The sequence below is a fragment of the Staphylococcus caeli genome (assembly GCF_900097965.1).
GTDB lineage: Bacteria > Bacillota > Bacilli > Staphylococcales > Staphylococcaceae > Staphylococcus > Staphylococcus caeli.
Window position 1 is genome coordinate 288358 of sequence record NZ_FMPG01000002.1, and the last position, 57671, is coordinate 346028.

The window sequence follows — 57671 nt, forward strand, 5'->3', positions numbered from 1 at the left end:
GTGCTTTAAAATCTCCTAATAATTCAACTGTTTTATCATAGTTCAAAATATCAGGATACATCCGCTTCGTTGAGCATTCAAGTGCTAACTGTTTAATATCATAATTGGGATCTTTTTCACTAAAATTAACACCTTTTTTAATTGAAAACACCAATTTGGGGAAAATAGCCGTGATACGATCTTTTCCTAACCCTTTTATTCGCGTATGTAAAATGGCTTCCTGTACTTTACGGCTAAATTTATCTACACCTAACCCGAATCCAAGTGTCACGAATGGCGTTTGCCCATTGGATGTATACAATGTATTGATTTCATACTCTAAACTTTCAATCGCATCCTCAATATCACTAGTGACGCGATCGTCAACATAAGCATCTACATCCGCTGGAGAAACAAATTTCTCCGCAATTTGATGGTGCTTTACTTCATTAAATTTAGCATATTTACTCAATAATTCATCTACACGGTCAATCGTACAACCACCATATTGACTACTGGAAACATTAGCAATAATTTGTACGAGTTGTGCTGATGCAGTTTGAATGGATTTCGGTGAAGTTACTGTAGCATTCCCAATTTGGAACCCCTGTTCTAGCATACTTTCAGCGTCGATTAAACAACAGTTCGTCAATGGTTGGAATGGATGATAATCTAAATCATGAAAGTGAATTTCACCTCTCTTATGTGCCTGTGCAACATGTTCCGGCAATAAATAATTTAAGGCATATGATTTTGAAACCACGCCTGCAGTTAAATCCCTCATCGTTGAAAATGTCGCGCTATCCTTATTCGCATTTTCATTAACAACAGTGGGATCTTTCGTAATAAGGTTTTTCAAATCTTGTTCAAGTTTGTTCATTTTACCCCTTCCATTCTATATATAGTATTACAATAAAATATAAACCACTATATATTGTGTTTCAAACACTAGGATAGTCGTTAACAAAATTGTCATACCTTTGTTAAAAGTTCTTGAACATTAAATTGTACTAGACATTTTTAAAGAGCGACTACTTCATTAAAGAAGCCTAGCCGCTCTTGCGTAAATACTCTATTATTTATGTTTTATTTAAATCTTATTCTCATCAATCGAAAAATAAGACTCCCTTATCACTTAATTACAATATTTTTAAAACAAAATTCGAGAAAAATAAATCACAATAACCACTGTTATTGCACTGAGTAGCGTAGAAAGAAATACAAGTTCTGCAGCAAGTTCTGGATGATTATCATATTCTTGAGCAATCACTGAACTGTTGACCGATGTTGGCATTGCAGATGCAATGAATAATGTTTGTGCAATGATACCTTCAATCCCCATTATTTTAATGATAATGAGTGCGATAAATGGGCCTATAATTAATCTTATAAATACATAGATATATGACTTAGACCACTTAAAACTAAATTTAATTTTTGAAATTTGTGCGCCAAGCATTAACAGAGCAATGGCAATCATTGCATCAGCAACATAGTTAGCCGGTGTCCATACAAACTCAGGTATCGGTACATTAGCATAATTCAATATGATAGCAAGTAACAATGCATAAAGAACAGGCATTTTAAAATAACCTAACAAAGCCTTTAATTTTCCAATATGTAATGATTGAATTGCAAACACACCATATGAAAAAGTGAAAATATTTTGCAAGGATAAAACAATAACTTGTACAGACATTGCTAAAGGATCACCTTTGAACACAAGGTCATTTACAGGAACGCCATAATTACCAGAATTAAAGAACATTAGACTATTAGAAAGTGTTGTCGCTTCTCCCTTATCCGTCTTACGAATAGCAGTTAGCACCTTCCCTATTATGAATAAAACAGCCATATAGATAATAAAGAACACTACAATATACAATAAAAGACTTAACGCGAAGTTAGTCTTGTAAAATTTAACAAAAATAAATCCCGGAACAAACACATAAATATTCAGCTTCGCTAATGTATTTAAATCTAATAAGAATTTCTTTTGTATGATATATCCCAGCATAATCATAATGAAAATAGGCAGGAGTACAGTCTGCAAGATGTACAGCATTTCACTCATAATGTATCCTCCTTTAATTATTAATCACGACATTTTTATATCTTTGTTTTGCCTATCCTTAATTGTTGATTTCTTTTATCATATCAGAAGATGAATGATTTTACTGATACATATTATTCCTTCTGCATTGTTTCACGTAAAACAATATAGCAGCTACCTATTGTTTTCCAAATATAAGACTACCTTCAGTGTACAGTCACTAGCCAGTCAGTCTTACCTCTATTAGTATTCGATAAAAATATAAAAAAAGAGCAGAACAGTAACCTAATTTTCTAAAAGGTTCCGTTGCCCTGCCCTGTATGAGAAACAAACTTTGATTTTTTGATGTCCTAGTCTATTTATCTTTATTATTTTTTTGATTACGCTTTTTCTCTTCTAAAACAGCCATCACTATAAATCCAACTACTAATAGTGGCGACAACATGATTAAAACCATCATTTCACTACACCTCTTTCACTCTAGCAAGAAGTTTACTTTTTGAAGTTATTAAAACTCACAACATTTTTATCAGTGCGTTTAAGATTTTTATATTCTTCTGAATTATGGCCACGATAAATCCATTTTCTAATTTGTGGTATGATTTCATTTAAAAGTTTATCACGTTTTTTTCTAGGCATCTTAGTAATTATATGATTTTCTTCAAAATTTTGCAGATATAATTTTACATGTGTTTCATTTACTGCAGACGATATCATTGTTAGTAAAAATATTTCCATCTCATCTTGATTCATTTTATCTTTATCAACTAAATGTTGTTTGAATAATTTTGAAAATGCTTGCATTTCAAGCGTTTGATAAATGTCGCTGTAAGCAGTTATCATTTTAAATTCTTCATAATTTTGAGGCACGAAATAAGGTACATCTAAAATAAATGTTAAATATTCTTGAATATCATCCATAATGAATGGGTGTACAATGTAGTTCTTATATATTAATCCTTCACCTTCTAAATCAAATAATCCTTTTAATTCATTTTTAGAGACGTCTATATTTAAATACAGTTTTATTAGTTCTTGCATATGCTTTATTTCTACTATACCATATATTTGTAATGCACGTTGCACACATTCTATAATTTCAAAGTTTGTTTGTGGAACTTGAATACTCTCTATTTTTGATTGCACATCAAAATTTTCCTCTAAATATGTCTTTACATCAGATGGCAATACTCCAATAATAGATCCAAATCGATCAAATATACCGACAATAAATGGGAAAAAGTTTAAATTGTCCACATTTACATCTTTAATACTATTTCTATCTGATGCTAATAATTCATATAATACTGCAACCGAAAAATCATCCTCTAAAATACTTGCAGCTATATCTTTACTTTCAAAAAACTTGTTTGATATAAGTTCGCATAAACCATTTTTATTTTTGGTAGAAAACCCTTTAATTGAGTATAGTCTACAAATATCTTTCAATTCTTCATTACTGTATAATTCAAGCAATTCCATTAATGTGATATCTTTTAAATTTTCTCTAAATTCATCATTTAATACCAGCCCACTTAATGTTTGTCTTTGATCTTCAGACAGTACTTCTAGCGCTGGATATTTTAAGTCTAATACAATTTCATTATAAGCATTAATCAATTTGGGGTTAATTGTGTATAAATTATCATCAATTCTATATATCAAATTATACTTTTTTAATACTTTCATTTGATTGGCTTCATCTTGAGTTAATAAAATTGGATTGGGTCTTTCTTTTAACAAATTTTCTATTATAGTACTTTCTTTTTCACTAAATTCATTATTTATTTCATCCATTATTCCAATATTAATTTCAAACATTGTTTCATTACCAAGTTTCAAATCCATTTCTACAATATGCGAAGCATCATATACAGTTATTGATTCAGGTAATTTAAACATAAGTTCCACCTCTTTTTATTACTATTATTATATATATCATATAACAGCAATTAATGTACGCCAATAAAAATATGATATACAAAAAGGGATTGCCTATATGCTAGACAACCCCTTTTTCTTTTTAATATTTATATGGATCTTCTTGAACTTTTTTAGATCTTTCATCTAAATCATCAAAATCTTTTAAATCTTGGTTCTTATCTTGAGATGTTGAATATTCATCTTTAATTGTTTCTTGTTCTCTTTTCTTTTGGTCCTCTGATAACACAAACGAATTATTGTGCTCGTTTACCTGTGAACCATCTTTGATATATGGGTTATAGTTGCCCTCTTCATCTTTACCATATATAGGCTTTTTAGGTTTTCTCACTAATAGCATAATACCTGCAACGAGCCATAGTATTGCACTAATCCAATTACCTGGTAATGAGATTACACCAACGATAATAAGGAGTATACCCGCGACTTTGTTTTTCTTACCAATTAGGAACACAGCAATGATAGCAACAATTAATAAAATAATCCCAACTATGAGCCCTACTACCATCAAGATACTGAACACGTTAAACATATCTGTGCCATCTTGGTATGCAAAGCTACTATCTCCTTCCATCATTCCTTGAATGAATGAATCTTTGAATTCACTATTTCCCATCAATGGCATCATAATTGCTACAAATATAACACCTAATAATTGTAATGCGATACCAATCCACGTCAGTACGCGCTCTATCGTTCTTTTCATCATAATACGCCTCCTTCTATATCTTTAAAATAAACTAAGACAAAAAACCTAAAACTATAATTTTTCAAAATATTTAATTGTATACTTAATTATACTAATTGTGTATATTGAAGTCCATGCTTTCATCGCTATTGAACCAATAAATTTAATAATAGTTGTTACTACATATATCTCAAATTAAAATAAGAAGACATCCTATTAGTTATACGTTAGATGCCTTCTTATACTGTGTATCCGTTTAATTTTATCAGAATTTACTTATTTTCCTTAAATGCATTATCGATTTTTGTAAGTTGATCTACGAAATTATGAACTTCTTCAGTGGTAAATTTATCTCCCAAACGTTCCTTAACTGCTTCTGTCATAACAGCAGTTGCTTTTTTTAAAAACATTTCACCTTCATCACTTAATGTAATTAATTTGATACGTTTATTATCAGAATGCGCACGTTGCACATATCCCATTTCTTCTAATTTGGTAATACGTTTAGAGGCTGCAGTTTTAAATATATTCTGTAATTGTGCGAGCTCATTAATCGTCACTTTTCCTTCAGTTTTAATAATTCGCATAGCTTCAATCTGTTCACGTGACAATAAATTACTTAGTCCAGTTTCTTTCACAATTTCAACTATTTCTTTATTTAAGTACAACATGACAATTTGAAATTTGGTAATAGCTTCTTCAATTGTTCGATCTACATTTTCCAAAATGAGCACCTCCGTATTACGCTTATTTAAATTCTAGTGAGAACGGAACCTTTTCCCGCTTGTTAAACCAAAATAACACAAGGTATTGTAAAATAATCATCATTACGATAATACCTACTAATATTGCTACTACAAATCCAAAATCAAAGTGGCCGGCGTGCGTAAATATCGCTTCTCTATATCCTTGAATAGCATAAGACATTGGTGAAAATGGGTGTATCCATCTAAAGAATTGTGCGGATAGCTCTATTGGGAACATACCTTCACTCGAACTTAATTGTAAAATAAGTAAAACCATAGATATAAATAAACCAATTCTATCTAGTAGTAAACTTAAGAATGTTGTTATTGAAATTGCAGCTATTGCCCACAATAAACCTACAAGTATAAATTTGCCGATATTATCAATCGACATATTAAGCGCAAAGATAGCCCAACTACTCATTAATAGTGCAGACAATGTCCCTTGTACGATGTAAAGAAGTAACTTTCCAAAGATTTGTTTTACAGACGTAACATCTTTGCTCAACATTTTTCTGAGTGGATAAATCGCACTAAATGAAACAGCACCTACAAATAAACTTACACTCGCCATGTATGGGACAATCGTTTCTCCATATTTATCTGCTTTAGTAATATTATTTTCGTTTACTTTAGTAACATTGTTTAAGGCTTTCTCGTTGTCACCTTCAAATGCTACACCTTTTTGCTGCTTGACTGACTTATCAATTTTATCTTTTAGCTGATCATTATTTTGTTGCAATTGATTTAAACCATCCGTCACTTGTTGGTTACCTGAAATCAATTGTTGAGCCGGTTGTCCCACAGCTGGTGCTAATTGATTCAAACCATTTGTCACTTGTTGGTTGCCATCAATTAATTTTGACTCCGCATCTGACATTTGACCTAAAGCTTTTGACGTATCTTGAAAACCTGATTGTGATTTTTTTCCACTTGCAAATAATTGATCTAAATAATTACTTCTAATATTATCTTTTATTGAATTTGTAACCGTATCAATTGCTTTTTGTGCTGACTGACTCCCTGTATAACTAGAGCCAGGGTTAACTTGTGTCTCCAATTTTATCTTTTTAGGATTTTTATCTAATAAAGTCGTTGCATTTTTAGAAGCATCTTTAGGTATAATAATCGTACCTACACTTTCTCCTTTTTCTAATTGTTTATAAGCATCTTTTTCAGAAACGTTTTGAAAATCAAATTTGTCGTTATCTTTCAATTTATCAACAACATCGTCTCCAATTGTAACCTGCTTACCATTCAATTTCGCCTTTTCATCTTGGTTAACGATTGAAATTTTCAATTGATCCGTTTTATCATAGGGGTTCCACATTGAACCAACAAAAAATGCAACATATAGCAATGGTATTGCTGCAATCGCAATCAGTGCCACAATAAGCATTTTATTTCTAAAAATAAATTTAAATTCATTAAACATTTGACTCGACCTTTCTACTTTTTATATTGTACACCCTTTGTACTATTAGGGATTAAAAATCCTTTGTAACTATAATTAGCATCCAACACGTGTTGCTCATGCTTAAGGGATTGTGCAGAGGTATTGTTTCTTAATAGTACACCCCTTATACAGTTGTATATCATACGCTTGATAAAACCAGTTGTCAATTCTGCAATTCAAAATATTATACATTCTAAAGTTTGGCTTTCTATTTATACACAGAATTGATTGCATTACTCACACATAATTTATCTTTAAAATAACTAAATTAGTATATCTTAAAGTAATTTATATAAGTATAATTTTATTATATGCTCAATTTTCAAAAAGAGGACATTATGCTAAAAAAGAAACTCTATATAAAAATTTTAAAGATTCAAATTTTAACATTATAGATGGCTTTCTTTAAATATAAACAAAGGAGAAATTGGTAAAAATGGCCAGGTAGAAGAAAGCTTATGAGAATGATACCAAAGACTAAAAGACTCCATTCTGGAATAATTACTTTGTATAATATGGTGGGTTGCTGGCTCAATATCAATTTGCTGTTCCTTTATTGCCTGCAACCTCTATGTTTAAAATCGAAATTGCATAGAATACACTGAAAGACACACAGATTTGACTATATACTTTAATCAAAGCTTCTTTGAAAATTTTATCTTTTTCATTTAGAAATCTACCATTGATGCTGTATGTTCTACTGTTTTGGCAATTGTTTGATCATAAATGTCAATTAATGACATTTGTTGCTGTTCATTACCAGAAATTCGATACCCATTAATAACAAATTGATTATTACGCACTACATCAATAAATTTTTGATTTAAAATAAAATCACCATTATTTGCCGTATAACCTTGAATGTTAAACGTTTGCTTGGTTTCACCATGCGCAATTAAATTTGATTATTTTACAACATCATTGTTTATTCCAACTAATGCACTTAATGCAATACTTGTAGATAATACTATTTTCACAACTTTTTAAAATCAGATGACCTCCTAAAAAATGTATTGTGTTCTACGCACAATATTACATACTTTTTAAAAACATGCCATGTTATATTTGGAAATTTACAAAAAATTAAAATTACCTTTTATTACCAATAATTCATATAAAAAAACTATTATTACACTTAGGAATTAAAAATATCAAGTTAGGCATTTCCACTCAATTTATTAATTATTGAATGTATATTGTACTTAACAAATTAAAGCGCAAGTTTTAATTTTAAATATCTAAAATAAAAGGAGTGTTTCACATGGCAGGAATCGTAGAAGCAATTAGCAACGCAGTAAATGCAGGTCTCGCGCACGACTGGGCAACTATGGGTCTTAGTATCGCTGATGTTTTAGCTAAAGGTGTAGACTTTATTTTAGGTTTCTTTAAATAAGGACACACAAATACCCCTATCCTATTAACCTTCTTTTTGAAGCTTACATAGAACTGGGGGTATTTTTATTTATATTTGTTAAGTAACTTCCTAGGTATATGACAATAATCATTCGGAAAGTGCGTTAATCTATCTTGATGTGTTTCTGCACTTTTAACATAATTCGTTAACGGCAATACTTCTGTTGCGATTAAATGGTAATCTTCAAAACTATCGATGAATCGTTGAGCCTCTTTTAAATGCTGTGGATCTTCACTATATAATCCTGTTCTGTATTTCACCCCCACATCATCCCCTTGTTTATTCACGCTATATGGATCGATAATTTCAAATAAATAATGCATTAAATCTGTAACTGAAACTATACTAGAATCAAATTCGGTTTTAACCACTTCAACATAGCCATCATAATCGCCATCTAATGTATTGGTAGTACCATTGGCTCTGCCTGCCTCAGTTTGCATGACCCCTGGAAGTGTTTTTACAAATGCCTGCACACCCCATAAACATCCACCGGCTAAATACACTGTCTCCATTTCTATGAATCACCTCTTAATAAGATTTTATTTTATTGATTATAATGCTTTCCACTGTTTGTTTCCAAGCATTAGAAATAACTGTACCTTTCTATAAAGTATTATAAATACTGAGGTGCATATTTTTTAATTCAAGTTATTTATTACTACTTTGAAAACATTTCTTTGTATAATGCATGTTTTTTGCTAAATACGTCTAAATTTATAAATTGAATAATATCCCTTTTTTGTTATAATGTAATAATGATATTTTTGTGATTCATATTAATAAATTGAATGTACAAAGTAAATAACAATCACATCTATTATAAACCCACACACTAACGCATTTTCTAAATACATTTGTATAAAATTTTAAAAGGAGAGTAATTTATGGATTATAGAGTATTATTGTATTACAAATATACTACGATTGAAGACCCCGAATTATTTGCAACTGAGCATTTAGATTTTTGTAAAGATTTAGAACTTAAAGGACGTATTCTCGTTTCTACGGAAGGTATCAATGGTACAGTATCTGGTACTGTTGAAGCCACTGACAAATATATGCAAGCTTTAAAAAATGACGAAAGATTCCAAGGTATCACTTTCAAAATAGATGAAGCTGAGGGACATGCATTCAAAAAAATGCATGTACGTCCTAGACAAGAAATTGTTGCATTAGACCTTGAAGATGACGTTAATCCAAGAGAACTTACAGGTAATTACTTGTCACCAAAAGAATTCAGAGAAGCTTTATTATCAGATGACACAGTCGTTATCGATGCAAGAAACGACTATGAGTATGACTTAGGTCATTTCCGCGGTGCTGTACGTCCTGATATTACAAGATTCAGAGATTTACCTGATTGGATTAAAGAAAATAAAGATCAATTTATGGATAAGAAAATTGTCACTTACTGCACTGGTGGTATTCGCTGTGAAAAATTCTCTGGTTACCTTTTAAAAGAAGGATTCGAAGATGTAAGCCAACTTGAAGGCGGTATTGCAACATACGGTAAAGATCCTGAGACACAAGGTGAGTTCTGGGATGGGAAAATGTATGTGTTTGATGAACGTATCAGTGTTGAAGTCAACCACGTGGATAAAACAGTAGTTGGTAAAGAGTGGTTTGACGGCACACCATGTGAACGTTATATCAACTGTAGCAATCCTGAGTGTAACAAACAAATTCTAGTATCAGAAGAAAATGAAGCTCGTTATTTAGGTGCTTGTTCACATGAATGTGCTGCTCATGAAAATAACCGTTATGTGAAAAAGCATAATATTAGTAATGAAGAAAAAGCAAAACGCTTAGAAAACTTCAAAGAATTAGTAAAATAAATATAAGTAATGCCTCTGCTATTGAGATTTAGCAGAGGCATTTTATTTATTGAAAGATATTTAAATCTTTAAGTGTATTTTTTAAATTAATTTCGTCCCGTGGCATATACTCAGCTACAGTGACTGAAACTACATCATTTCCATATCTATTGTAATCCAAATTAGCTTCTTACAAACGAAAAAGGGTATACATAAAAAAACACTCTAAACAAATAGGAGCTGAACTTATGAAAAATCAAAAAATCGTTCCACATTTATGGTTTGATACTGAAGCACAACAAGCAGCAAATTTTTATACTACCGTATTTCCAGAAACAGAGATCCTTAAAAAAGTTACATTAAAAAATACGCCTTCTGGAGATGCACAACAACTCATTTTCAATATTTTCGATTTCCGTTTTATGTCCATCGATGCCGGTCCTTATTTCGTTAAAAACCCTTCTATTTCATTTACAGTACTCTTCAAGGAATCAGAAGTCGAATTAGTAGAAGACATTTATCATAAATTAATAGAAAATGGAAAAGCAATCATGCCATTAAATCAATATGACTTTAGTAAACGCTATGGATGGGTGCAAGATCAATACGACGTGTCTTGGCAATTACTTGTGACTGAAGAACCGATTGAACACCGTATTGAACCAACACTCATGTTTATGAATAACAATGTGGGGCGTGCTGAAGAAGCAATAAAATTCTATACTGATACTTTTAAGAATAGCGAAAAAGGCGGAAAGTTTTACTATCCTAAGGGTCTTGAGCCGAATGAAACATCTCACCTCGCCCATGCACGCTTTAAAATCGAAAATCAATGGTTCACATGTATGGATAGTGCTTACGATTATGACTATCAATTTAATGAAGGTATTTCATTACTTGTAACTACAGAGGATCAAGCAGAACTAGATGCTTATTGGGAGAAGCTATCTGCAGTACCCGAAGCTGAACAATGTGGTTGGTTAAAAGATAAGTTCGGTGTTTCTTGGCAAATTGCACCAAAGCAACTTAATGAAATGATGGCCAAAGGTTCTCCTGAACAAATCAAACGTGTTACAGAAACTTTTTTAAAAATGAAAAAATTCGATATTGCTACATTAGAGAAAGCGTATCACGGTGAGTAAATAATAGAACATTAAAGTGGTACATGTTTCCGTAAGCAAAAGGGAGTGGTTATATAGCCACTCCCCCTTTTTACTATTTTATTGTTTGATAAGTTAAGCCAAGCGCGCCAGATTCGAAAACTTGGTGTGCTTTTAATGTAAGATCTGTTTGTTCTTTGATGTTTTTAAATAACGGTAGACCGTCCCCAATAAGAGTTGGAGATACAGTTATTTTAAATTCATCTACTAAATTCAATGCCATTAAGTGATGTGCAAATCTAGGGCTACCTAGAACAACAATATCGCCACCTTCTTGTTGTTTCAAATGATTGATTTCAGCTTCAACATTGTCTTGTACTAATTTTGAATTATGCCAATCAACTTTACTTAATGTTTTTGAAAATACAACTTTCTCTACATTTTCAATCCATTTTGCATGATTCAACTCATGTTCATTTGCATTTTCATCAGATGGTACCGTCGGCCAATAACCATACATCATTTCATAGGTTTTACGCCCCCATACAATGGTATCAGCAGTACCCAATACTTTATCTGCAAAATCTTCTAATTCGTTGTTATAAGCTATCCAACCAATGTCCATAGCACCTTGTGGTCCCTCTACAAAGCCATCTAATGAACTATGTAAAAACACTACTAGTTTTCTCATAAACATTCTCTCCTTTTCACTACAATAATACCTTATACCCAAAATTAAACGATACATACATTTCAAAAATCACTTTATGTGTTAACATCAAAAAACATCATATATATTTACTTTTATAAATCAACCATTATTGACAAAGAGCCGTTATTTTTAACTTATTTTTCCAAACAAAAAACTCCAAAGTATTTAAAATACTTTGGAGCGAGCTAAATATATTGAAATATACAATTTTAAATTTTAATTATGCAGTTACCCATTGTGAAGCGCCTGCAGTGTTGTAAAGTTTTACAGCTGCTGCGTCTTGTACCGCTTCAGGAGCTTCTGTTGGAGAAACACCTTTATATTCTGCTGGTGCTACTGAATCCCAAGTGCTTTGTAAGAATTGATATTTACCTGCTGCACCTGATGATGGGTTTACCGCTTTAAGGTCGCCACCTGATTCACGTTGTGCAATTGCTTGTAAATGAGCGTTAACATTTACTGATGAACCTTCACTTGCACTTGATTCATTTGAGCTTGAAGAAGCTTGTGTAGTTGCTTCTTGTTGTGGTTGTTGTGTTGTTTCAGTTTGTGGAGCTGCTTCTTGTTGTACTGGCGCTTGCTCAGTTTGTTGCGCTTGTTGTGGTTGTTCAACTTGTTGAGCTGAAGCGTTTGATCCTTGACCATAGCTCCATGTCCAGTATTCACCATTAGATTCAAAGTTGTAGTTTAAACCTTCATAGTTAAAGTTTATATTATAAGCACCGTCTTGTACTGGCGCTGCATTTAATGATTCTGGATTTGTTTGTGCTTGTTGTGCTAATTGTGCTTTGTCAATACCTTGTTCTGAAGCGTCTGCTGAGTTTCCTGCTGCGAAACCTGTTACGCCTAATCCTACTGCTAATGTTGATGCTACTACTGTTTTTTTCATTATTAATAATCCTCCCAGAAGATAATTTTTAGATTTTATTATTTTTAAAATTTGAATGTCGAACTTCAATCATCCAAAAGATGATTTACTACTTCATTCAACTCACAAACAGTACTATAACATCCATAAAAAGCGTGTAGGTTACAGTGAAATTAAAATCCCCACTTCTTTTTTACAGCCCAATTACAATAAAAAACCCTCTTTTTCCGTACTAATTTTGTGTCTCAATACTGTCATGAAAGTCTATAATAATTAACAAACACATCGCTACTTTGTAACATTCTTGTAATTAGTGTGACAATAATACTTAAAAAGTCGGGTAAAATAATAACTAAATCATCAATTTTCTGTTATGGATTACATAAAACTATCATTTTTTACGGTGAATTTCTTAAAACTTCTATAATGTATAGTATATACTTCAGTTTTTCGGAAAAATCAAAGTCATCTTCGTTCCTTTTCCAAAAGTGCTATCAACTGTAATTGCACCATTGATTTGTTGTGCTAAAGAATTCGCAATATATAAACCTAATCCAGACCCACCGGTTTGTTGATTTCTAGAATTTTCAACGCGATACGTTCGTTTAAATATATAATTTAAATGTTCTTCTTTTATGCCTATACCTTCATCTTTCACAGAAATTGCTAATATCTGCTCGTTTTCTTCACATACATTAATAGTGATTACAGATGAAGGTCCAGAAAATTTAAGCGCATTATCTATAAAATTAGTAATAATACGTTCTAAAGCTATTTTATCTTGTTTAAATGGTTGTATTTCAGGGGCGATATTAACCTCAAAACGTCTGTTTTCTTTGATAATTAGTTGTTGATAAGATTCTAAAATAGGCATTAACAATTGATCCATGTTCATTTTTGATTTTTGGCGTTGAGCATTTAATGACATAACTCCTGTCAAATCATCAAACATTTGATTAAGTCTATCAGCTTGCCTAATCAACACTTGATAGGCCTCCTGTTGTGCAGATTCTGTATGAATTATATCGTCCTTCAAACCTTCTGAATATGACTTAATACTTGCAAGCGGCGTTTTAAGATCATGTGCTAGATTCTGTATCATACAAAGCTTTTCCTCTTGTTCAGCTTTAATTACATTCATTTGAGTTTCAACCTTGCTCGTCATTTGATTAAACGACTCGCTCAATGCCTTTAACTCTTTTGGAGATTTAATATTCAAATCATTTACTGCATAATTGCCTTTAGCAATTTCTGCAGTTTGTTCATTTAACTTTTCTATTTTATGAATCGTTGGCACAGAGAAAAATAAAGCGATGGTCATTGTCATTAAACTCGCAATAAATGAACTAACTGTTAACAAAATAGTTTGATGTGCATCAAACCACATCAATTTATATAAAACAAACACTAAAAATGTCGTTAAACCCAAAGAACCAATAAACGAATATATTAATTGTTTACGAATTGTCATTTAGACACTCCTTTGAAACTTGTAACCAAGTCCCCAAACCGTAGAAATTGTATAATCTTGGTAATGATGAGCTTCAAACTTTTCTCTAATACGGTGTATATGCACATTTAATGTATTAACATCTTCATAAAATTCATAACCCCAAACTTTTTCTATCAAATCTGTTTTAGAAATTGCTTCATCCTCATGTGTCGCAAAATACCATAAGAGTTCAAACTCTTTTATACGAAATGGTACTATCTGACCATTAATTTCTACTGTTTTCGTAACATTATTTAAATTTAACGCACCACACATCATATGCTCTTCATTTTTAGGTTCTACCGATACTCTATTCAATAAATTTTTAGCGCGTATCACAAGTTCTCTTGGACTGAATGGCTTTTTGACATAGTCATCTGCCCCTAACATAAGTCCATAAATCGTATCCGTTTCACTTGTCTTTGCAGTCAAATAAATATATGGAATGTCTAAATGTTGTGCTTTCATTTCCTGCACCACTTCATAACCATCCATTTCAGGCATCATAATATCAAGAATCATTAAATCTATATTTTTATCTAATAGTGCGATTGCTTCTTTTCCATTTTCTACTATTGTTACTTCATATCCTTCAAATTCAAAGTAAGTTTTACAAATTTCTCGTATATCCTTTTCATCATCCGCTATAAGCACGTGTGTCATCTTCATCATTCCTTAATTTTTTTCTTTTTATAAAATGATTCAAACTAATTGTTTTTAAAGTTTTTTTATTCATTAATAATATTATAAAGAAAAATAATTGAATTGGATACGTAAATATCATATCCGCTAAAATATAGTTCAACATGACAAATACGCCAAAAAAGCTAGCCGTATATGAAAACACACCTAAAATCAAACCTAGTCCTATTGCAATTTCTCCTAATTGAACCATCCACTTAAATAATTCAAGATGGTTCGCGATAATTGCATCGAAAAATGTTTTAAACCACTCTGGCGAATCTTGATTTTCTTTAATAACAGAAACTAATCCATCAATCGCAAAACCGCCCGTCAATTTTTCATATCCTTGGAATAACATATAAAATCCTGATCCTAAACGAACCATCAATAATAAAATTTTAGCTATCATTTGAAACCCACTCCTTACATAAATAAAGGGATGAAACAGAAATCAACATTTCAACATTTGATTTTGTAGTCTCATCCCATTTGTGTCCTATTAAATTATTTTGATTTTTTAATATTTTTACTGGTACATATTTACTATTTCAACATCGCCGAGCCGAAAGTAACATGCGCTTTATCACAGTATATCGTTACAGTATTATAGTCTTTTACGTTAACACCTTTTAGATCAAAAGATTGTTCTGATTTAGCGTAATCCACCATATCTATTTTTTTACCTTTTTTAATATCGCCGTCTTTAGTCAAATACACATGTAAATCTGGACCTTTCGATGAACTAAAGTCTTTCAACATTAATTTACCGTCTTTAATCATCGCCTTACCTTCTACTTTTTCTTTGTTTTCACCTTTAAACATGCCTTCTTTCATAACTTTTGCATTATCCATATCTTTATTTTCCATTTTCGATTCTGATTTTGTTTCTTCTTTCATACTGTCTTTTTTATCGTCCATGTTGTTACATGCGCCAAGTAATAAAGAAGTTGCAATTGTACCTGAAAGTAATAGTGTCTTGATTTTCATAATAAGTTCCTTCTTTCGTTTTAAGTTTTATAATTTACAACTCTTATATTAATGTCTGTGCAGCAGATATAACATTAACTGACTATTAACAATTCTTAACTAAGTCTTAACTTCCAATTCCTAATCGCTCTATATCAATCACATTAAGTGAATTTTCACCAACCACCTTATTTAATAAGTTTTATATCTGCACATTTATATGTAATGTTGTATTTAACTTGATTTGAAGGAGAATGCATATGAATAGACCAAAAAGAACTTGGAAATTATAAAAAAAAATATTCTTTGCTATTTCAGTCATTTTTCTCGTATTACTTTTCATGATAGTAACTGATTTAATCCCTTCCACATCGTTATTCAAAGCTATTGTACAAACTGTTTTTCCATTTTCATCTGTAGTTTGGATAATTCGAGAACATAAAGTGTGAGTGTCTTATTTATTATTGCTGGTATCTTTAATTTAATCAGCTATATTCAATTACTTTATTGTACCGGCACACTTATTTTATTTTTTAAAGCACAAAAAAGGGAGTGGGACAGAAATCCATTTCTCTAATAAAGATTTCGTTGTCCCACCCCGGCAAGGATGACTAGGGTTGAAATGTTTACCTGAGCTGAAGCTCATGCATAAGTCTCACTAACTTAATGAATTAAGCAGTGAGACTTTATATTTTCAATTCAGTCATCTACTGCCTAATTTGATAAGAGCCTGAGACATCTATTTATGTCCCAGGCTCCGTTTCTCTTTTATTTTGATAATGCAATTTTAATATGTTCCAAATGATGATTTTCGTGCCATGATAATTTTGCCACTTTAGTAGCTACACTAATTTCTCCGCTATCTTTAAGTGTAAAAGTTCTTTTGAGTTGATCTTCACTAAGGTTTTCACCTATTGCAACAATACGTTTATTGATACCTTCTAAAAGTCTAATTGAGCTTTCAATTGGAAGTTCACTATCTGGTAGCTTTGCCCATTCATCTTGAATAAACGGTGGAACCGTAGGATTATTATCTGTTAATGCGAGTTTTAATCGCTGGTACATATTAAGTTGTGAATCTGCAATATGGTGCACAAGTTGGCGTACATTCCAACTCCCTTCACGATATGTTTTAGCCAACTCATTGTCATCTAAGTAATCTACTATATTTCTCAATCGCTCAGTATACAGTGCTATATCTGATGTCCATTTACGAATATCTTCTAGCGTTACCTTGTCTGGAACTGACAACTCACCTATTGGAAATCTTACATCCATATTGATCACCTTACTTTTATTTATTTACTAGCATTTTAATTTTTATATAGTTATTATTCTCGCTTTCTAAGTTTAGTAAACATGCACAAATCAACCATTACTCAGGTATAACTAACATATTTTGATTGTCAAATTCCCACATGTCTCCAAATGCAACTTCCCAATAATAGCCATCTAAATCAGTGAAATATCCTCCATAACCTCCCCAGTCAAGTGCTTGTGCTGGCTTCACAATCGTTGCGCCAAACCTTTCAACATTACCTAAAATATCATCAACTTCTGATTTAGATTTAGCATTATATGCAAGTGTAATACCAATGAAACCACCCGTTGCAATTGTTGGTGGATTTTCAGGATTGATATCTTTTGCAAGCTCATTTATCGGAAATAATTCTAATTTTGTACCACTATTATTAAAAAAGACGATCGCTAAATTGTCATCAGTTTCCTTATTCGTCGTCTTAAAACCAATATTTTTATAAAACTGTAATGATGCTTTCAAATCTTTGACACCTAACGTAATTAAATTGATTCTATTCATACCAGTATCCCCCTTATATTTTAATTCCAAAGTATATGTAGATAATTGATCCTTACATTCTTGATTATATACTTCTCAATATTCAATGACTAATTATAGGTATAATTTTTCACTTTGTATTTTATGTCAATTTTTTCTATATTTAATTTTAAAATAACATCAAAAAATTCTTTAAAATAAACATCCTATGCCCAATGAATTACTATGTTATCTACCACTTTAATCATAAATACAAAATAATTTTGCAATAGTTTTAGAAGTCAGTAATATTCTTGTAATTTAAAAATATTTAAAAAATTGTTGCATAAATCAAAATAAAGTAATAAGATTTGTATACTAACTAACGAAAGGTAGGTAGGTAAATTGAAAATATTCAGTCTTTTACTAATGTACCCCCTGTTCATGTCTATTTTTTGGGTTATTGGTACTATTTTCTATGCACTATTTATCGAATTACGGTTAAAAAAACAACCAAATAGACACATTGGAGACCATGGTATCTCATTTCTAATTCCATGTTTCAATGAAGAAGAAACCATTAAAGAAACCATCGAAAGTGTTTTAAAATTAGAATTTCCCAACAAAGAAGTTATTGTAATCAATGATGGTAGTTCAGATCGTTCTGCAGAAGTTATTGAAACATTAAAAGAACATTTAAATTTTACTTTTGTCAATTTAACGGTAAATCAAGGCAAAGCAAATGCACTTAATGAGGGAATTAAATATGCAAAGTTCGACTATATCATGGGAATTGATGCTGATACTGTTGTTGACAATGATGCACCGTATTACATGATTGAAAATTTCTTGAATGACCCTGACCTTGCAGCAGTTACTGGGAATCCTAGGATTAGAAATAAAAGTTCAATTTTAGGCAAAATTCAAGCCGTAGAATATGCAAGCATGGTCGGAAGTATTAAAAGGGCTCAATCTATTACTGGCAAAATAAATACGATTTCAGGTGTATTTACTTTATTTAGAAAATCGGCAATTACACAAGTTAATAAGTGGGATATAGATATGATTACAGAAGACATTGCGATATCGTGGAAGTTTCATCTTTCCAATCTAAAGATTAAGTATGAACCTCGTGCACTATGTTGGATGCTTGTCCCAGAAACAGTAGGAGGGCTATGGAAACAACGCATTCGTTGGGCACAAGGTGGTCAAGAAGTATTGATTCGAGATTTCAAAAATGCAATTAAATCTAAGCATCCTGCTATCTACTTACTACTTTTCGAACAAATTTTTTCTTTAGTATGGATCTATTTAATTTTGTCTATACTTATTCTTTCGGTAATCAATATGAATTTCTTTGATTACTACTATATGGAATATCAATTTACAATTGTTATATTATCCGCGTTAATTTTAACGTTTATTAATATCATTCAATTCACAATTTCACTTTTTATAGATAGTCGTTATGAGAAAATTAATATTCTGACCGTATTTTTCTTAAGTTGGTATCCAACAATTTACTGGATAATCAACGCCTTAGTTGCGATTATTGCTTTTCCAAAAGCATTAAAGAGAAAGAAAGGAGTTTTTGCTACATGGTCCAGTCCAGACAGAGGCAATATCAAGCGTTAAAGTCACACCTTAATATTATTCGAGAAGGTATTATATTAATTTTTAGTTTTATGTTTTGGACTTATTGCAGTATCTCATTTGTATTAATTGGTGGTTCATTACTTCAAATAAACAGTTATCCAGTATTACTCATACGCACCATTCTCAATATTGAACTTGCCAGTATGCAGTATTTATTTGAAATTATGTTTATTTTTACGATAATCTCACTATTTATTTTTACAAGTAGCCTATTGATTTATAAATATAAAAACAAGGGTGCTCATCATGCTAATTAATATGAAGAAATTTTGTTTTATAATCACCTTGTTATTAATTGTTACGCTTCTTTCATCTACAAATGAATCACATGCGAAAGAAAATCAGCTTAAATTCGAAAAAAATAGTGCCCTTGCTTTAAATTATCATCGTGTCAGAGGTGACAGTATTTTAGATAAAATTCTCTACTACGGTTCTAATAGCAAAGAATTAAAAATGTATAGTGTTAGTGAAAAGAAATTCGAGCAACAAATTAAATGGCTTAAAGCACATGATGCACACTTTTTGACAGAAAAAGAATTATTACACTATAAAGCTCAAGGCAAGTTTCCACCAAGGAGTGTTTGGATTAATTTTGACGATATGGATACTTCTATTTATCAAAATGCGTTTCCAATTTTAAAAAAATATAACGTTCCTGCAACAGGTTTTGTGATTACAAGCAAGGTCGGCGCAAAAAATTATCATAACCTCAACTTAATTTCTTTCAAGCATTTAAAAATAATGAAAGAATCAGGATTGTGGGAATTTAGATCACATACTTCAAATCTGCATCGTTTAGAAAATAACAAATCTGCAATGGCTAAATCGTCACCTAAAAAATTAACTCAAGATATTAAACAAAGCAATCAGTATTTAAGAAATCATTTTGATGAAAACAATCAATCTATAGCCTATCCCTATGGTCAAATAGCATCTCAGAATATTCCACCTATTAAGAAATCGGGCATTAAATATGGTTATATTTTAGAAGATGCTGCAGTTACCCCCAATGCTGATAACTACTTAATTCCTAGAATACTCATAAATGATGACTCATTCGATGAATTAATACGCAATTGGAAAGGATTTAAAGATGAATAAATCTAAAACTGAACTCATTTACTTTAGAGCTATCATTTGTATGCTCATCATATTGACACATATTATTACACAGTATATGAACAATATTGATGATACTGACCTGAATGCATTAAAATTAGTCTATTATGTTCAAAATATTTTTATTTTTGGAACGCCTAGTTTCATTATACTATCGCAATTATTGACAACATTGAATTATAAAACAGTAAAAGTTAATTATTTGTGGACACGATTCAAATATATTTTCGTACCCTATTTACTCATCGGCTCGTTTTATTGTTATAGCGAGTCACTGAATACAAATAGTAGTTTTGTTCATCAATTTAAAGAAAATATATTGCTAGGTTACTGGTACGGTTACTTCATTATTGTCATTATGCAATTTTTCATTTTAAGTTACTTCATTTACAAAGTTTCACCTAAAATATTTAATAGTAAACTTATTTTACTTACTTCTTTATGTGTACAAGTTTCATTTTTATATTTTTTAAATCATTCAGAATCATTTGCACACTTTTTTCACAAGGTTTATCCCTTAAGTGAAAATACATTTATTCTTGGATGGGTGTTCTTCTTTTTCTTAGGTGGCTACATTGGTGCAAATTATAACCAAACAACTAATTTTTTGAAGCATTATTTATTTATTGTCTTATCACTTGCAATTATTGCTTATACATTCTTTGTGATTTTTACACACCATGATTATTGGAATGTAACGAGTTTCACATACACACTTGTTTTTTATCATACCTTTATGTTTTTATTACTACTTGGTATTTGCCTACATTTTAAAACATTATTGTATGGATCTATTAATTTAATTAGTACATTTTCATTTTTTATTTATTTACTACATCCGTTTATTTTAGATGCGCTATATAGTTATACTTCTGTATTTGAAAAATCAACAGTTATTTTCATAGCAATTTCACTATTATTCATCATCGGCTTATGCGTAGGTGTCGGCATATTTCTGCGTGAATTTTATATTTTCCGTTTCCTCATAGGAAAACAACCGTATAAATTAAATATATTTTTAAGTGAGTAACTATTAGCGATTAACTCGTAAGTACTCAAAGATAGTATGAACAATTCGTTCATACTATTTTTTTATTTATTTTGAGTTCCCCAGACTTTTTCCACTATCAAAATCCTTCACAGAGTTTTTACTTTTCATTTTTCATGCTTTATGAAATACTTTAAATAAGTTAATTAAATGCACAAGCATCAAATATTATGTCATCTTTATTATAAACAATTTCAACTCAAGTAAAATTCCCCTCATTAGAACATTGCAGAATGTACATTTCAATACATTAAGACTCATTTAATCTCGAATAAAAATAATCCAAATGATTTACTATTCAAAATTTAATATGATACTTTAGCACGAATTAACCATATGAACTAATTTTTTCAAAAACACATATTACACTATATTAATATAACTACTTTCATTTTATGAATGATTACTGTTATACTTAAAATAATTTATGTTTTGAATTAATTTTACATTTAACAATATTTGATATAGATGGAGGCTCAAATCTAAATTGACACTAGGAGTAAAACAACAAATTATTGAAAATGCCATCTCCTTATTTTCAGAAAATGGCTATGAAGGAACTACACTAAACCAAATTGCGAGCAGCGTTGACATTAAAAAAGCAAGTTTATACTATCATTATGCTAATAAAGAAGAGATTTATAGATCTTGTGTAAATACATGTATCAATTATTTTATTAATTTTATAGAAGAATCACATAATCATTCTGTTTATTCAGTTCAAAGTTTACACAAATTTCTTTTCGATTTTATTTTCAATATTGATGAAAAATACATTCGACTTTACTTACAACTTTCTTACGCACCATATCAATTTAAAGATGAATTTTTGGAACAAATTAAAAATATTCATTTGATATTAGATGCTAAAATTGCGAAATACTACAATAATATTGATTTTGATGTAAATAAAGAAGAGTTTACAACAATCATATTAATGTTTTTAGAGAGTTGGTATCTTAAGTGTTGTTTTATTCATAGATACGGTGTTTTGGAAAAGTTTAAGCCTTCTTTTGAAAATGAACTTTCCTCATTATTTAAAGCGATACACACAGTACCTTAAAATAATATTTCATAAGCCTATTTTCTTTAATAAACCTAAAGTTAAGACTTCCCTTAGACATACGACAGTCTTCACGATTAATACCCCTTTTAACCGCATAACAAAAGCAGGTTCATTCTTAAGCGAACCTGCTTTTTCATTAATATTCAATCGTCAAACTATTCTGTTTAAAATGGCTTTTGATTGAGCCACTGGCCTCCGTCAATTGTCATGCATGCACCATTAATAAAATTGGCATCTTTAGACATTAAAAAATATGCTAATCCTGCAATTTCTTCAGGTTGTCCCATTCTTCCAACAGGCACACTTTCAATAGTTTGTCTTTTGGCATCTTCAGATAGGCTTAATTTTCCTGAACCGCCTGTATTATCAATCGGACCAGGCGCTATTGCATTTACTGTTATACCGTATTTAGAACCCCATTCAACTGCTAGAGTTCGAGTCATTGAAAGTACCCCAGCTTTGGCACTCGCTGAATGGATGACACCAGCACCTGCGCCCCATGCATAAGTTGCAACCATATTAATAATGCGTCCCTGTTGACCATGCTCTATCCATGACTTGCCGACAGCTTGTGTACAATACCATGTACCATTTAACACAATATCAATTACTGAATTCCATCCATTATGCGATAAATCTTCGGCCGCACACAAAAAATTCCCTGCAGCATTATTTACCAATCCATCTATTTTCCCAAATACTTCAAGTGTGTGATTAACCATAAATTCTACACGTTCAACATCACGTACGTCCATATCTATACACAACACTTGATCCGTATATTGTTCAATCTCTCGTTTTGCTACTTCCAAACGTTCTAATGAACGACCAGTTATGACTACTTTTGCTTCAGCTTCAGCAAACCGCTTCGCCATCGCTTTTCCCATACCACTGCTACCACCAGTTACAATGATTACTTTATCTTTCATATGCATGCCCCTTTAATGAATAATTTCTAGCTAAACTATTCGGAATTCATTTGAAAACGCTTTCACTATATTATATCAAACTTTTAAAAATTTAGAATTTAAAAGCAGTTAATATATAATAAAAACTCCTCAATTTTAACTTGAGGAGTTTTTACGTTTACTATAATCGATAAATACTAAAGTTATTTTATAGTTTTACTATTTTTATTACATAAAGAGTTTAATCAAACTACCTAGCATTAATAGTACTAAAATTAGCATACAAACAAATTTTATTGTCATAAACTGCTTCTTCTCTTTTTCAATCTCTTTCCCTAAATCCTCTGCATTGAGTTCCTCTTCTATTTCTTGATTAATTCTTTTCAATTCATCATTATCATATTCTTTTTTACACATTTCAATACCTTCTTACCCTCTTTTTTGTAGCACTTATTATAACAAATAACTTTAATGTCTCAAAAACAAAATGACGATGTTAGTTTTGAAAACACTAATATTAGTGTTTTACCGTATTTCTTAATTTTCTTTCGTGCCAAAAGGAACATATTTCACCTTAGTATTTTCCGGAATACCTTCATATTGGTTAAATAATTTCTGGTATTTTGAACTTGTTGGTGTTGCATGATGAAGGTAATGTTCAAATGGCAATTTTTCCATAGTATATTCTTTTGATTTTGGATGTGCTTTAATATCTGTTTTTAATTGCGCAATTCTCGACTCATTTTCATGATGAATAAAATAAAATGCACTTAAATACATTAATGCAAACAATACAGTTGCTCCTATTAATCCTCTTATACTTATACGATGACATAATTCTAGTCTAGATATTAATATCACAAGTATAACGACATAAATGACATAAATTGTATAAAAATTTCGAGGACCGATTGGTGAAACGATAATCAATGGTGCACTCACGAAAATTATTGATCCAATTAAAAAGAACAGTGTATATTTAACTTCTTTTTCAAAAATCAATGTATGAATTGCTAAAATGAACGCACATAGAAATGCAAAACACACTATTGTATTTAAAATATTTGTAATTGTAATCATGTGTGCATTTTGTAATTCAAACTGGCGATATATTAAGAAATAATAAACGGGTAATAGTATCAAGCCGCTCACTATAAAATACTTTTTGACACCTTGTACACTGGTGTTTCGATAAATCATAAACAATAGTACTCCTATAATTAGCATAAGAATTACAATTTGATTAAAAAACAACCAGTCTGGCATCGTCGTCGTCAATGTTAAATAAACTTTATCTATTAAACCTGTATCACTTGAAACGTTTTGATAATCGCTACCTTCAAAAAATATTTTTCGATAATTTGGATTTAAAAACATTATAAGCGTCCCTGAAATCGACACAAGCATTCCAACTATAAACTTTGGATTCGCTTTTTTATATAAAATTATATGTAGTATAATCGCAACGAACAAAATCATAGTATTAAATAATGTAGTATTTTCCATAAAAAATTGTCCTACAAAACAAACCACATAAAAAACAATATTTAAAGTTGGTGATAATCTAGAATTTTTGAAAAGCACACTTACAATGTACCAAATAATAAATAAGGCACAGAAAGTTGCTGGCACATAATTATAAAAACCAGCAAACCAACCATAAGTTTGCTTATAAATTTCACTAGGTATCGTTAGCATTAGCACAAATGCTAACATGTAATTAACCTTATCATTTGAATGGTTCGAAAAACGACTAATAACCCATAATATCAAAGTACTCATTACTGCATAGGTCAACCATCTAAACCAATCTACTCGCACAGCGACAATTTCTAACATATTACCTAGATAGCGTCCATTTAAATTAGCAAATCGTTCTTGCAACATTTGAATGCCATATTGACTATACCAATCCCAGTCATCATGAGTTAATGGTGTGAAGATACCTATCAGTATATAAAATATAAATAAGCCAGCTATTATTAAATACGTTTTATTAATAGTTAACATTCTCATATGAAGAAACCTCACAATCTTGTAAATTGGTTTGACGTACAATATACAGTGGACGGTGCTTTACTTCGTAATAGATTCTACCAATATATTCACCAATAACTCCTAGTGAAGTCAGTTGAACGCCCCCTAAAAATAGCACTGCAAAAATAGTCGTAAAATACCCTGGGGTTGCTACGCCATAAGTCACTGTATATATAAAGTTATATAAAATATAGATAAAACTTAAACCGCATACCAATAACCCTAGATACAAAATCGCTCGAAGTGGTTTATTATTAAAAGAAATCAAACCATCTATACCATAATTTAATAATGTGCTAAATGACCACTTAGACTCACCTTCAGCACGTGCAACATTTTGATATTCGATAATTTTAGGTTCATACCCAATCCACGCAAACAATCCCTTAGAAAAACGATTATATTCTCCTAGATTCACAATTTCTTTAACTGCACGTTGACTTAATAATCTAAAGTCCCCTACACCATCAACTAAATCAACATCTACAATTTTGTTTATCACTTTATAATATAATTTAGAAACTGTCTTTCGTGCTATATTTTCACCTGTTCTATCTCTTTTCGCCACAACTTGATCTTCACCATTTCTAAAATGGGCAATCATTTTCGGTATTAGTGTTGGGGGATGTTGCAAGTCTCCATCTAAAATAACAGTGGCTTCTGCTTCTGTACTCGCTTGTAATCCCGCATACATTGCTGATTCTTTTCCAAAATTTCTCGAAAACGAAATATACTTTACTGCACTATCTTTCATTGCCATTTGCTTAATCATAGATAACGTACAATCTTTACTCCCGTCATCCACAAATAATAATTCATATTTATAATAATTCATATTTATAATTATTGATGTTACAGTCGTGTTGCATAATTTCTGTTAATTTAGCATAGGTTTGTTCAATTACAGATGCCTCATTAAAACATGGAATTAATAATCTAATCATAAACCAGAGTACTCCTCTTTTTAATATATATGTGTTTCTTTATTTTATATTATACAATACGAAAGTATAAATGTAGTATATATTTATACTATGTTCACAAAATAATTGTATCAATAATAGAAGTTATGGTTATATTTTTTTATTTATACGCATTTTAATAGATAAAAAACTTTATTTCTTAAATCATCTATCCGCATTTACTGATTCATCAGCTTTGCTACCTAACTCTTCGCTTTTTCACATCACTATTTAACACATGAAAAAGAGCCTTTGACATATAAATTCATGCCCAAGACTCTTGGATAGTTAAATTAATTTGATTTATCTTTCTTTGATTTAGATGCTGCCTCTTTTTTGCTTTCCGCTAATTTCTTTTCGTCTGCTTTTGGTGAATAATCTACATTTGTTGTATAATCATTGCCAGCATTCCACAGTAAGAATTCATTGATACCATGGTCTTTTAATGCTTGAATTTGTGCTTCTACGGCTCGTTTGTCATATGTCATATAATTACCTTCACCAAGATATTGTGCTGTGAAATCTTGCAACCACGGACGTGATTTAGGTTTTTGCTTACCTAGTTTATTCAATACTTCAGTCTCTTTATCTAAATACTTGTCCACAGCACCATACGGCTCTTTGTCAGGTGCATTATATCCAAAATCACCAGGACTCCAGTGTGATGGATAAATCATTGAAGAAATTGCATCAGTATTTTCAGCAATTTTAGGGAAACTTTGTCCGATACCTGGAGCTTCTTCCACCATTGCTGAATAACCAAATACGTCCGCTGAAATTTCCACACCATATGGTTTCAACTCTTTACGTGCTGTTTTTAAAAATTGAGTAATTGTATCTACACGTTGATCAACATCACTTAATTTACTATTTTTATAATCACCCTTATCATACGACAAACTGCTTTCTACATTTTCGAAGGCTTCAGGGAATCTTACATAATCATATTGTATATCTTTAAAACCAGCTTTTGCTGCTTCTTTGGAAACATCAATATTATATTTCCACACTTTTTTATTAAATGGATTCACAAATTTATCTCCGCCATCACTTTCCCACACAGAACCATCTGACTCTTTAAATGACCATTCTGGATGATTTTCAGCTAAATTTTTATCTTTAAAAGTAACAATTCTAGCAATTGGATAGATATTTTTCTCTTTCATTTTCTTAAGCAAAGGTTTCGCATCTACTAAATCTAACGTGTTTTTATCAATTTCCTCTTTACCTGTATTAAAATTGACAGTAATATTCCCGCTGTCATCCTTTACATCAATAACCATAGCGTTCAAATCCGTATCATCAATAAATTTTGTGAGTTCATTAAACTTTTCACCATTTGTTGAATTTGCACTTACATAAATCCCCTTCACGCCATCTTTAGGATACTTAATAGACTTATTATTTTTAGTTTCTTGTTCTGCCTGTTTATTATGACTTTCCTCTTTATTACTTTTTTTAGTATCACTATTAGAACAAGCAGTTATAACTAATGTACTAGCCAGGAGTGCTGATACAACCCATTTCCCTTTCATTTACATTCTCCCCCTAAATTTATATTTAATCCCTTACATTTAATACTTCTATTTAAGTGTACGTGTCACAATTAATATTGCAAGCATTGTTTTATCTAAAAACTTTTATTTGTACAAGGCATTATAGAATACATATAAAACACCTTGTTCTTTCATCGTGCGCGCACAGTGCCGTAAGACAACCCGATGACTGACCTCTATTCAAAATTAATTATTCAACTTCCACATTTCAATAATTTTAGCAAAACAATGTTAATGCCCAATTAAAAAGACCTAACTGTTTTAAGTAAATAGGTGAGATATGGTTATACCAACTTTATCAGCCTATTCCTAAAATTAACTTCATATAGCTATCTGCCTCTTTTAATTGAATTATTTATCTATATCAATTATTCAACACATAATATATTCATATTCAAATATACCAATGTGTTGTAAAATTTATATAATTACTTACTATCATTCTTAGATTAGGGGGGTGATTAAAATCGCATTCGGCGCAGAAACAATTTTGTTAAAGCAGAATAAAGTTATACGCAATTTTTATCAACATTACGCACTAACTGAAGATACTGCACTAAGTTACCAAGCACTTCAAATTACAAACCACCGCACATTCACTAATCTTTTAAAGGTAGGTGTCATCGTTGAAGTCAATCAAACTTATTATCTTTCAGAAAGTAAGTGGCATGATTTTAAACGTTCAGTAAGACGCTTCTTCTTAATTTAAATCTAAAATTTTAAATGAGGCTGGAACTAATAAAATTGTTCCAGCCTCTTGCTATTTTGTAAGTCACATATTGATGCTTCTATAGCTTACTTTTTATTTAAATTTTACTGCCATCTTAAACTATTTTCTTCCTAATTTTTCCAGAAACAAAGTCAATAAGTGCCACCATAATAACCAAACCAATTAATATGATGCCTACTCTATCCCACGATCTTGTTTGAAGCGCAAAGATTAAAGGTGTACCAATACCACCTGCACCAATCAAACCTAATATAGATGCCGAACGTAAGTTTAATTCAAAACGATATAAAACCAACGATAAGAATGATGGTAAAATTTGTGGAATGACCGCAAATACTAACGTCGTAATCTTATTCGCACCACTTGCTTTTAAAGATTCTGTTGCAGTTAAATCTAAATTTTCAATATCCTCTGCGAACAATTTCCCCAACATACCAACTGAATGAATCCCTAATGCTAATACACCTGAAAATGATCCTGGTCCTACAGCTTTGATAAAAATTAAGGCCATTACAATTTCTGGAAACACACGAATGACGCTAAGCAAAAATTTACTTGTTCCAGAAACTGGCTTAAATTTCACAATATTTTTGGCACCTAAAAATGCAAAAGGAATACACACAATTGCAGCGATGAATGTACCAATCACTGCGATGGCAAAGGTTTCTAACAAACCTCGAAGTAAATCTTCCCCACCTTTATTGTAAACAAAACCAAAATCTGGATGAATCAGCCCACTAAAAATAGAACCTAATATGTCCATAGATTTCGATTTAATCTCTAATGCTGTCATACCAGCAAATGCCCAAATTAGTACGATTAACACAACAACAGAGATAACAACGCGTGTAATCACTTGCTTATTCTGCTTATTGCTTTTCAATGCATCATATTTTGTCATATCTGTCATGTTAATTTCTCCCTCACTTTCGAGCTGATTAAATCAATTACTACCACAATGACTAATGTGAAGATAATAATCATAGCCGTGCGGTCATATTGAAACAGCCCTAGCGTTTGGTCGTAATACAGACCAATACCACCTGCACCAACTAATCCTAATACGGCAGCTGCTCTAATATTAATTTCAAATGCGAATAACACGTACGAAAAGAACGAGGCTAATGCTTGTGGTACAACACCAAAGATAATCCATTTAATACGATTCGCACCAACAGCAGTCATCGCTTCCAATGGACCACGTTCAATACTTTCTAAAGATTCATAAAGTAATTTTCCAACAATACTAATTGTGAGAATCATTACTGCTAAAACACCTGGAATTTGACCAATTCCAAACACCGCAACGAAAACGGCCGCAATCAGTAATTCAGGAATTGTACGTACAATATTTAAAATTAATCTCATAGGTACCGATATCCATTTAGACTGCGCAATATTATGTGCACACAGTAACGCTACAGGTACCGCGATAATCGAACCGATAAATGTACCAACAATCGCCATGCGTATCGTATCAATCATAGGCTGTAATATGTCACTTAGGTATGACCAATCTGGCGGGAACATAGCTGTAAACAATTCCCCGATTTGTGGAATACCTATAAACAAATCAGTGATACTGAAACCTGTGTAAATAAAACTCCAAATAACCAAAAACAAAATTAACAACATTGAAAAGAGTGTCTTTTGGGATAACTTACGTGTTAAATATTGATCAAATGATTTTTCTGGTGCTGCCATTTAATCCACCCCTAACTTCTCATCCGCACTGATAGAACGACCGTAAATCTCACTAAATGCTTCATCTGTTGCTTCTTCAACTGGACCATCAAACACAAGTTTACCGGCGCGTAATCCAATAATTCTTGTCCCATATTCACGTGCTAAATCCACGAAATGGAGATTGATAATAATCGTAATCCCTAATTCTTTATTAATTCTTTTTAAATCATCCATAACTTGTTTTGTTGTAAGTGGATCTAGGGAAGCTACCGGCTCATCGGCTAATATAATAGAAGATTCTTGGCACAACGCACGTGCGATTGAAATACGTTGTTGTTGGCCTCCAGATAATTCATCTGAACGTGCATTATGTTTTTCTAAAATATTCACACGTTCTAATGCTTCTAAAGCTTTAATTTTGTCTTCTTTTGGAAATAAACCCAAGACCATTTTCCAAGTTGGATGATATCCTACACGTCCACTCAAAACATTACGCATAACTGACGAACGCTTTACTAGGTTAAAATGTTGGAAAATCATGCCAATATTACGTCGCATTTCTAATAACTTTTTACCGCTCGCTTTTGTAATCGATTCCCCTTCAATAGTAATATCTCCAGAAGTAATATCATGCAATCTATTCACAGAGCGTAATAACGTAGATTTTCCAGCACCAGATAACCCTACAATTACTGCAAAATCACCCTTCTCAATATTTAAATTAATATCATCTAAACCAACATGTCCGTTGTCATAAACTTTTTTTACATTTTTGAATTCAATTTGGCTCATTTTCTAACACCCTTCTCATACAAAGAAAAGCTAGCTCAATTTGAGCGTAGCTTTTAATTTTTAAATATACTTACGAATCTTGTTCAATAGAGTCCGGGACATAAATAAACTTCTCGGACTCATTTTCAATTAGGCAGTAGATGACTGAATTGAAAATGCGCTTATATCAAGCTTTTTTCAACTCTAGTCATCCTTGCCGGGGTAGGACTACGAAATCTTTATTAGAAAATTCGCTTTCTGTCCCACTCCCTATTTTAGGTCCTTAACTTTTTTATCGTATTCTCTTACTTGATCAAAGTTAGAGTCTTTACTATCTGTATATCCTTCATGTGAGTATACTTCACTGATAATTTTGTGACCTTTTTTAGTTTTTGAAATGTCTTTAAATGCTTTTTTAAGTTTATCTCTCCACTTGTTATCCATGTCAGATCTTACAGAGATTGTATCGTTTGGTATTTTTTCAGTAAGTTTTAAAATTTTAGTTTCGTCAAAAACTTTAGGTTCATCTTTTTTAACAATATTACGTGCATCTTGGAATACTGCCGCTGCATCAACATCACCATTCATTAATGAGATAATTGCTTGGTCGTGACCTTTAACATTAACAACTTTCATATCTTTGTTAGGGTTAATGCCTTCTTTATCCATATCAACAACTGGATACGTGTAACCTGCAGTAGATGTTACATCTTGTAATGCAATTTTTTTATCTTTTAAATCTTTAATGCTCTTAATACCTGAATCTTTTTTCACAAGAATTTCTGATTTATAATTGTCTACTAATTTATCACTATTAGAACCGTCTTTATTCACACCAAAACGTTGTGCTTGTAATAACACGTCTGCTGCCTTTTGGTCATGTGCCAATGTATATGCAGTTGGTGGTAAGAAACCTACATCTACTTTTTTAGATTTCATTGCTTCTACAATTGTATTGTAGTTTGTAGATACTGAAACTTTAACTGGAATATCTAGTTCTTTTGATAATAATTTTTCTAAAGGTTTCGCTTTAGCTTCTAATTTATCTGCATTTTGAGAAGGTACAAATTGTACTGTTAACTCTTCTGGTTTATAATCTTTCTTCTTGCTATCGCCATCTTTACCACTATCTAACGAACTGCCTTTGCCCCCACATGCTGCTAACAATAACGTCACTGCAACAACTAACACCATTATTGATTTAATTGACTTAAATCTTTTCATAAAAATAATAGCTCCTTCCAATATATGTATAAATTTCACATGTTACTTACAAAATTAATGTTATCATATAATTCTTATATAAATTATTTAATTAAAGTAAAAATGGTAAGCGTTTTGTTAAACTTTATTCATTTTTTAAGACGCTCTTAAGTTTGTGTAAATATTTACTGTTAACCTGTGCAATTTTTAATTTTAAATTATAATGGAAAAGAAAATGTTTCCATCTTTATTTTCCAAATGATTGATACATAAATAAAAATCAAATTTAGAGGAGTTACTTTTAATGAAAAAATCATATCGACTATTATCTAGCCTTTTAATTACTTCAGCCATTACTTTAATAAGTGTAAGTACAATGCAAGCTGCAGAGGAATCTGCACCAACCATCGGACAAAATCAAAACGGTGAAGTACTATTTGACAATACACATGGCCAAACAGCAGGTGCAGCGGACTGGGTCATTGATGGTGGCTTCTCAGACTATGCCAACAGTATTGCGCAACAAGGCTATCAAGTGAAAGAATTACGTGGTGAGTCTAACATTACTCCCGAGGCATTAAGTGGTAAAAAAATGCTCGTTATTCCTGAAGCGAACATTCCTTTCAAACAAACCGAGCAACAAGCAATGGTAGATTATGTGAAACAAGGCGGTAATATTGTATTTATCGCAGACCATTACAATGCAGATCGGAATTTAAATCGTATCGATTCTTCAGAAGCAATGAATGGTTATCGTCGAGGTGCTTTTGCAGATATCACAAAAGATATGTCTAAAGATGAAAAATCATCTAAAGCAATGCAAGGTGTAAAGAGTTCAGACTGGTTATCAGATAATTTCGGTATCCGATTCAGATATAATGCTTTAGGAGATATGAATACAACGAATCTTGTTAAAGGGAAAGACGGTTTAGGTATCACTGACAATGTGTCATCATTGTCTATTCACGCCGGATCAACACTTGCGATTACAAATCCAGAACTAGCAAAAGGGATTGCCTATGCGCCAGATAATTTAGACCAGTCAAAAAAATGGTCACATGCCGTTGACCAAGGTGTGTATGCTGGCGGAGGAAAAGATGAAGGCCCTTATGCTGCTGTTTCAAAAGTCGGTAAAGGTAAAGCTGCATTTATTGGTGATTCTTCATTAGTAGAAGATAGTTCTCCAAAATATAAGCGTGAAGATACTGGACAATCGAAGAAAACATATGATGGCTTTAAAGAAGAAAATAACGGACAATTTTTACAAAATTTAACAAAATGGTTGAACAAATCAGATGACAGTCAATCGATTAAAGATATGGGCGTTACTTTAGACAGCAAGACACCATTAAAAGATTTCGAAGTCCCTGCAAATTCAACTGAAACACAAGCAGAGCCATGGAGTCAACCAAGACCAAATTATAAGTGGTATGATCGTTCAACATTTGCTGCAGGTAGCTATGGTTCAGAGAAACAAGGAAATACAGGTGGTAGCGGCGACGGAAATACAGGTGGCGATACAAATACTCCAACTGATCAAGGTGGCAGCTCAGGTACCATACAAAATGTAGCTTTTGAACTTCCTGAACATTTAAAATCTGGTGAAGCTTTCAAAGTAAATGTGAATATTAAATCAAATCAGTCTACTAGCACATTAAAAGATTTAAAATTAGGTATTTATACTGAAAACGGTACACAAATCGGTCAATTTTCGTCAGATGGTAAAAACTTTAGCCCTGCAGGTTATAGCGATAGTCAAACAGTGAAGACAGACGGATCTGGAAATGCTACTTTAACGCTTTCTGCTAAAATTATTAAAGATCAACATGGTCAAGCCAATATTAGAATAAAACAAGGTAAAAAAGCGTTAAATACACAAACTATTACAATTGACTAAGGAGGCCCATATGACTGAGCTCGTATTCTATGTCGTTAGCGATGTACATGGCTATATTTTTCCAACAGACTATCAACAAGCACACCAGTCATTACCTATGGGACTATTGCAAGCGAAACAAACAATAGATCTAGACCGCTTGCAACATGACCACACTTTATTAATAGACAATGGTGATTTCTTACAAGGCTCTCCATTCTGTTCATTCTTGTCGTCACATTTAAATAGTAGTCAACCACTTACCGACATTTATAACGATATGGGGTTTGATGTGGGAATCATTGGCAATCATGAATTCAATTTCGGTATGCGTTATCTAAAAGATACTTTGCAACAATTGAATTATCCCGTGCTTTGTGAAAATATTTTAATAAATGACCAACCTTTTACAGGTGAAGGCGTCACATATATCAAAAAAGCCGGCGTACAAATTGGTGTTATTGGCTTAACCACACAATTTATACCCAATTGGGAACAACCACAACATATTAAAAATCTTACCTTTGAAAGTGCAAAACAAGGATTACAACGTGTACTACCTAAAGTCAGACAGCAAGCTGATATCGTTGTAGTCTGTTATCATGGTGGTTTTGAAAAAGATATTCACACAGGCGCTTCAACTGAATTACTCACTGGAGAAAATGAAGGCTATGACTTACTCACTGAATTTGAAGGCATCGATGTACTCATTACTGGTCATCAACACCAAACCATTGCCGAAGTGATAAACGGTATACCTGTCATACAACCAGGTACAAAAGGTCAACATGTCGGTAAGATTACTTTAGATATCACCGAATCATCTGTGTCTAACATGGACAAAGTTGGCGCTCATCATGCTACAAATAAGCATGTTGTCCGTCATGCAAAAAGCGAATTACTGCCTGTAACTGGCAAACATCCATTAATTTTAACAGATGTGCAAAAATCATTAGAAAGTGATGTCGAAAATTGGTTAGATACGAAAATTGCTACATTAAACCAACCAATGTGTATTGATGACCATTTTGAAGCACGCAAGCAGCCTCACCCGTTTATCAATTTATTGAATTATATTTTATTAGAAGCATCGGGGGCAGATATTTCAAGCACAGCATTATTTGACACAGCCACTGGTTTCGATAGAACTGTGACAATGCGAGATGTGATTAACAACTATCCATTCCCTAATACGTTTAATGTATTAGCTATGACCGGCCATGAAATAAAGGCATCTATTGAAAAATCTGCCGCTTATTTCGATTTTGAAAATGGCGAAGTGATTGTCAGTCCTACTTCAATCAAACCAAAACCACAACATTTTAATTATGATATGTATGGTGGTATTTATTATGAAATTCATGTAAATGCGCCCGTTGGTGATCGTGTTAAAAACATCTTGTTTAAGGGCGAACCTATGGACATGTCCGCTACTTACACTATTGTACTTAATAACTATCGTGCCGTTGGTGGAGGCGGTTATACAATGTTCAGTTCCGACAAAATCGTCAAAGACATTCAGGTAGAGGGCGCACAACTTATTATTGATTACTTAGCACAACATCCAGATGTCAATGTGCCTAATGTTACAGATTTCAAAGTACTGAAATAAACTTGGACAATTTTCTGGAAAGAAGACATCCTGCAATATTAAAAAGACATCAAATCTTCGATGAAAGTCGAAAATTGATGTCTTTATGTTTATACTTATTTTTTTACTTTTAATCCACGGTAACGACTCAACGTTGCACAAAACTCCTGTTTTCTCGGTAACGCGAGATTTCCCGGATGCCCTTTAAACGATGAAATTGCGTCTAATCCTTGTTTTTCAACAATATCATACAATTTGTTTGTAGCTTCAAATAATGTATCGTTCTCATTCAATAAATTTTGTTGATAATAGTCCAACATTTCCGCCAAACATTGTGTCTGACTATGATCAACAAGTTGTTCTAAACCTGAAATATCAATAAGTTCTTTTCCATATAAAATCGAAAATTGACCTTTTACTTTAAAACGCGCATCCTTCCCTTTTTTAGCAAAACTAGATTTTAAAGGTATTCGAGACGGCAATACACCGAATGTCTGATTTGTCTTCATATTACTCTGACTATCATCTGCACGTGCAATAGATTTAGCATTTTCTGTAACATCCTTGAGCACGTATTCATCCATCATTAACACATGATCTGCCGCTTCAAAGTAATCTCCAGAACCACCAACGATTAATATTGTAGAAACATCATAATCTTTATAAAGTGCGCTAACTTTACTTGCAAAAGGCGTAATTGGTTCCTTTTCAGGTGCAATCAACTGTTGCATACGGCTATCACGAATCATGAAATTTGTCGCAGACGTATCTTCATCGATGAGTAATAACGACGTATGAGCTTCTAGCGCTTCCATAACATTTGTCGCTTGTGACGTACTACCACTCGCATTTTCAGTTGAAAATTGATGTGTATCTTTATTTCCTGGTAAATTATTGATAAATGGACTAATATCCACCTTCTCAATATTACGACCATCTTCCGCACGTATTTTCATTGCATCATGACAAGTAATAACATATTCTCTACCATCACCAACGATATGATTATATACACCACGTTCTAATGCCTCAAGTATGGTTGATTTCCCGTGAAAACCACCGCCGACAATTAACGTAACACCTTTGGGCACACCCATACCTGAAATTGTTTTACCACTTGGAAGTGACAATGTAACCTCTACACTTTTCGGACTTTGAAACGCTACGGCTCCTGATAATTGTTTATCTGAAACACCACTTTTACGAGGTAGTATCGAACCATTCGCAACAAATGATACTAGTTGTTTATGCTCAAGCGCTTCACGAATATAAACTTGATCTAACATTAAAGTAACTTGCTGCTCAAGTCCAACTTGGTCAATATTTTTATACAATAGTGCCTCTTCCACTATTTTAGGTAACATTTCTATTAATATATTAGCAGCAACTTTTCCTAAAATTTTCCTACCAGCAGCCGGTAATCCAATTTCTACTCGAACTTCTATATCTTGCTTATTGATTACAACCGCAGTTCGTTCTAGCATTTCTTGACCACAATGATCAATAGAAATATTTCTCGTATTTTTAGAATACTTGCCGCTATGTTTATAGGACTCAATTTTTTCTTTAAAAGCTCGTGTTAAAAAATCAGATACTGCAATGACTTTTTCTTTTGAATCTAAGAAGTTGTTTGGAATATTTGAAGTATCACGCTTCATGATTATTCTCATTTTAGAAGGTGGTGCATACGGATCCACTTGTGCATGATCAATTGCAAGACGAAATTGTTCAAATTGATACTCACCCTTTAGCCTTTTGTACGCCCCATATTTCTGACCATCTAAAGATTTTAAAAGTTGTGCCAAATCTGTAGCCTGTTTCAATAAAACGCCTCCTAGAATGACTTTGATTTATAATTATTTATTCAATTGCCCACTATAAAACAACAAATATAACGCGTACAACTTAAAGAATGACTTGGAGTCATAATATAAACACAAAAATTCAGTAGGAAATAAAGTATTTATAATTTAGTGAAGTGACCTTGTATTATTTTGTTACATGATTTATCTATAGCATCGTCAAACTATAAATATGAATCCACATTATTATTCCATATAAATAATCACTTATATTTTATCTTTTATAAAATGTTTCACATCAGCCGGTATGTAAATAATACTTGGTGTATGATATGCATAATCAATCATAATAAATGGCAGGCTTCCTCTACGAAACCCTCCAACATCAACAATACTATTACGCTCCGCTATTACTAATTCCTTTAACATTTGAGCTGAAATACTATCTACTAGTATTTCATTTATAATACGATCATCTGCAAAAAAATGTTTATTGATTAGTGAAATTAATTCTTGTTTGTTCTTATTTGAAAAACCTCTAATACCATAATTTCTACATATCACCTTTAGATCTTCTACTTCATAAATTTCCATAGCTTCAATCAGTGTTGTATCATTAAAGAGGTCTCTTTTATTTTCAATTTTCATCGCTCTCTCTATTTCAATTTTCTCATAAAATCCAAGCAACGGAAGGTCTTCATATTTACTATTCAATTCTAGTTTATTATACGCATTAAACAACGTTGGACTAATAAAATAATAATAGTCACTTATTTTATGTATCAAGTTATTATCCTTCAATGTTTTAAAGGATTTTATGTCAGACAATGTAAATAATTCAGTATCCCATTGATTATTTAAAACATTTTCAAACTGTAATTTTTCCTCATCTGTTATATCCTTTTGAATGTGTTCAATGATTTTTTCTGCAAGGTATTCATCATTAATTAATGTTTCTGTTAGTGACTGATTAAATATTTCAATCAAATCTGTTAAATTATTTTCCATGTCCACCCCTCCTTTTAATTTCATTTAATACTTTCAATATAAATATATCAAAAATTAATGTGAAGTACATTTATTAGAAGTATGAGTTAAAGATGATGGATTAATAAATTAAAAAATACCAATCTTCTAGAGACTGATACTTTTCAAAAAATAAAACTATACCGGATATACACTTTTAATTGCATCATTTAGCGCTGCTGCAAAATCATACATCGTTGTTGTCCAATTATCTGTATTTTTACGTGCAGCTGTGCTTGAGTTTCCATCTTTAAAGAAAGCTTTTCTTAAAGCCGTTGTTAACTCTAATTGAACACCTGTACTGCCATCTACTTTATTAATAAAATTATTACTATTTGCGCCACCGAGATATTCTGGAGGTACTTTTACGACAAAACCTTTACTTTCTAATTGGCTTTGAATCGCATCTCTTAGTGGAGATTTAGGACCACCTAAATATACGATTGGTTCATCTCCCTGAGCACCATGTATTGAAATCGTTGCAGTACGATCTTCTATCATTTCATGTAATGTCTCATCGTCGTAATGTGTAGATGTCACGTGTAATTGTGTATTATTAGACGGTCGGATAGCTTCAAAAGAAAAATAATCATAATTCCCATCATCAGCAACTAATTTTGTTAACTCTGAGGTACCCTGTTCAATATTTCCGCCGTGTGGTGCTACAATCAGTACGCGACTGCCCGAATTACGTGTATCTTTTTTCCAATCTGTACCTTCTTTAGTATCATTATATAAATCTGTCATTGATTTATAATAGTCTGGTTTACCTGTTTCAACTGGCATATCTAGAGCAGGATTCGTGATTGCTGGTACTGTTATTGGTTGTTGAGCATGCGTGCTAGCTTCATTTGTAGGTTCTGTTCCTTTTTGTACTTCACTTGATTTCGTTGGTTCTCTTGGTTCTGTTGGTACAATTGACGCTGTTGATTTCGCCGTCGTTGTACTAGGTTCCTTCACTATTGTTGTGGGTTTCGTTGTTGTTGTGCTCGGCTGCTTCACTAACGTTGTCGGTTTCTTAGCTGTTGTGCTCGGTTTTTTCACTGACGCTGTTGGTTTCTTAGCTGTTGTGCTCGGTTTCTTCACTGTTGTTGTCAGTTTTGCCGTCGTTGTACTTGGTTTCTTCACTGATGTTGTTGGTTTCTTCGACGTCGTGCTCGGTTTCTTCACTGTTGTTGTCGGTTTCGTCGTTGTCGGCTGCTTCACTGACGTTGTCGATTTCTTCGGTGTTGTTGTCGGTTTTGCCGGTGTTGTTGTCGACTTCTTCACTGCACTTGTCGATTTAGCAGGCACAGTTTTAGAAGTTGTGGGTGCTTTAGTTGTTATCGCCTTAGCTTTGGCTGTTGATTTGGTTGTAATCGTTGGCTGAATTGATTTAGCCTTAACCGTCGTAGTACTCACACTTTTTAATGTCGTTTTATTAGTTGATGTATTCGTTTTTGGTGTCTTAGTTACAGTGTGTGTGTTAGTTGAAACCGTACTTGCATGTGCTTGTCCACTAGTTAATATAATAGAGCTCATCCCAATGACTGTTGTTACAATTCCCAATGCCGCTTTTTTATTTGATAAAGCGCGGACATATTTATTCAATTTCATTTCATTTCCCCTTAAAAATTCAACTATGATTTTAATAATACACAATATTTTTGTTAACGCAATCATTCAAATAATCTTTTACTAAAGATTTAAACAGCAGTAAAATACTACACTAATTTGTCATGAAAGCTTAATTAAATATCTCTATTTTCCTTTCAATCAATCTCTATTTAATTACATATACTACCCTCATTTTTAAGCAACAGCATGCTTCTAATTATTACTATTAAGGTTTCTTACCTATATTTTTCTAAAATCCAACTTTGTCATAAACACTCATTCCCATAGCTTTTATAATAAAATTCTTTATTCAATAAAGACACATATGTTTATCATTTTGACTAATATGGTTGTCAAAATGACATATATATTATATATTGTATGCAAGGAGTTGATACCATTTGCGAAATCGCGTTAAAGAATTACGTGCTCGTGATGGCTACAATCAAACGCAACTAGCTAAGAAAGCTGGTGTCTCTCGACAAACCATTTCTTTAATTGAGCGTAATGATTTCATGCCTTCCATATTAACTGCAGTTAAAATCGCACGCATATTTAATGAACCCGTAGAACATATCTTTATTGTAGAGGAGACTGATTTATGAAAGTAGGACGTTATTTACTACTTCTAGTATTAGGAGGAATTATTGGTGGCATTATTGGTGCACTGATTGGCGCTTTTGATAATGTTTCTCGATACACCGATGTACTATCGCATATTGCACTTTCTTTTAATGGTCCAATCATACTTTGCGTCATCGCTTCAGTCATAAATGTAGTATTGACTTTAGTGCTATATAAAGTACAGCAACAGGCAATTAATTATAAACATCAAACGGAACAAGTACTCGATGAACAACAAGCAGACCACTATGAAAAAAAGGCCAATTTAAAATTCATAAGTTCAGATTTAATATGCTATTTTCAAATTTCAGTGAGCTTATTGACTATGTTAATAATTATTCTCACGCATAGTTCTGACGATGCAATTTTATTTTCAATTATTCCATACATGATTACTATAATTCCATCAATAATGACTGGCTTTTTTGTACGCAAATTTGATTCAAGATATCCAAAACAAGGTGAAGAACAGTATACCGAAAAGATCCTAGCTATAATGGATGAAGGTGAACGACATATCACACTCGTGTCTATGTTTAAAATATATCGCTATAATTTAGCTATCATTATGATTGGTGGCATTATACTAGGTTTATTCTCACTTAGCACTGGCATCAATCAATCTGCCGGCCTATTCATATTAATCATTCTTTTCATATACAATGCATTCGGATACACATTGAAAGTACGCAAATTCTATAAATAAAATAAATTTTTGAAAGTGGGGCAATTATGGAACAGTTATTAAAAGTACAAAATATCAATAAATCATATAAAAAATCAGACTTTCATCTTTCTAATATCTCACTCACACTTAATTCAGGTGACGTTATCGGTGTGATTGGTAAAAATGGTTCTGGAAAATCCACACTATTTAACACATTAGTTGGTAATCGTTTTAAGGATTCTGGAGAAATTGTATATTTCGGAGATGCCATTTCTGATAAAGACAATACATTCAAGGAACATATTGGTGTTGTATTTGACGATTTACGTGTGCCTAATAAACTTACAATTAATGAAATCAATAAAATTTTCTCTAATATTTATAATACATGGGATTCTGACAAATTCTTTTCACTTATCAAAGGATTTGAGTTACCTACCCAAAATGAAATCAAGTCATTTTCTCGAGGTATGCGCATGAAGGCTGCACTTTCCATTGCGTTAGGTCACGATAGTAAGGTGCTTATCCTAGATGAAGCAACTGCTGGTATGGATGCCTCTGGACGTGAGGAAGTCGCAGAGATACTTGAAGATTATGTTGCTGAAGGAAACGGTATTTTAATTTCATCACACATTTCTGAAGATATTGAACAATTGGCAACTAAACTCATTTTTATGAAAAATGGACAAATCATCCTCGAAGAAGATAAACAATATTTGTTAGACCATTACGGTATTTTAGAACAACCTGAAGCCGAATTTAACGTTCCTAATGACATTATTGTTGCATCAAGATCTCGTAAAGATATGAGAGTCACACTGGTTAATCAACGTGAAGCAGTAGCTGGTGCACGTACTCTAGATAGCATTGATGACGCTACAAAATTAATTATGAGAGGTGAACACTAATGAAAGGTTTAATATTGAGTAGCTTTTATACTACCAAAAAATCACTTTATACGTATCTTGTAGTCGCAATTTTTGCCAGTATCGCTTTTTCATTTGTGAATCCAACTATGGCATGTTTTTTACCTATGATTTTCCTTATTTCACCAGTCACAGATAATATCAAACATGAAAAAGATTCCAAATGGATGTACTATATTTCTACTTTACCAAGTGGTAGAAAAGCCTATGTAAACGGTTATTTCGCTTTTTATGGAATGCTGATTTTTATCGGTTTAATACTAGGTACTGTATCCGTATCACTTGTCACTCAAGACCTTGCGATGACTGTGACAGCTATATTGGTTGGCATTGGTGGCGCTGGAACTTATGCGATGATGTTTCCACTAACTTTTAAATTTGGGCCTGAAAACTCTAACGTTATTCTTATAACAACGTCTATCATCGTAATCGCTCTGTTTTTCATAGTCTTTTATGGTGTAATTTTCACAAATTTAGGTTCTTCAGTGTCATCATTAGACGCATCTAGTATGGGACTCACTTTCATATTTGTTGGTATTTATGCAGTCGTTGGTCTATTATTCTTAACAATTTCATACATTGCATCCATGCGTATTTTCAGCAAACAAGAATTATAGGTTTTAAAATAAATGGGAGCTATACGGAAATCAAAGTTTTATAACTAATTTCTCATATAGCTCCCTTATTTTTGTACTTTTATTTCAGTATTTTCCCACTATAATAGCTTTTTCTTCGTGAATTTGTTCTGTATCCATCTAATAAAGAGTGCTGCCGTGATGAATAAACCGATGTAACCAACCACTTTAAATACAAAGTTAACTAGGTCAACAAAGCCTACAAAACTTAATATATATGCTAAAATCAACGTAATCGATAAAAGCAATACATAAGATTTAGATCCAGGTTTTGTAAATCTATTTAAAAATGGATATAACATTCCAATACAACTATTAAAAATGACACCAAACATAACTACTGACATTAAAATACCAATCATTGGATGTATATCATTCGCTAATATTAAAGTTGGAATATCCACCTTGTTTGCATTTTCAATATTTGCCATTAAACCTGCTACCATAATTAATAATAATGCACTAAAAGCAAAACCACCAAAGTACGCCCCTCTGCCGGCAGTCTTATGACTATGTGCATCATTACCAACAATTGTTAAAAAACTAAAGCTATTACCAATAATTAGACCACCATAAATCATTGCATCCCACCACCAAAATGGACTTGATGATTTAGAAGGTTCAACGTGTTGTTGTACTTCAGAAAATGGAATCGTTGGATTCAAAATATTCGTACCTGCAATAATTAACACTGCAATTACTAAGAACGGTGTCACTGCACCCAAAACTGTTAATATCTTATCAAATTTAAGCTGGAGCACAATGAATAGCAGTACCACTATTGCCAGTGACCCTATCCACATAGGTATGTTAAAACCTTGGTTAAGTGCTGAACCGCCACCTGCAACCATGACGACAGTTAAACCAAAAAGGAAAAAGATAATTAAGAAGTCTATAATTTTCCCCATAATCTGACCGAATAAATTATGTAACGAAATATCATATGATGCAGCATCTACACGATATCCTAATTTTGAAATTTGACGTGTCCCAAATGTAACAATAATCCCCGTAATAATTGCCGCAAGATATGCATAATTACCATGATTCACGAAAAACTGTAATAATTCTTGTCCAGTAGTGAACCCTGCGCCCACAATAAAGCTAAGATATGCAAGTGCAATTCCAATCGATGCTTTATTATCTTTACTCAACATGATGTAAACACCCCTCAAAAATTATGTGTTTCACAATAATCAGTTTAACATACATCTTTTGTAATTTTACTTTAATTGTGCAAAGCATAATTGCAGTTTACATCACTTTTATTGTTATTTAGCAGCTTTATCTTTCTGTGCACTGTCCCATTGTCCATATAAGAATATTAGTCCAATACAAGTTAATATTATTGTCGGAACTAACCCCAAACCGATTTTATCTGTAACATATAAATAACCTACTCCTATGACTAAACCTATAGGAATAATTAAGCCTAATATTTTATTACCAGTTCTTGATAAAAAATATTGAATTGCTAAAAGCACTACATAAACAAGCGTAGGTAAAAATATCTTTAAAATTTCCATGTTATTGCCTCCTTATTTTTTACTATTGATTTTCGTATAAGTGACTACTCGCAACAGATATTCTAATGGGCCATATCTAAAATGTTTCAAATATATACTAGCGATATAACATTGTATAAAATAAATTATTATAAAGCTTATGAAGCCTAGAGAAAATAAATCTTTGCCTATTAAACCTAAACCATATCCATAATATATTAATGTTCCTATGACACTTTGCATGATATACATTGATAAAGACACTTTTCCTATACTTTCAAAACCTTTAAAGATAATTCTGTTTTCATATCTTTTATATAACACTTTAAACAAAACTATGTAGCCCATTGATAATGTAATATCAAAAATTAAACTTAGTGATGTATATGTATTACTTTGTGGATAAATTAAGACTAATGATTTAACTAATAAACTCACTGGTATAAGATATATAAATATTTTATTCCCCCAAAAAGTTAATTCACTTTTAGTGAACCAACCTGATTTTGAAAAATAAACACCTATCGCAAAAAGAGATAGAGGAAATAACAATGCTAACATAAAAATAAATGGGGGTGCACTTGCACCAAATTTTTCTTTTAAGCTCTTAAATTTAGGATCTAATGAATCGTCTAAATTAAAATGAATTTCCTCATAATTACCAGTCTGCATTAGTTGTACATTTTGCTTAACTTCTTCTTTAAATGTGCTAGTATTAACACTCATATTACTATTATCAAAAATACCGCTAACGCTAAAAACAATAGCCAATGAAAGTATAATGAAAACAACTATTTTATAAAATTTTTCACCAAATGATATGAATAAAATTAATGGAATCATAGCCAAACCATATGTGAATAAAATATCACCTTCCCATATGAACATTCCATGCACTATTCCAATTAAAATAAGAAAGAATGCACGAAACAATAATTTGAGTCGTTTCATTTTATATTTTTTCACTTTCATTGATTGATACAGTTTATCCATTGAGAACCCAAATAATATAGCAAAAATAGGTAAAAAACTGTTCTCTATTCCAACTTTCACAATATTTATAAATAAGTAATTCCAACTGCTAATATGAAAAATATCTAGGTATTCTTTTCCAGATAAACTAAAATGAAATATCAATAAATTAGCTAAAAAGATTCCTAAAAGACTGAACCCTCTAAGTGCATCAACTACATGTACCCTTTTCATGGTTATCACCTCAAAAAATATTATATCGTTCGATGCTTAAATCATAATTATGTTCACCTTAAATCTACCTTAAATTATTAGCAATATATAGAAATGTATAAATTTTATTTATACAATAATATATGAGGTGTTTAAAATGTTACCTAAAATATTAATAGTAGAAGATGATTTAGATATTCAAGAATTAATTGTCCTTTCATTAAAAAACAAAAATCTGGGTAGTCTAATGACTGCAAATAGTTTAAAAGATGCCAAACTACAAATATCAGACAATGATTTTGATATTATTTTGTTAGATTTAAATTTAAATTCGGAAGATGGATATGAGTTGCTTAAATATATCAATACTTTTAAGACTAAGATCTTCATTGTCTCCGCAAAAGATTCTAACTTGGATGTTTACAAAGGATTTGAAGAAGGTGCAGTGGATTATATAAAGAAACCTTTTGATCCAATGGAACTCACTTATAGGGTGTCTGCACACATTCAAGATAATCGCTCAAACTACTATAGTGATGGTCGTATTTTAATTAACTTCGATACTGCAGAAATTTGGATAAACGATCATTTAATTAACTTAACAGCTAGAGAATATGATTTACTTTCATTTTTCATCCATAATAAAAACCAAATATTATCTAAAGATCAATTGTACGAAAATGTATGGGGATTTGAAACAAGCGTTGATGATAATACATTAATGGTTCACATTAGAACATTGCGCAAAAAAATTGAAAGAGACCCACAAAATCCTAAAGTAATTAAGACAGTTCGCTCAAAAGGCTATATTTTCAAAGGGGATTATAATGAATAAGCGCTTTACTTTTAAGTTCATAAAATACATCTTACTCTATTTTATAATTTCAACGATACTCTTTATTACCGGATTTATAGGTTTTATATATATTCTTTCCTTAGGTACACAAACGGAGTTAAATGATTTAGATAGTGCTTTTTTAGAATTGCAATTAAAAGATACGCAAGATGATAAACCAGCCCCTTCACCTAATGTAAAGCGAATGGCAAAAAAGGAAAACGCTGAAATTTACATTGTCGACAAACAAGGAAATTATATTTATCCTAATGAAACTGGAAATATTAAAAGCAAAATATTGAACAATATATACCACACAAATTCTATACGTTATCTTAGTTCTCCTGAAAACAAATATGTTTATTTAATATATATTTTCGAAAATGAAGAAAAGGTACATATTAAAAATAAAAATAGCATCAACACACAACAATTGATTCAAAGTACTGAAAATGAAGGATTAAATAAATATCACTTTAATATCGAAAATAATCACTTAAATTTTATTAAAAATACAACACAACGGAAATATGTTGATGATACTATTGGTAATGCTACAAATATAAATCTATGGTTATGGATCTTAGTAATAATAATTAGCAACTTATTAATCTCAATCATTATTTCAATAATCTTATCTAAACGTTTATCCAACCCACTTATTTTCCATATTAACTGGGTAGAAAATTTAGCAAAAGGAAAGCTTTATAAACCTGAATCTAAATATAATCATAAGAAAATACAAAAAACTTATAAAGAGCTAAACACTTCAATTACTGCATTAAATAACCAACTCCTGGAAGATAAATTTTATCAAGAACGTATTCAATATTATAAACGTAAATGGATTTCTCAAATATCTCATGATTTAAAATCTCCATTAACTTCAATTTATGGCTATTCTAAATTACTTTCTTCTAATAACTTTGAAGAAAATAAATATTTAAAGTTAATTTCCAATAAAGCTGAATATATGAATACTTTAATAGACAAATTAAATTCAGATTTTAATATGGAAACTCAACAAATGGAAATACAAAAAGAACGATTCAATTTATATCAAACAATAATGAAAATAAATAAAACCTTAGGATACAACAAAATAAATATATCTTTTGAAATGCCAAAAGATATATCCTTTTACGGTAATAAGCTTTATTTTGAACGATTATTAATCAATTTAATTAGTAACAGTATCGAACATAATAAACAAAATCCTAATATCAATATCATTTTCTCCGAAGACAATAAATATTTAAAAATAAATTATTTTGATGATGGAAATGGCTTAGGAAATAAAAAACTGCCAGATTTAATTAATACTAATTACACAACTAAAATGAATATACAAAATAGTGGATTAGGTTTTTCTATTATATATGACTCAGTAAAATTTCATGACGGAATAATAAAAATTAATAACTCAGTCAAAGGTGCTTCATTTACTATTTGGTTAAAACAAAACACTTAATACTGATGATACTATTGCACTCTTTCCCTCTAATCATTTACGAATTCTTTATTTTTTAGTAATAATCACCAAACATAACAATGAGATAATTAAAAAGTAAGGGATTTTAACTATTTAGGGGGATTTTATGTTTAAACATATTAAAAAAAACACAAGATATTCTATACGTACAAGCGCAATGGGAGCCGCTTCAATCGTTATTGGTACTTGTCTATTCGTAAGTGCACACAACGACGCATCTGCTGATGAAATTAGTTCAACTCAAAAGCAGCAATCAACAAATACAATTGAAACATCAAATAATGAAAATGCGGTCGACCAAACCGCTGAATCATCTAATATAGAACGACAACACGTTACTCAAAGTCAAAATCAAAATACTAGTGATAACCAACTTGAACAACAAGAGACTAAAGTAGCTAATACACCAAAAGAAGAAATTGTTAGCGACAGTAAAAATGTACAGCAAGAAACTGATACGCAAGCTACTGCCAACAAAAACAACACTAAAAACATTTCTGATAAAAATAACGAAACAAATAAACCAAAAAATAATGATGCAAATTTAACTAATGAACCTAGTATTGATCCAGAATTTTCGGTAGATAAACAAAAAGAGGAACAGCCTGTTAAAAGTACGCCAGAAAAACCAACTACACCTGAACAATCTAATAATGAAAAGTCACGATTACATAAACAGGCTAACTCAAATGAAAGTGAAACAACTCAAACAGATGATAATGTTACTTCTAACCAACAGAAACAAACAACTAAAACAACTAATGATACTAACCAACCATCTAACTCAGTAAAAAAACGTACTAATAATGAAGCTATCCAAGCAGAAGCACCTACTTCAGAACAAGCTGTTGCAAGCACACCTAATGAAAGTCAAAATAATAAAAATGAAGAAATCCATACAAATAAGACATCTTTCAACAAAAACCTAAATACAAAAAAGATCGAAACACTATCTACGAAAGAACGCAAACAGCTTTATAACAAAATTCAGAAAGATGCAGCGAAGCAAGATAAGGCACCTAAAGCTACATTAAGTAATGTTTCATCAAACTCAACTACGAGTAACAAAACGCGTAAGACATCAGACAAGTCTTCTTTAAGTATTAATCACTCAGGTCGTTACGAAAGTGGTTCGAATTTTGGAAAAGGCGGCACTGAAATTGTAAAATATAATACGAAAAATGGTTATGCTTATTCGATAAACGGAGACAAAGAAGCATTAGATATTTTAGATATCAAAAATACGAAAAATAAAAAGATCAATCTTGTCAAACGCATTTACTTACAGGATGCTGGTATTGCATCAGGTGACTTAACAAGTGTGGCAGTTCATCCAAGTGGCAAGTACATTGCACTTTCCGCACCTGCGAAAGACAAAACGCAACCCGGACACGTTGTGTTTTATACTGAAGATGGAAAATATCTAAGTAATTTGACGATAGGCAGTCTACCTGACATGCTTACATTCACAAAAGATGGTAAACATTTACTTGTTGCCAACGAAGGCGAGCCTTCAGATGATTATAAGACTAACCCCGAAGGTTCTGTCTCAATAATTGATACATCTGGTGACCCGGCACACTTAAAATCTAAAAATGTGCGTACCGCTTCCCTGACGAAAGCACATATTAATGATTCAATCCGCAAATTAGGTCCAAACAAAGATGATGCTTACTTAAATTTAGAACCAGAATTCATCGCCGTTGATAAAAGTGGTAAGTATGCTTATATCACAATCCAAGAATCAAGTGCGATTGCGAAATTAGATATTAAAGAAGGTGAATTTACAAAAGTTCAAGGATTACCATATAAGGATCATTCTTTACCTGAAAATGCAATGGACCCTTCAGACAAAGATGGAAAAAAAGAATTACGCACTGTACCAGTATTAGGTATGTTACAACCAGATACAATTACGTCTTATGAACATAATGGTGAGACTTATCTATTGATTGCTAACGAAGGTGACTCTCAAGATTATGACGGCTATTCAGAAGAAGTTCGTGTCAAAGATATCAAAGAGGATATTGAACTAGACGCTAAATATTATAAAGGCTATACACAAGCTGAATTAGATGAACTTGTAGCAAATGGACTATTTGACGATGACCAGTTAGGTCGACTTAAAGTCACAACTTCTCATAAATTTAGAGATGAAAATGGAAAATATAAAGCGCTTGTCTCATTCGGTGGAAGATCATTTTCAATAGTAAAAGGCTCTGATTTATCCCTAGTGTATGATAGTGGAAAAGACATTGAGGAACGCATCAAAGATATCCTACCTGAGAGATTTAATGCCAATTATGAAGATTACAATTACATTGAAGTCGATGGTCGAAGCGATGATAAGGGACCTGAAGTAGAGTCTATTGAAGTGGGTGCAGTCGGTGACAAAACTTATGCCTTCGTTGGATTAGAACGAACAGGTGGTATTATGATTTATGACATTACAGACCCTACCTACCCTGAATTTGTAAAATATGTTTATGACCCAGAAAATAAAGACATTTCACCTGAAGGCGTTACATTTATCCCTGCAGAAGATAGTCCAAATGGAAAAGCAATGCTAATAGTCTCTTACGAATTATCTGGTACAACGTCGACTTACACATTAGATGACCTTTCTGAAACAGACCAACCAGACTCTAATAATCCGAATGGTGATAATGGCGAAAATGAAGGGCATCACGATAACGGCAATCATAATGAAAATGGTTCGAATAATTCAAATAATGGGCATCACGAAAACAATCCTGATATGCCAAATTCTGGACAAGATACAGATTCAGAGACGCCTCACAATGCTAATAACAACCATGGTCAAATGACTGATACTGAATTCAACAATTGGGTGAACCAAACAGACGATGTGCATGGGCAAAGTGAACAACCCATTGATGCAGAATTTAATAATTGGGTGAATCAAGCACACACAGATTCAAATATCGCGCAATCTAGTACAACAGCATCAACAAATATGACACATCAAAATGCTATTCAACACCAAGCAGCTATGTCTTCAAATGCAGCTTCAGATAACGCTAGCAGTTCGAAGTCTGGTCAACAATTAAATAATGCAAATCAATTACCGGATACGGGTAAAACACCAAATCAAGCACCAATATGGAGCACATTGATTTTAGGTGCTTGCTTGTTATTAATAGGTAGAAAACAAAAAACAAAAACAAAATAGCACAGTCATTTCAATTTTCTAACACAAGAGTTAATGATGACATCAAATAAAGCGGGGACACTTCTAAATGAAATGTCTCCGCTTCTATTATGGTTAAAATTTAAAAATGAAACATACTAACCTTTGCTTCAATTTAACTCAATTATTGGTCATTTATTCGTAGGAAAGATTTTCGGCTTGATCGGCTTGATCACCGATATCATCTGAGCCATCTTTCTCCATCTGTCTAATATAGTGATACAAAGCAACATATGAAGTATTCCCAAAGTCTTTAGCTGCTTCTGTAAATGGTATGGCACCCACATTCATAAGTAAGTGTTTATCGTCATCATTATATACAATAGGCGACATAGTAAAATAAGCCATAACCGCTGAATCTAGCGCACTTTCTTTACTTCCATCATTTGTTAAAACAGATACATTGGTTAATGGGAACCCTTCGTACTCCATTTGAACTACACCATATGACATCGGTTTAGGATTTTTAATATTCAGTAAATCATCTATCGTTTTTGCATCCTCAAATTCACTTTGTTTAATTATATTTTCAGGTTTCACTGTATAAGCACCTGGTTCTACTGATACTGAAATTAATTTGTCGTCTTTAAATTTTGTTAAAATCTCAGCATAGAATACTGGTATATCAGATTTCCCTTGTTTCTTCCCACTCTTGTCGACATACCAATAATCTATCTGTTTGACACCTTTCTCTCCGGAATTCATTTCTTTACGTTGAACACCTTTTTTATCTTTGAAAAACGCGTCTACTTCTTTTACGGAAGATCCTTCTGATTCTTCGACAAATTTACTATCTGCCAATTTGACCTCATCCATTAATTTTTTATAATCTTCCCAACCTCTCATACCAATTTCATTAGTGAATGCTTTTTTAGTCATTAAAGGATCTAATTTTTCTAAAATAGGTAATCGATCAGCAGTACCAACATCTTCTTGAACTTTCTTATATTGTTCCTCTTTACTAGTAGCACCATCTTCTACTTTTGCACTATCACTATCTTTTTTAGCCGTTGTATGTTGTTTTTTCTCAGGTTTATCCGCCAACTCATCATAAAAATCCTTCATAGAAGAATAACCCGCTAAACCTAACACCATTGATACAATCATATACCCCAATAAAATCCTCATCTCGTTATCCCCTTATTTAGTTTTTAATAATTATTTTTTAAACATATAAAGTATTTTGAATCACATAAATAAAAGTGCCACTATTTTAATCATACTACTTTATTAGTCAAACTTATTATAACCATAATAATATATAGTGTGTTATATATCTACATATTTTAACAATAAAATTTTAATTATTTGACTCGAACAATTTATAAGCGTACTTCCCTTTTGTATTTTTTGATTATAAATAAATACACACCCAAAGTATGAATCTTAACCTGAGGTGTGTGCTGTACATTACTATGTCATTTAATTGTGCCATTACCTATACCATCATTTTTTTATGTATATTACTACACCGTTTTTATACTCATTCTTTTAGTACTAAAATTTTGAAATCTGCGTACTTAGTAATCCATGTAAAAGACACTAAATAAACACCTAGTAGTATTAAAATCGACCCTAATACCATAAATTTAGATTCTGCAATGTTAGGTACTAAAAAATACTCTACTACCCTTTCTAAATATAGTAAGAATGATAAGAATACTAATCCAATACCTATTAAAGTCTTTGTTTTCCCAGAAACATATCTCTCTACTTTAGGCATTTCTATATACATTAATATTGCCCCAATTGACAATAATACCAAACATACAATCATAGATATCGTAGAAAGCAACCAATAGTGATATAAATCCACATAATTTTGAACTGCTATATAATAAAATACGTTTGAAAATGCAAATGCAGCATTGAAAGTACCTATAACATTAATAGCAGTTAAAAACTTAGCATACCTTTTTAATGTTTTCTTATTTTTATAACTGTCTTTTTCGAAATTTATAAATCTAAAAAATTGTAATAAACTCATAAAAATCAAAACTAACTCTATTATAGTTATTAACTTCAAATAGTTTGGTAATCTGTCATAATCTAAACCATTAAAAAGTGTAACACTTGAAAGCAGAATCATAAGTAAAGCAAATAAACTTACCACTTGTGTAGCTGGTTTTCTTAACTCATCAATACTTTTATTAATATCCATATATACTCCTCACTATATAAAAAATCAAAACTAAATTCTAAAGTTTTCTAATCTCTTTAATTATATACAAATCCGTTTATTTCTTACACATATATCATAGTTAAATTTAATGTTTGGAAAGTTAATTTTACATAAAATAATAATCAATCTATTAAAATATATATACTTTTACAAGTTATTTAGATAGTATGATAAATATGCAAATCTCTGTTATATTTTTATTTTGATTATATTGCCTTAATCAGTTTTTGTTATAATCAATGTTAAACCCTAAATTTATAAATCTATGTATGATTTGAAAGATTACATAGTTTAAATATACAAATGATTTAATAAAATCAAATCTATCCGATGAATTGGGAGTGCTACATATTAAAAAAGGATATATTCAACCTGTAGATAACAATAAGCGATATAAATTAATAACAAGTGAAAATAAATATTATATTCTAGACTTAGATTCAAATAAATTTTCTTTAATTTTACCATTTATCAACTATATTACTCCACGTAAAGTAATGGAAATTGAATATCAAACTGCAAAAAATTTAATGGAAAGTCAAGATACAAATAGAGAAACGTTTGGAAAGTATTTTTGGTTAATTTCAGGTACTTCTATTTTTTTTAGTGTTTTATTAAGACCACTTGTCAATAATACAGACCTAAATATAAATATTTATATGATAATATTATTGCTAATATTAACAAACTTACCTATTGTTTTACTTAGATTTTTTAACAGTCACAAAGAGAAGAAAGTTTTCATGAAAACTAAATACATATCAGTAAAAAGAGTTTTCATTATACCTAAATTAAGGATCATTTTTCTAAGTCTAAGTTGTTACTTATTTTTTGGTTTCTGTTACTTTTTAATTTTATATGGCTTCTTATTAAAAGAAAAACCAAATATACTAATATCTATCATAAGTATGTTGATGTTATATTTATTTCTTCAAAGCAATAGAGTTTTATATTCTCATCAACACGCGAAAATATATTTGAAATAGGTTTTACCGTTAATGATTATTAGATAAAACATTAAATATAAACGTAAAAATATAATGAACTTTCCAAAATGTCTAATAACCTATGAGATGGAGTGGTGAAATTTGCTTTGTAATTCTATAAATATAACTAAAAATACAAAGTACAGAATTATATAATATAAAAATGAATATTATCTAGTCAATTTAACTAGTAACTGGTTATCGTTTATGTTTCCAATGATTAATTGGTTTATACCAAAAACTTATGAAAAATTAACTAAGGATGAAGTTGATAATTTAGATTTGGTTATTCCAAATAAAGATAATTCTAAAGCATTATTTGCAAGTGGCATAGGTGTGCTCATAAGCGCACTTCTCCGACCAATATCAGCAACATTTGATATTCACTTAGGAAGAATGACTTCTATTATTATTTGTGTATTAATTTTCCTTTCAATCATTTTTTTGCATGTGCACTTATATAAAAAATTAACTATTAAAAAATACAATTTCACTCAAAGCAATCAAAAAATAATACTTATCCCTACTTTTAAAAACACAGTATTATTACTTTTTACCTATATTTTATTTGGCTTTCTTTCATTCGGTCTAATAGAGGTTTTAATAATAGCAAACAAGTCAAATATACTAGTTTTTATTTGTTGGGGAATGATTTTCACTATATTTTCATTCTTAAATATGTTTTCAATAATAGATACAAAAGTATATGCCAAATTAATATAAATGAATTTGAAAATTATTTATACATGAATATGAAAAGGAGTCGATAATATTGATAGGTTACGTTATTTCTTTGCTAAAGAATCCTAGATATAAATTTTTGTATATAGAAAATCAATACTATTTAATAGATTTGCAGTGCAATATTATTTCTTATATCTTCCCAATGATTAATTGGTTCCCTAAAACTTGCTATAAAGTTGATAAAACTACATATATTGATTTGCAAAGTACTAATCAACAATCAAATTCAAAGACAAATTACTTTTTATTTGTATGTGGATCATCAATATTATTAGCTGCTATTTTAAGACCAATTATGAAAACAGTAGATTTTCCAGTTAATCCATCAATTGCAATCATTCTTGTTCTTTTAACACTTATTGCTGTAATCTCTTTACACATTATAATGAGAAGAAAATATTCATTGTCAAAACAATTAAAAAATAATACTAGAACAAAGATTAAATTAATACCTAATTCTAAAAATTTTATAGCTTTAATCTTATTTTATTTTATGACACTATTCTTTTCTAGTTTAGGTGTTTACATGTTTTTAATAGAATTAGAAGTGAATTTAGTTTTTTATTTTGCATGGATAATTATGATATTAGCTTTAACATTTTCCAACATTCTATCTATAAGTGTCGGGAAATTAAAAGCAAAGGTATACAACTAATACATATTAATAATGTGAGGACAGTCATTTCAAAATATTAGGTGCTAAATTACTTAAAATTTCTATATCATTTGTCTCTGAATACAAAAATACATCAAGCAACATTGAAAAGTTGCTTGATGTATTTTTATAGACAAAACGTCGTTAATAAACTGCCAAAACATATTCATTTTTTAAAATTATCGATTTCTAAATTAAAACTAAATGTTATGTTTTGATCATTAAACTGGTATGCTTTATTTAATTCTGGACCACAACTATTGGATCCTATTCCACTTTGTTTATAGTCAATAAATAAGTAAGTTTGATCTTCTTTTACTAATTGATCATTATGTTTTACTTTAGTTAATTGTTCCAACGAATAATGAGAAACATTAAAGCTAAAGGTTTCTTCACTATTGATAATAACGCAATGTTTATCATTCATTATATTTACGAACGTTGTTTGATTGTGACTACCTGTCTCTTGAGGTCTTATATACACATCTCCATTACATGTCACTGTTGTTTCAAACATATCTAAATATGGTGCAATACCTTTATCTTGATAGCTGCTCATCGGTCCATTACCATAATAATTAATTGTTTCAAAGGTTGAAGGTAGCTTGAATAGTATCCCGAACCTAGGTAAGTATGGTGCAATCGTATTTTTTTCTAAATCGTACTTAATATTAATCGTTCCATTTTGCTTTATTGTCCATATCATGTTTCCATATAGTATCGGGGGAACTGCTACAGATACTATCTCAATGTCAAAAATAAGACGTACCTCAGTCTTACTTTTCAATATTTTATAGCTTTTCACACGCGTTTGAGCGACATCATAACCAGCATATAACCATTTTTCTTTAATATACGCATCATTGTCTATAGGTGCACGCCAAATATTATTTTCAGTTTGCTTATCTAAAACTACTTCACCTTTATGCACTAATGATTCAAGTGATCCGCATCGTTTATCAAAACAATATTGATTTATATCACCAACAGAAACACTTATTTTATCTGAGAACTCTTCACATTTAATGTCCATTTTCTCTACTTTTTTAGAAATGAATGTTCGTCTGTGATAAGTGATTTGATCATGCCCAACTTCAAAATATCTTGGACGCCATGCATCTTCACTAGTTAATTTGTAATGCAGTACTACATCGCTAATATCGTTTATATCTATATAATCTCTTAGATCAAACGTTTTTTCTGTATGTGGTAGAAATGAATTTAATGGGAGAGTAAACTTTTTCTTTATTCCATTTCTATAAGTAGCTACACCATCTACCGTTAAAAAATCTTGTGCATTTGTAAAATCAAGTTTATTCTTTAAAGTCACTTGATAATCATCTTGATGCACGATTTTTAAAGGACTATGTTCCTGTTTGAATTCATAATACCCCTCATGAGGGATTCGATCTGGTGATACAATACCATCCACACAAAAATTGCCATCATGTATTGATTCACCAAAATCTCCTCCATATCTAAATATAGGTTCTCCGTCTTTCAAACCAGTTTGAATAGCATGATCACACCATTCCCAAACAAAACCTCCAATAAAACATTCATACTTTTCCATTAAATTTTGATATGCATGAAGGTCGCCCGGTGAATTACCCATAGCATGCGCATATTCACATAATACAAATGGCTTGTCTAAACTAGAATTTTTCAAATAAGTTTCTTCTATCTCTTCCGGGGATG

The 57671-nt window shown here is 31.4% G+C and carries 53 protein-coding genes and 2 pseudogenes (2 of these 55 only partly in view); 21 read left to right on the top strand and 34 right to left on the bottom strand.

Features of this window, described 5'->3' with window-relative positions; genetic code table 11:
• From nrdD to isaB, 7 genes are all read right to left on the bottom strand, one after another.
• Window positions 1-859, bottom strand: the 5' portion of a protein-coding gene (gene nrdD, locus BJS11_RS04225) for an anaerobic ribonucleoside-triphosphate reductase (RefSeq protein WP_069995496.1). The gene continues 992 nt to the left of window position 1, outside the view; 859 of the gene's 1851 nt are visible here — the first part of the coding sequence; the start codon lies at window positions 857-859; its stop codon lies off the left edge, out of view.
• A gap of 270 nt (window positions 860-1129) precedes the next feature.
• Entirely contained in the window at window positions 1130-2053 is a 924-nt protein-coding gene (locus BJS11_RS04230) for an AEC family transporter (RefSeq protein ID WP_069995495.1), read from the bottom strand.
• Between the two features lie 471 nt (window positions 2054-2524).
• Entirely contained in the window at window positions 2525-3934 is a 1410-nt protein-coding gene (locus tag BJS11_RS04235; RefSeq protein ID WP_069995494.1) for a PDDEXK family nuclease, read from the bottom strand.
• A 121-nt stretch (window positions 3935-4055) separates the two neighbouring features.
• Window positions 4056-4682 (bottom strand): DUF4064 domain-containing protein, encoded by a 627-nt coding sequence (locus BJS11_RS04240; RefSeq protein WP_069995493.1) that lies wholly within the window; start codon window positions 4680-4682, stop codon window positions 4056-4058.
• 251 nt (window positions 4683-4933) lie between these two features.
• A complete protein-coding gene (locus tag BJS11_RS04245) occupies window positions 4934-5386 on the bottom strand; it encodes a MarR family winged helix-turn-helix transcriptional regulator (RefSeq protein WP_069995492.1) in 453 nt (150 codons plus the stop codon).
• Window positions 5387-5408: 22 nt separating this feature from the next.
• On the bottom strand, window positions 5409-6842 hold the full coding sequence (locus tag BJS11_RS04250) for a YhgE/Pip domain-containing protein (RefSeq protein WP_069995491.1): 1434 nt from the start codon (window positions 6840-6842) through the stop codon (window positions 5409-5411).
• Between the two features lie 689 nt (window positions 6843-7531).
• On the bottom strand, window positions 7532-7759 hold the full coding sequence (gene isaB / locus BJS11_RS14130) for an immunodominant staphylococcal antigen IsaB family protein (protein WP_425337473.1): 228 nt from the start codon (window positions 7757-7759) through the stop codon (window positions 7532-7534).
• 365 nt (window positions 7760-8124) lie between these two features.
• Between isaB and BJS11_RS04255 the strand changes: the two genes are divergently transcribed.
• Window positions 8125-8256, top strand: a complete 132-nt coding sequence (locus tag BJS11_RS04255) for a beta-class phenol-soluble modulin (RefSeq protein ID WP_069995490.1) — start codon at window positions 8125-8127, stop codon at window positions 8254-8256.
• 65 nt (window positions 8257-8321) lie between these two features.
• On the opposite strand, the gene BJS11_RS04260 is transcribed toward BJS11_RS04255, so the two are convergent.
• On the bottom strand, window positions 8322-8792 hold the full coding sequence (locus BJS11_RS04260; RefSeq protein ID WP_069995489.1) for a peptide-methionine (S)-S-oxide reductase: 471 nt from the start codon (window positions 8790-8792) through the stop codon (window positions 8322-8324).
• A gap of 372 nt (window positions 8793-9164) precedes the next feature.
• Between BJS11_RS04260 and trhO the strand changes: the two genes are divergently transcribed.
• On the top strand, window positions 9165-10115 hold the full coding sequence (gene trhO, locus BJS11_RS04265) for an oxygen-dependent tRNA uridine(34) hydroxylase TrhO (protein ID WP_069995488.1): 951 nt from the start codon (window positions 9165-9167) through the stop codon (window positions 10113-10115).
• A 227-nt stretch (window positions 10116-10342) separates the two neighbouring features.
• Window positions 10343-11236, top strand: a complete 894-nt coding sequence (locus tag BJS11_RS04270) for a VOC family protein (protein WP_069995487.1) — start codon at window positions 10343-10345, stop codon at window positions 11234-11236.
• Between the two features lie 73 nt (window positions 11237-11309).
• Here BJS11_RS04270 and BJS11_RS04275 read toward each other — a convergent pair whose 3' ends face one another.
• From BJS11_RS04275 to BJS11_RS04310, 8 genes are all read right to left on the bottom strand, one after another.
• Window positions 11310-11885 carry a dihydrofolate reductase family protein gene (locus tag BJS11_RS04275; RefSeq protein ID WP_069995486.1) on the bottom strand — a complete coding sequence of 192 codons (576 nt, stop codon included), beginning with the start codon at window positions 11883-11885 and terminating at the stop codon, window positions 11310-11312.
• Between the two features lie 241 nt (window positions 11886-12126).
• Window positions 12127-12795 (bottom strand): transglycosylase family protein, encoded by a 669-nt coding sequence (locus BJS11_RS04280; protein ID WP_069995485.1) that lies wholly within the window; start codon window positions 12793-12795, stop codon window positions 12127-12129.
• A gap of 421 nt (window positions 12796-13216) precedes the next feature.
• Window positions 13217-14245: a sensor histidine kinase gene (locus BJS11_RS04285; RefSeq protein WP_069995484.1), complete on the bottom strand. Its 1029-nt coding sequence runs from the start codon at window positions 14243-14245 to the stop codon at window positions 13217-13219.
• A complete protein-coding gene (locus BJS11_RS04290) occupies window positions 14246-14929 on the bottom strand; it encodes a response regulator transcription factor (RefSeq protein WP_069995483.1) in 684 nt (227 codons plus the stop codon).
• Window positions 14904-15356, bottom strand: a complete 453-nt coding sequence (locus BJS11_RS04295) for a DoxX family membrane protein (RefSeq protein ID WP_245167072.1) — start codon at window positions 15354-15356, stop codon at window positions 14904-14906. The genes BJS11_RS04290 and BJS11_RS04295 overlap by 26 nt, the downstream gene beginning before the upstream one ends.
• A 137-nt stretch (window positions 15357-15493) precedes the next feature.
• Window positions 15494-15937, bottom strand: coding sequence for a DM13 domain-containing protein (locus BJS11_RS04300; RefSeq protein ID WP_069995481.1), 444 nt, complete (start codon window positions 15935-15937; stop codon window positions 15494-15496).
• A 747-nt stretch (window positions 15938-16684) separates the two neighbouring features.
• On the bottom strand, window positions 16685-17194 hold the full coding sequence (locus BJS11_RS04305; protein ID WP_069995480.1) for a YfiT family bacillithiol transferase: 510 nt from the start codon (window positions 17192-17194) through the stop codon (window positions 16685-16687).
• Between the two features lie 97 nt (window positions 17195-17291).
• Window positions 17292-17735, bottom strand: coding sequence for a VOC family protein (locus BJS11_RS04310; RefSeq protein ID WP_069995479.1), 444 nt, complete (start codon window positions 17733-17735; stop codon window positions 17292-17294).
• 363 nt (window positions 17736-18098) lie between these two features.
• Between BJS11_RS04310 and icaA the strand changes: the two genes are divergently transcribed.
• The 5 genes from icaA (at window position 18099) to BJS11_RS04335 (ending at window position 22579) form a co-directional block, all read left to right on the top strand.
• Window positions 18099-19328 (top strand): poly-beta-1,6 N-acetyl-D-glucosamine synthase IcaA, encoded by a 1230-nt coding sequence (gene icaA / locus BJS11_RS04315; RefSeq protein ID WP_069995478.1) that lies wholly within the window; start codon window positions 18099-18101, stop codon window positions 19326-19328.
• A gap of 50 nt (window positions 19329-19378) precedes the next feature.
• Window positions 19379-19606: a hypothetical protein gene (locus BJS11_RS14220; protein ID WP_512700707.1), complete on the top strand. Its 228-nt coding sequence runs from the start codon at window positions 19379-19381 to the stop codon at window positions 19604-19606.
• Entirely contained in the window at window positions 19602-20450 is an 849-nt protein-coding gene (icaB, locus tag BJS11_RS04325; RefSeq protein WP_374699933.1) for an intercellular adhesin biosynthesis polysaccharide N-deacetylase, read from the top strand. The genes BJS11_RS14220 and icaB overlap by 5 nt, the downstream gene beginning before the upstream one ends.
• Window positions 20443-21498, top strand: coding sequence for a polysaccharide intercellular adhesin biosynthesis/export protein IcaC (icaC, locus tag BJS11_RS04330; RefSeq protein ID WP_069995475.1), 1056 nt, complete (start codon window positions 20443-20445; stop codon window positions 21496-21498). Before icaB ends, icaC begins: the two co-directional genes overlap by 8 nt.
• Window positions 21499-22003: 505 nt before the next feature.
• The gene (locus tag BJS11_RS04335; protein ID WP_069995474.1) at window positions 22004-22579 is read left to right on the top strand and encodes a TetR/AcrR family transcriptional regulator; all 576 of its coding nucleotides are present in this window, start codon (window positions 22004-22006) and stop codon (window positions 22577-22579) included.
• 167 nt (window positions 22580-22746) lie between these two features.
• On the opposite strand, the gene fadH is transcribed toward BJS11_RS04335, so the two are convergent.
• The 5 genes and pseudogenes from fadH to BJS11_RS04360 form a co-directional block, all read right to left on the bottom strand.
• Window positions 22747-23511, bottom strand: coding sequence for a 2,4-dienoyl-CoA reductase (fadH, locus tag BJS11_RS04340; protein ID WP_069995473.1), 765 nt, complete (start codon window positions 23509-23511; stop codon window positions 22747-22749).
• Window positions 23512-23718: 207 nt separating this feature from the next.
• On the bottom strand, window positions 23719-23907 hold the full coding sequence (locus BJS11_RS04345; protein WP_069995472.1) for a hypothetical protein: 189 nt from the start codon (window positions 23905-23907) through the stop codon (window positions 23719-23721).
• 120 nt (window positions 23908-24027) lie between these two features.
• On the bottom strand, window positions 24028-25506 hold the full coding sequence (locus BJS11_RS04350; protein ID WP_069995471.1) for a DUF6056 family protein: 1479 nt from the start codon (window positions 25504-25506) through the stop codon (window positions 24028-24030).
• Window positions 25487-26471: pseudogene (locus BJS11_RS04355) on the bottom strand (glycosyltransferase family 2 protein). The gene BJS11_RS04350 and the pseudogene BJS11_RS04355 overlap by 20 nt, the downstream one beginning before the upstream one ends.
• A 311-nt stretch (window positions 26472-26782) precedes the next feature.
• On the bottom strand, window positions 26783-28024 hold the full coding sequence (locus tag BJS11_RS04360; protein WP_069995470.1) for a putative glycoside hydrolase: 1242 nt from the start codon (window positions 28022-28024) through the stop codon (window positions 26783-26785).
• Window positions 28025-28502: 478 nt separating this feature from the next.
• On the opposite strand from BJS11_RS04360, the gene BJS11_RS04365 reads away from it, so the two are divergent.
• Window positions 28503-28754: a hypothetical protein gene (locus tag BJS11_RS04365; RefSeq protein ID WP_069995469.1), complete on the top strand. Its 252-nt coding sequence runs from the start codon at window positions 28503-28505 to the stop codon at window positions 28752-28754.
• A 115-nt stretch (window positions 28755-28869) separates the two neighbouring features.
• On the opposite strand, the gene phnE (BJS11_RS04370) is transcribed toward BJS11_RS04365, so the two are convergent.
• From phnE (BJS11_RS04370) to BJS11_RS04385, 4 genes are all read right to left on the bottom strand, one after another.
• Window positions 28870-29685 (bottom strand): phosphonate ABC transporter, permease protein PhnE, encoded by an 816-nt coding sequence (gene phnE / locus BJS11_RS04370; RefSeq protein ID WP_069995468.1) that lies wholly within the window; start codon window positions 29683-29685, stop codon window positions 28870-28872.
• A complete protein-coding gene (phnE, locus tag BJS11_RS04375; protein WP_069995467.1) occupies window positions 29682-30479 on the bottom strand; it encodes a phosphonate ABC transporter, permease protein PhnE in 798 nt (265 codons plus the stop codon). The genes phnE (BJS11_RS04370) and phnE (BJS11_RS04375) overlap by 4 nt, the downstream gene beginning before the upstream one ends.
• On the bottom strand, window positions 30480-31253 hold the full coding sequence (gene phnC, locus BJS11_RS04380; RefSeq protein ID WP_069995466.1) for a phosphonate ABC transporter ATP-binding protein: 774 nt from the start codon (window positions 31251-31253) through the stop codon (window positions 30480-30482).
• A 249-nt stretch (window positions 31254-31502) separates the two neighbouring features.
• Entirely contained in the window at window positions 31503-32426 is a 924-nt protein-coding gene (locus BJS11_RS04385) for a phosphate/phosphite/phosphonate ABC transporter substrate-binding protein (protein ID WP_374699931.1), read from the bottom strand.
• A gap of 313 nt (window positions 32427-32739) precedes the next feature.
• Between BJS11_RS04385 and BJS11_RS04390 the strand changes: the two genes are divergently transcribed.
• Together BJS11_RS04390 and BJS11_RS04395 are read left to right on the top strand one after the other, a co-directional pair.
• The gene (locus BJS11_RS04390; protein WP_069995464.1) at window positions 32740-34332 is read left to right on the top strand and encodes a DNA-binding protein; all 1593 of its coding nucleotides are present in this window, start codon (window positions 32740-32742) and stop codon (window positions 34330-34332) included.
• Window positions 34333-34342: 10 nt separating this feature from the next.
• Window positions 34343-35923 carry a bifunctional metallophosphatase/5'-nucleotidase gene (locus tag BJS11_RS04395; protein WP_069995463.1) on the top strand — a complete coding sequence of 527 codons (1581 nt, stop codon included), beginning with the start codon at window positions 34343-34345 and terminating at the stop codon, window positions 35921-35923.
• A 95-nt stretch (window positions 35924-36018) separates the two neighbouring features.
• Here the strand turns inward: BJS11_RS04395 and BJS11_RS04400 are convergent, their stop codons facing one another.
• From BJS11_RS04400 to BJS11_RS04410, 3 genes are all read right to left on the bottom strand, one after another.
• The gene (locus BJS11_RS04400; protein WP_069995462.1) at window positions 36019-37725 is read right to left on the bottom strand and encodes an ABC-ATPase domain-containing protein; all 1707 of its coding nucleotides are present in this window, start codon (window positions 37723-37725) and stop codon (window positions 36019-36021) included.
• A gap of 246 nt (window positions 37726-37971) precedes the next feature.
• Window positions 37972-38712: a hypothetical protein gene (locus BJS11_RS04405; protein ID WP_069995461.1), complete on the bottom strand. Its 741-nt coding sequence runs from the start codon at window positions 38710-38712 to the stop codon at window positions 37972-37974.
• Between the two features lie 156 nt (window positions 38713-38868).
• Window positions 38869-40326 carry a poly-gamma-glutamate hydrolase family protein gene (locus BJS11_RS04410; RefSeq protein ID WP_069995460.1) on the bottom strand — a complete coding sequence of 486 codons (1458 nt, stop codon included), beginning with the start codon at window positions 40324-40326 and terminating at the stop codon, window positions 38869-38871.
• A gap of 401 nt (window positions 40327-40727) precedes the next feature.
• Here BJS11_RS04410 and BJS11_RS04415 point away from each other — a divergent pair, with 401 nt between their 5' ends.
• From BJS11_RS04415 to BJS11_RS04430, 4 genes are read left to right on the top strand one after another with little or no spacing between them, the layout of a single operon-like run.
• Complete coding sequence (locus tag BJS11_RS04415) at window positions 40728-40931, top strand: helix-turn-helix transcriptional regulator (RefSeq protein WP_069995459.1); 204 nt, start codon at window positions 40728-40730, stop codon at window positions 40929-40931.
• The gene (locus BJS11_RS04420) at window positions 40928-41656 is read left to right on the top strand and encodes a DUF3169 family protein (RefSeq protein ID WP_069995458.1); all 729 of its coding nucleotides are present in this window, start codon (window positions 40928-40930) and stop codon (window positions 41654-41656) included. The genes BJS11_RS04415 and BJS11_RS04420 overlap by 4 nt, the downstream gene beginning before the upstream one ends.
• Window positions 41657-41682: 26 nt before the next feature.
• Entirely contained in the window at window positions 41683-42525 is an 843-nt protein-coding gene (locus tag BJS11_RS04425; protein ID WP_069995457.1) for an ABC transporter ATP-binding protein, read from the top strand.
• Window positions 42525-43160: an ABC-2 transporter permease gene (locus BJS11_RS04430; RefSeq protein WP_069995456.1), complete on the top strand. Its 636-nt coding sequence runs from the start codon at window positions 42525-42527 to the stop codon at window positions 43158-43160. Before BJS11_RS04425 ends, BJS11_RS04430 begins: the two co-directional genes overlap by 1 nt.
• A 98-nt stretch (window positions 43161-43258) precedes the next feature.
• Here the strand turns inward: BJS11_RS04430 and BJS11_RS04435 are convergent, their stop codons facing one another.
• From BJS11_RS04435 to BJS11_RS04445, 3 genes are all read right to left on the bottom strand, one after another.
• The gene (locus BJS11_RS04435; RefSeq protein ID WP_180365215.1) at window positions 43259-44335 is read right to left on the bottom strand and encodes a YkvI family membrane protein; all 1077 of its coding nucleotides are present in this window, start codon (window positions 44333-44335) and stop codon (window positions 43259-43261) included.
• Between the two features lie 114 nt (window positions 44336-44449).
• Window positions 44450-44704 carry a hypothetical protein gene (locus BJS11_RS04440; protein ID WP_069995455.1) on the bottom strand — a complete coding sequence of 85 codons (255 nt, stop codon included), beginning with the start codon at window positions 44702-44704 and terminating at the stop codon, window positions 44450-44452.
• Window positions 44705-44716: 12 nt separating this feature from the next.
• Complete coding sequence (locus BJS11_RS04445) at window positions 44717-45889, bottom strand: DUF418 domain-containing protein (RefSeq protein ID WP_069995454.1); 1173 nt, start codon at window positions 45887-45889, stop codon at window positions 44717-44719.
• 136 nt (window positions 45890-46025) lie between these two features.
• Here BJS11_RS04445 and BJS11_RS04450 point away from each other — a divergent pair, with 136 nt between their 5' ends.
• From BJS11_RS04450 to BJS11_RS04460, 3 genes are all read left to right on the top strand, one after another.
• Window positions 46026-46703 carry a response regulator transcription factor gene (locus BJS11_RS04450; protein WP_069995453.1) on the top strand — a complete coding sequence of 226 codons (678 nt, stop codon included), beginning with the start codon at window positions 46026-46028 and terminating at the stop codon, window positions 46701-46703.
• Window positions 46696-48174 carry a sensor histidine kinase gene (locus tag BJS11_RS04455; RefSeq protein ID WP_069995452.1) on the top strand — a complete coding sequence of 493 codons (1479 nt, stop codon included), beginning with the start codon at window positions 46696-46698 and terminating at the stop codon, window positions 48172-48174. The genes BJS11_RS04450 and BJS11_RS04455 overlap by 8 nt, the downstream gene beginning before the upstream one ends.
• A 127-nt stretch (window positions 48175-48301) precedes the next feature.
• Window positions 48302-51388 carry a choice-of-anchor I family protein gene (locus tag BJS11_RS04460; protein WP_069995451.1) on the top strand — a complete coding sequence of 1029 codons (3087 nt, stop codon included), beginning with the start codon at window positions 48302-48304 and terminating at the stop codon, window positions 51386-51388.
• Window positions 51389-51541: 153 nt separating this feature from the next.
• Here BJS11_RS04460 and BJS11_RS04465 read toward each other — a convergent pair whose 3' ends face one another.
• On the bottom strand, window positions 51542-52534 hold the full coding sequence (locus BJS11_RS04465; RefSeq protein ID WP_069995450.1) for a hypothetical protein: 993 nt from the start codon (window positions 52532-52534) through the stop codon (window positions 51542-51544).
• 355 nt (window positions 52535-52889) lie between these two features.
• Window positions 52890-53567, bottom strand: a complete 678-nt coding sequence (locus BJS11_RS04470) for a DUF5079 family protein (protein WP_069995449.1) — start codon at window positions 53565-53567, stop codon at window positions 52890-52892.
• Between the two features lie 362 nt (window positions 53568-53929).
• Between BJS11_RS04470 and BJS11_RS14135 the strand changes: the two genes are divergently transcribed.
• The 3 genes and pseudogenes from BJS11_RS14135 (at window position 53930) to BJS11_RS04485 (ending at window position 55973) form a co-directional block, all read left to right on the top strand.
• A complete protein-coding gene (locus BJS11_RS14135; RefSeq protein ID WP_069995448.1) occupies window positions 53930-54574 on the top strand; it encodes a DUF443 family protein in 645 nt (214 codons plus the stop codon).
• Window positions 54575-54742: 168 nt separating this feature from the next.
• A pseudogene (locus BJS11_RS04480) lies at window positions 54743-55297 on the top strand (DUF443 family protein); the annotation flags it as partial.
• A gap of 49 nt (window positions 55298-55346) precedes the next feature.
• Complete coding sequence (locus tag BJS11_RS04485; RefSeq protein WP_069995447.1) at window positions 55347-55973, top strand: DUF443 family protein; 627 nt, start codon at window positions 55347-55349, stop codon at window positions 55971-55973.
• A gap of 166 nt (window positions 55974-56139) precedes the next feature.
• Here the strand turns inward: BJS11_RS04485 and BJS11_RS04490 are convergent, their stop codons facing one another.
• Window positions 56140-57671 carry the 3' portion of a glycoside hydrolase family 2 TIM barrel-domain containing protein gene (locus BJS11_RS04490; RefSeq protein WP_069995446.1) on the bottom strand. It continues 1459 nt past the right edge of the window, so 1532 of the gene's 2991 nt are visible here — the last part of the coding sequence; its start codon lies beyond the right edge, outside the window; the stop codon is at window positions 56140-56142.

Coding starts and splice junctions, on each gene's coding strand:
- BJS11_RS04235 (WP_069995494.1), bottom strand. CDS start 3,934: ATGTTTAAATTACCTGAATCAATAACTGTATATGATGCTTCGCATATT.
- BJS11_RS04280 (WP_069995485.1), bottom strand. CDS start 12,795: ATGAAAAAAACAGTAGTAGCATCAACATTAGCAGTAGGATTAGGCGTA.
- BJS11_RS04450 (WP_069995453.1), top strand. CDS start 46,026: ATGTTACCTAAAATATTAATAGTAGAAGATGATTTAGATATTCAAGAA.
- BJS11_RS04435 (WP_180365215.1), bottom strand. CDS start 44,335: ATGTTGAGTAAAGATAATAAAGCATCGATTGGAATTGCACTTGCATAT.
- BJS11_RS04420 (WP_069995458.1), top strand. CDS start 40,928: ATGAAAGTAGGACGTTATTTACTACTTCTAGTATTAGGAGGAATTATT.
- phnC (WP_069995466.1), bottom strand. CDS start 31,253: ATGAGCCAAATTGAATTCAAAAATGTAAAAAAAGTTTATGACAACGGA.
- BJS11_RS04345 (WP_069995472.1), bottom strand. CDS start 23,907: ATGTGTAAAAAAGAATATGATAATGATGAATTGAAAAGAATTAATCAA.
- BJS11_RS14220 (WP_512700707.1), top strand. CDS start 19,379: ATGTTTTGGACTTATTGCAGTATCTCATTTGTATTAATTGGTGGTTCA.
- BJS11_RS04275 (WP_069995486.1), bottom strand. CDS start 11,885: ATGAGAAAACTAGTAGTGTTTTTACATAGTTCATTAGATGGCTTTGTA.
- BJS11_RS04300 (WP_069995481.1), bottom strand. CDS start 15,937: ATGAAAATCAAGACACTATTACTTTCAGGTACAATTGCAACTTCTTTA.
- BJS11_RS04240 (WP_069995493.1), bottom strand. CDS start 4,682: ATGATGAAAAGAACGATAGAGCGCGTACTGACGTGGATTGGTATCGCA.
- trhO (WP_069995488.1), top strand. CDS start 9,165: ATGGATTATAGAGTATTATTGTATTACAAATATACTACGATTGAAGAC.
- BJS11_RS04430 (WP_069995456.1), top strand. CDS start 42,525: ATGAAAGGTTTAATATTGAGTAGCTTTTATACTACCAAAAAATCACTT.
- BJS11_RS04465 (WP_069995450.1), bottom strand. CDS start 52,534: ATGAGGATTTTATTGGGGTATATGATTGTATCAATGGTGTTAGGTTTA.
- BJS11_RS04230 (WP_069995495.1), bottom strand. CDS start 2,053: ATGAGTGAAATGCTGTACATCTTGCAGACTGTACTCCTGCCTATTTTC.
- BJS11_RS04390 (WP_069995464.1), top strand. CDS start 32,740: ATGAAAAAATCATATCGACTATTATCTAGCCTTTTAATTACTTCAGCC.
- BJS11_RS04445 (WP_069995454.1), bottom strand. CDS start 45,889: ATGAAAAGGGTACATGTAGTTGATGCACTTAGAGGGTTCAGTCTTTTA.
- BJS11_RS04385 (WP_374699931.1), bottom strand. CDS start 32,426: ATGGTGTTAGTTGTTGCAGTGACGTTATTGTTAGCAGCATGTGGGGGC.
- BJS11_RS04285 (WP_069995484.1), bottom strand. CDS start 14,245: ATGACAATTCGTAAACAATTAATATATTCGTTTATTGGTTCTTTGGGT.
- BJS11_RS04460 (WP_069995451.1), top strand. CDS start 48,302: ATGTTTAAACATATTAAAAAAAACACAAGATATTCTATACGTACAAGC.
- BJS11_RS04440 (WP_069995455.1), bottom strand. CDS start 44,704: ATGGAAATTTTAAAGATATTTTTACCTACGCTTGTTTATGTAGTGCTT.
- BJS11_RS04395 (WP_069995463.1), top strand. CDS start 34,343: ATGACTGAGCTCGTATTCTATGTCGTTAGCGATGTACATGGCTATATT.
- BJS11_RS04250 (WP_069995491.1), bottom strand. CDS start 6,842: ATGTTTAATGAATTTAAATTTATTTTTAGAAATAAAATGCTTATTGTG.
- phnE (WP_069995467.1), bottom strand. CDS start 30,479: ATGGCAGCACCAGAAAAATCATTTGATCAATATTTAACACGTAAGTTA.
- BJS11_RS04470 (WP_069995449.1), bottom strand. CDS start 53,567: ATGGATATTAATAAAAGTATTGATGAGTTAAGAAAACCAGCTACACAA.
- icaC (WP_069995475.1), top strand. CDS start 20,443: ATGAATAAATCTAAAACTGAACTCATTTACTTTAGAGCTATCATTTGT.
- BJS11_RS04425 (WP_069995457.1), top strand. CDS start 41,683: ATGGAACAGTTATTAAAAGTACAAAATATCAATAAATCATATAAAAAA.
- BJS11_RS04290 (WP_069995483.1), bottom strand. CDS start 14,929: ATGACACACGTGCTTATAGCGGATGATGAAAAGGATATACGAGAAATT.
- BJS11_RS04455 (WP_069995452.1), top strand. CDS start 46,696: ATGAATAAGCGCTTTACTTTTAAGTTCATAAAATACATCTTACTCTAT.
- BJS11_RS04260 (WP_069995489.1), bottom strand. CDS start 8,792: ATGGAGACAGTGTATTTAGCCGGTGGATGTTTATGGGGTGTGCAGGCA.
- BJS11_RS04410 (WP_069995460.1), bottom strand. CDS start 40,326: ATGAAATTGAATAAATATGTCCGCGCTTTATCAAATAAAAAAGCGGCA.
- BJS11_RS04360 (WP_069995470.1), bottom strand. CDS start 28,024: ATGAAAGGGAAATGGGTTGTATCAGCACTCCTGGCTAGTACATTAGTT.
- BJS11_RS04270 (WP_069995487.1), top strand. CDS start 10,343: ATGAAAAATCAAAAAATCGTTCCACATTTATGGTTTGATACTGAAGCA.
- BJS11_RS04350 (WP_069995471.1), bottom strand. CDS start 25,506: ATGAGAATGTTAACTATTAATAAAACGTATTTAATAATAGCTGGCTTA.
- phnE (WP_069995468.1), bottom strand. CDS start 29,685: ATGACAGATATGACAAAATATGATGCATTGAAAAGCAATAAGCAGAAT.
- fadH (WP_069995473.1), bottom strand. CDS start 23,511: ATGAAAGATAAAGTAATCATTGTAACTGGTGGTAGCAGTGGTATGGGA.
- BJS11_RS04405 (WP_069995461.1), bottom strand. CDS start 38,712: ATGGAAAATAATTTAACAGATTTGATTGAAATATTTAATCAGTCACTA.
- BJS11_RS04310 (WP_069995479.1), bottom strand. CDS start 17,735: ATGAATAGAATCAATTTAATTACGTTAGGTGTCAAAGATTTGAAAGCA.
- BJS11_RS04255 (WP_069995490.1), top strand. CDS start 8,125: ATGGCAGGAATCGTAGAAGCAATTAGCAACGCAGTAAATGCAGGTCTC.
- BJS11_RS04305 (WP_069995480.1), bottom strand. CDS start 17,194: ATGGATGTAAGATTTCCAATAGGTGAGTTGTCAGTTCCAGACAAGGTA.